This is a genomic window from Streptomyces sp. Ag109_O5-10 (assembly GCF_900105755.1).
Taxonomy (GTDB): domain Bacteria; phylum Actinomycetota; class Actinomycetes; order Streptomycetales; family Streptomycetaceae; genus Streptomyces.
Genome location: NZ_FNTQ01000001.1, coordinates 112399 through 167391, shown reverse-complemented (window position 1 = coordinate 167391; position 54993 = coordinate 112399). Strand labels below are relative to the sequence as shown.

Sequence of the window (54993 nt, the reverse complement as noted above, 5' to 3'; positions counted from 1 at the left end):
GACAACACCGCGGGCGGCGGCCAGGGCGTCACCGAGGCCCTCAACGGCAACGTCTACGAAGGACTCTTCCGTCTCACCGACGACGGCAAGGTCGACAAGCTCCTCGCGAAGGACTACAAGGCCAGCGCCGACGGCCTCACCTACACCTTCACCCTGCGCGACGGCGTGAAGTTCCACAGCGGCAAGGAACTCACCAGCGCCGACGTCAAGTACAGCCTGGAGAAGGTCCTCGCCGACGACTCGCAGTCCGCCCGCAAGAGCAACCTCGAAGTCGTCAAGGACATCGCCACCCCCGACGCGCACACCGTCAAGGTCACGCTGTCCCAGCGGTCGATCTCCTTCGTCTACAACCTCTCCTACGTCTGGATCATCAACTCCCAGGCGAAGAACCTGAAGACCAGCGAGGACGGTACCGGCCCCTACAGCCTCGGCAAGTGGACGCGCGGCTCGGCCCTGAGCCTGAACCGGTTCCCCGGCTACTGGGGTGACCAGGCCGCCAACAAGCAGGTCGTCTTCCACTACTTCAAGGACGCCACCGCCCTCAACAACGCCCTGCTGACCAACGCCGTCGACGTGGTCACCAGCGAACAGTCCCCGGACGCCCTGGACCAGTTCAAGAGCAACCAGAACTACAAGGTCAACGACGGCAACTCCACCACCAAGCTGCTGCTCGCCTTCAACGACAAGGCCAAGCCCTTCACGGACGTCAAGGTGCGGCAGGCCGTCTCCGCGGCCATCGACGACAAGAAGCTCCTCGAGTCGGTCTGGGGCGGCTACGGCAAGCTCATCGGCTCGATGGTGCCGCCCACCGACCCCTGGTACGAGGACCTCACCAAGGTCAACGCCTACGACGTCACCAAGGCCAAGCAGTTGCTCGCAGAAGCCGGTTACGCCAAGGGCTTCTCCTTCACCCTGGACACCCCCAACTACGACCCGCACCCCACGGCCGCGACCTTCATCAAGGCACAGCTCGCCAAGGTCGGCATCGACGTCAAGATCAACACGATCACGCCCGACGAGTGGTACACCAAGGTCTACAAGAACCACGACTTCACGGCGACGCTCCAGGAGCACGTCAACGACCGCGACCTGGTCTGGTACGGCAACCCCGACTTCTACTGGGGCTACGACAACAAGCAGGTCACGAAGTGGGTCGCGCAGGCCGAGGAAGCCACCACCACCGCGCAGCAGACCGACCTGCTGAAGAAGGTCAACCGTCAGACCGCCGAGGACGCGGCCAGCGACTGGCTCTACCTCTACCCGCAGATCGTGGTCGCGAGCTCCAAGGTCTCCGGCTACCCGCTCAACGGCCTGAACTCCCAGTTCTACGCCTTCGACATCAAGAAGAAGGACTGATGGGGCGCTACCTCCTCAGACGCCTCGCCTTCCTGGTGGTGTCGCTGGTGATGGCCAGCGTGGTGCTCTTCGTCCTGCTGCGCCTGCTGCCCGGCGACCCGGCCAACGCGCTCACCTCGGTGGGCGCCAGCCCGGAGCAGATCGCCGCGGCCCGCCACTCGATCGGCTCCGACCGGCCGCTGCCCGAGCAGTTCACCCACTGGCTCGGGCAGCTGGCCGGCGGCGACCTCGGCACCTCCTTCGTCAGCTCGCTGCCGGTCGGCCCCGAGGTTTCCGCCCGCCTGAACGTCACCGTCCCGCTGACGCTGGCCGCGTTCGTGCTGGCCGTCCTCGTCGCCGTACCCGTCGGCTTCGTCGCCGCCCACAAGCGGCACACCTGGTACGGCGCCCTGCTCAGCGGGGTCTCCCAACTGGGCATGGCAGTACCGGTCTTCTGGCTCGGCATGATCCTCATCGCGGTGTTCGCACTGAACGCGGGCTGGCTGCCCGCCGGCGGCTTCCCGCAGGACGGCTGGTCCGCGCCCGCCGACGCCGTCCGCTCCCTGGTCCTGCCCGTCGTGACCATCGCCCTGGTGATGAGCGCCTCCCTGATCCGCTACGTCCGCTCGGCCACCCTCGACGTCCTCGGCAGCGACCACCTGCGCACCGCCCGCGCCCTCGGCGCGTCCTTCCCCGCCGCCATGTGGCGACACGGCCTGCGCAACGCCTCCGTACCGGTGATCTCCGTACTCGGCATCGAACTCGCCTCCACCCTGCTCGGCGCCGTCGTCGTGGAGTCCGTGTACGCCCTGCCCGGCCTCGGCTCGCTGCTCGCCACCGGCATCGCCCAGCACGACTACCCGGTGATCCAGGGCGTGCTGTTCGTCTCCACCCTCGCCGTCCTGCTGATCGGGTTCGTCGCCGACCTCGTGCAGCGGATCATCGACCCGCGGCTGCGCGGCCGGCTGTCGGGAGCCGCCCGATGACCACGACCGACGTCCTGGACAAGACGCCGGCCGCCACACCCGTCCGCGGCCGCCGCCGCTCCGCGACGCTGCTCGCGGGCTGCACCCTCACCGGACTGATCGCGCTGCTCGCGCTCGTCTCGCTGGTCTGGCTCCCGTACGCCACCGACGACACCTCAGGCGGCCGGCTCGCCGGTCCCGGCGGCGGTCACCTGCTCGGCACCGACAAACTGGGCCGGGACCTGTTCACCCAGCTCATGACGGGCTCGCGAATCGCCGTCGAGGCCGGCCTCGGCTCGGTGCTGATCGCCGCGCTGATCGGTGTCACGCTCGGGGTGCTCGCCGCGTTCGCGCAAGGATGGCTCGACGACACCCTCGCCGCCTTCCTCGACATCCTGATCGCCTTCCCGACGCTGCTGCTGGCGATGCTCGTCGTCGCCGCCCGCTCAGCCACCCTCGGCTCCGCCGTCCTGGCCATCGGCCTGGCCCAGAGCGCCGTCGTCGCCCGGCTGGTGCGGATCCTGGTCAAGCGGGTCCTCGCCCAGGACTACGTCACCGCCGCCCGCACCTCGGGCACCTCCTGGCCCCGCACCGTCGTCGGGCACGTGCTGCCCAACATCTGGCCGACCCTCGTGGTCAACCTCGCCCTCCAGTTCGGCCTCGCCGTGCTGGCCGAGGCCGGCCTGTCCTACCTCGGTCTCGGCGCGCCGCCGCCCAACGCCTCCTGGGGACGCATGCTCCAGGAGGCCCAGGCCACCTTCACCACCGCCCCGGCCGGCGCGCTGGCCCCCGGCATCCTGCTGGTCCTGCTGGTCGTCGGCGTCAACCTGATCGCCGACGGGCTGCGGGACACCCTCGACCCGGCGACCCGACGGAGGCGGCCATGACCCTCCTCGACGTGGACGGCCTGACCGTGCGCACCGCCGACGGTCGCGCCCTGGTCGACGGCATCTCCTTCCGGATCGACGCGGGGGAACGGCTCGGCCTGATCGGCGAGTCCGGCTCCGGCAAGTCCCTGACCACCCTCGCCCTGCTCGGCCTGCTGCCCGACGGGATGCGCGCCGAGGGGAGCGTGACGCTGGCCGGCACGCAGGTCGTCGGCGCCACCGAGAAGCAGCTCACGGCGGTCCGCGGACGCCGGGCGGCCGTGGTCTTCCAGGAACCGCTGACCGCCCTCGACCCGCTGATGCGGGTGGGCCGGCAGATCGCCGAACCGCTCGCCCGCCGTACCGGCCTCAAGGGCAGGCAGCTGCGGGCCGCCGTGGGGGAGGCCCTGGACCGGGTCCGGCTGCCCGAACCCGGGCGGATCGCCCGTGCCTTCCCGCACGAGATCTCCGGGGGCCAGCGCCAGCGCGTCGCCCTCGCCATGGCCCTCGCCTGCGAGCCCGACCTGCTCATCGCCGACGAACCCACCACCGCCCTCGACGTGTCCGTGCAGGCCGAGGTGCTCGACCTGCTCGACACCCTGGTGCGCGAGCGCGGGATGGCCGTGCTGTTCGTCAGCCACGACCTCGCCGTCGTCGCGAAGATCGCCGACCGGGCCCTCGTCCTCAAGGACGGCCGGGCCGTCGAGGAGGGGCCGGTCCTCGACGTGATCGGCACGCCGACCGCCGAGTACACCCGGACGCTCGTCGCCGGTGCCCGCAAGCTGGAGGCCGCCCTGGACCTGAGGAGCGCCCGATGACCCCCGTACTCGAACTCGACGACGTGGCCGTCCGCTACCGGGGCGCCGCAGCCGACGTCGTCCAGGGCGTGTCCCTCGCCGTCGAACCGGGACAGTCGCTGGCGCTGGTCGGCGAGTCCGGCGCCGGCAAGACCACCCTGCTGCGTCTCCTGCTCGGCCTCGCCCGTCCCACCCGCGGCACGGTCCGCTTCGACGGCGAGCCCCTCGCCCCGCGCGACCGGCGGCAGCTGCGCCGGTTCCGGCGGGGCGTCCAGTGCGTCTTCCAGGACCCGTACTCCTCCCTGGACCCGCGCCGCCGTGTGGCCGCCATCGTCGCCGAACCGCTGCGTTCCCTGGGCCTGGACAGCCGCACGACAGCGGCGCCGAAGGTGGCCGCCGCCCTGGAGCGGGTAGGGCTGCCCGCCGACGCGGCCGACCGCTACCCGCACGAGTTCTCCGGCGGCCAGCGGCAGCGCGTCGCCATCGCCCGCGCCATCGTCTGCGATCCGCGCGTGCTGCTCGCCGACGAGCCGGTGAGCGCGCTCGACCTCACGACCCGCGTGAAGGTCGTCGACCTGCTCGCCGAGCTGAAGCAGGAGCGCGACCTGACCCTGGTCATGGTCAGCCACGACCTCTCGGTGGTCGCCTCCCTGTGCGAGCGCACCGCGGTGCTGGAACGCGGCCGGCTGGTCGAACAGGGCGCCACCGACCGGGTGCTCGGCGCACCGGAGCACCCGTACACCCGGCGACTGATCGACAGCGTGCCCCGGCTGCCCGCCTGAGTCAGGCGGGCGGGCCGAAGCGGGAACCCTTGTCCAGGCGGTGCTGCACTTGCGTGATCATGCAGATCCCGCGGCGACGTTCCGCTATGAACGGCAGTACGGTGTTCTCGCCGAAGGTCCTATGGGGGGCTGGCAGGACCAGCCGCAAGGGGCCCCAGATCTCCGCGGTGGAGTTCGAGCGGTTGTGGGCCGAAGCACGGCGGGCTCTCGGGCGGTTCACCAGTGGATCATCGTTTCGGCGCTGGTGGGACGGCACTCGAAAATCAGCCCCGTTCCGGGCAAACTCCCCGCCCTCGACGTGCCGGTCGGCCCCCCCCGCTGGGACTCGGGAACGGCCACCATGATGAGCAACGCGAGATCGTCTTGACGTCCGGCAGCATCATCGCCCTGTTCACGGACGGCCTCCCGGAAACCCGCGCACTCGACCTCGACGCCGAGCTTGGCCGGCCGGCGGACTGTGGCCGCCGGCCGCGCGAGAACACGGACATGCTCGCCGATGGCCTGATTGGCGATCGTCGAGCGTCCCAGGACGCTCGCCGACGACCTGGCACTCTTGCTGATGGGATACGACGGCATCCAGCCAGGGAACAGCAGGACTCGCCTGGTTGTTCGTCCAGCGTTACGACCTCCAGGCTGTGGCTTCCGCGCGTCACTACTCGCGCGAGGTGCTCAAACGCTGGAGATCGGAAGTCCTCTTGGACGACCTGCAGCTCATGCTGTCCGAGGCGGTCACCAACGCGCTGATCCACGCACAGATCGATGTCGACATCCGAGCCAAGTTCTTGAAGCCAAACGAGGGCGCGGCTGCCATTCACGCGAGCTGACACGCTCGTGTGGCTACGCAGACCGCGTCAGAGTTCGTTGCATCCGGGCCTTCTTCCACGGCACCTACTTCTGGGCTCCGGTTGCAGCGCAGCGTCCGGCCCTTGCCGGGCCAGTAATCAGCGGCGCGGACCGTTGTCCGGGTGGGGTGCCCCTGTGGCCTCCTGCTCAGTGGCACACAGCGACCCGAGCAGAGCGAGTGCAGTAGCGGAGGGCGTGCCGGGCTCCGCGTAGTGGACGACGAGGAGCAGCCCGTCGGAGCCGGCGACAACCAGCTTCTCCCGGCGCAGATGCAGCTCGCCCACCTGTGGATGGCGCAGGCGGGTGGTGGCTCCCTCCCAACGGCGGACGTCGTGGCGGGCCCACAGGCGACGAAAACGCTCGCTTTTCAGGCTCAGCTCGCCAACAAGCTGAGTCAGGCGCGGGTCTTCCGTCTCGGCGCCGACGGCGGCGCGCAGCTGCGCGACCACACCCGCTGTGCCCTGTTCCCAGTCCATGTGCAGCTGCTGCGCCAAGGGGTCGGTGAACAGGGCCCGCAGACGGTTCACGCCCGGTGCCATGTGCGGCGACAGGGCGACGGCCAGACGGTTGGCGGCCAGCACATCCATGCACCGGTTCTGCACAAAAGCGGGCACGGCGAACGTGTCCAGCAGCATCCCGATACCGTCAGGCACACGCTCGGTGCGAGGCAGGGACTGCCTGCGGCGGGACTTGGGCCGGGCGAGCTCGACCATGTGAGCGGCGCTGTCCGCGTCGAGCTGCAGCACCTCGGCGAGGGCGTCAAGCACCTGAACCGACGGGTTGCGATCCCGGCCGCGCTCCAGACGCAGATAGTAGTCGGCGCTGATACCGGCGAGCATCGCGACCTCTTCCCGGCGCAGCCCTGGCACCCGCCGGGTCCCGGTGACCGGAAGCCCGACCTCCTCCGGCCGGACGAGTTCGCGACGGGCCCGTAGGAACTCGCCAAGGGCATTGCGGCCGTCTGCTGTGTCCATGCTCCGACGGTAACGCGGCGCTTCTCCAGCTGCGGGGGCCCTGTCACTACCTGGAACACGGGGGCACTGCAAGGCCACACGACGTGGGCGCAGGATCGAGAACGAGGCCTCGGGACCACCGGGGCGCGCATTCCTCTTCCCCAGCAAGGAGTACGCCATGACACGGCGCACCTGGTTCATCACCGGCGTCAACAGCGGCTTCGGTCGGCACATGACCGAGCAGCTGCTCGAGAAGGGCCACAAGGTGGCCGGCACGATCCGTCGGCCTGGTTCTGTGGACGACCTCGTGGCCAAGTACGGCGATACGTTCTGGGTGGCATCCCTCGACGTCACCGACACCCCCGCCGTCAAGGAGGTCGTCGACCGCGCGTTCACCGAACTGGGGCGGATCGACGTGGTGGTCAACAACGCGGGCTACGGCCTGTTCGGCGCGGCCGAGGAGGTCACCGACGAGCAGATCCTCGGCATCCTCAACACCAATCTGACCGGTTCGATCCAGGTCACCCGGACTGCACTGCCGCACCTGCGGAAGCAAGGCGGAGGACGGATCATCCAGATCTCCACCTACGGCGGCCAGGCCACCAACCCCGGCGCCTGCATGTACCACGCCAGTAAGTGGGGCATCGAGGGATTCATGGAATCCACGGCGAAGGACGTCGCTCCGTTCGGTATCGGCGTCACCATCGTCGAGCCCGGAGGCGCGCGCACCGAGTTCCGCTACAGCAGCCTGCAGATGGCGACCCCGCTGTCGGAGTACAACGACACACCTGCCGCCATGACCCGCGCAGCCCAGGACCGGAGTCGGCCTTCTCTCGGTGACCCGGCAGCGATGGCCACTCGCATCATCGACAGCGTGGAGCAGACGCCTGCCCCGCTGCGGCTGGTCCTGGGAAGTGACTCCTACCGTTTTCTCCAAGCGGCCCTGTCCGAGCGGCTGGCCCAGGTCGAGGCCCAGCGTGATACGGCAGGTCTGACTGACATCACCGACGGTGCCTGACCTGACCTGACCTGTGGTTCGGCTGAACAGCCGGCCGCCGCTACGGGCATCCGTGATCTACCACGCATCACCAGACGCAGCCGGCCGGTGCCGGCGAGGCATTGCGCGACACATAAGGCCATCGGTGGCTGCGGTCTATGTCGCCATCCCCGCCGAATCCAGAAGGCCCTCATCCCTGCGAGATCACCATGCCGTCACGGCCGTGCCCAAACGGCACGCCAGGGTCAGGGCAGGACGCTCAGACAGTGTCGGCGATGCGTGCATCGGGACCGTCCCACGCCGGGTTCTGGGACGGATACGCAACGTCGCAAGAGCAATGCTCAGGACTTGTGGATCGGTGCGGGGAGAGACGCGGAGAGCGTGCCTTCCCGAATGATCCCGTGATGGTCACCGAGCAGGCCCCCGTTCGCACCGCGGGTCGGGAAGGCACGCCCGTGCCAAGCGGAGTCACCGACGACGGCTCCACCCAGTCCGGCTCCCTGATCGACGAGATCGTCCGCGAGGGCGCCCGCCGTATGCTGGCCGCCGCGCCGGAAGCGGAAGTCAACCAGTGCGAAGGTGACCTCGATGGACCAGCGCCACGCGTACCGGGTAATCAGCGCCGGGGCCGGGGCCGGGGTGGTCAGGTCGTTGGTGACCAGCGCGAGGTCGTAGCCGCTGTCGGTTGCCTCGTCGCGCAGGAGGATCACGCGGACGGCAGACACACCGGCCTTGCGCGGCAGGGGAGTTGAACCACGATGCCGATCACGACGAAGAGGGTCCCGCGCCCGACCGGCTTGGGACCCTTGGCGGCGCCGTCGTGCTGCCGGGCTGCCCCGAACACCTTCTTCCCGCGCCGCTCGAAAAGGGTGTCGTCCGCCGCGACGGTCAGCACCGTGCTCTCGGGCAGCAGGCGGCGCACGATCAAGTGAGACAGGCACGCGCCCAGCAGGTCCGGGCTCCACCGGGTGCGGGAGAAGAACACATGGGCGCGGTCATGAGACCAGACGCGCGTCAACTCCGCGCCGCCGAGCATCCCGGTCACCGTGCACCGCCCGGTCTGCGCGATCAGCCCAGTGACCAGCGGGGAGAAGGCGGTGAAGGTGGGAGCAGTGAAGTAGCCCCGCAGCAACTCCAACACGGCGAGCAGCGAAGCAGGTCCGGTCGGATCCGACAGCATCGGTGGGTCCCTCCCCGGAGGAGACAGAAGCACCGCCGATGCCTCTCCGCTTTCTCCCGCCTGCACGGCCGGATGACGTCACGTCACCCGGCCGAACTAGCTCCGTCCGGCCGGCCGGAGGTGACTCTCGGCGAAGCTGCGTAGTTCGTCACGGGTTCGTGCGGGGTCGGTCGCGGCTTCGGTGGCACGGCCTCTGGGGAGGTAGCGGACACCGTCGATCTCGCAGATCAGCGGCCCCACGCCGGTGTTGAGCACCAGGGCCTCGCCGACCGGAGCGGGACCGCCGACGGTGCGGCGCTCACTGCCACGGGATCGGGAGATCGGCTGCAGGAACAGCGGCGCTGTCACCTCGCCGCCCTCCGGCCGGAACAGGACCAGCGTCATCTCGCCGGGATCCCGGCACAGACGGACGTAGCGCATGGGCTGCCATGTGCCCTTTCCGCTGTCCGAACGCGCGGCACGCAGTACCGGACCGCACAGGGTGGAGCGGTCGGTCGCGACCCAGCCGATCCGGGCGAGGGACGCGATGCCGACCGTGCCGAACACGAGGAAGCGCCAGTGCCCCAGGTGCAAGTGGTCCTCGAGGATGGCGGCGCAGGAGAACCCAAGCGAGTACCAGGCGTTGGTGCCGAGGACGGTGGTCAGCACCCAGATGCGCGGCGATATGGACGTGCGGCCGAAGCCGCGGCGCGGCCGGGTCACCCGGGGGCCCGGGCGATGGCGATCGCCGTGCCGGGCCGCGGCGGCGAGGCTCGCGTAGCTCAGGTCGTCATCGAGGGCTGCCCACCTGTCCTCTCCCGCCTCGTCGCCCCCGGCCGCCCGCGGGGGGCTCGCCGGCTGGGCCCGGCGCGCCAGCCGGACACGTCTGGCGCAGGCCAGCGGGTTGAATATCAACGCACCTCCCAGGCCGAGCAGGCCGAGGCCGCCTCCGAGTACGGCGACCACACTCAGGGCGGTTCGTGTGTTCACGGCCTCACCCAGGAAAGGCCAGGGCAGGGCGGTGATCCGGATGTGGTCGCCGGAGCGGACGTCTGTCGTGTCACAGTCCACCGCTGCCCGCTGTGCGCCGCCGTCCCAGCCGACGGTGCAGCTGTCGTCGTCCCGGTCCACACGGATGACCTCGGCGGCGATGTGCTTCCCGAGCAGCGCGACGTCCGCGGTGGCCAGGCCCACGAACAGGGACGCCGCGAGGGCGAGTACCGCCCATGGCGGTGCGGCCGGCAGAAGCAGCCGTCGGGCGGGCGCGGAAACCGGGCGGGTCTGTTCGCCCAGCCAGGCGCCGAGGGTCCGCGCATCCTGCGTGGCCAAGCGCAGCCGCAGCACCTGGCCTTCGGGCGTCCGGTAGCGCAGGTTGACCTTCTCGAAGGGGGGCCGGCCGTTGGTGGAGACTGCCGCGTCCAGGGCCTCGCCGCCGCGTGGCAGGGCGGTGACGCTCCCGGAACGGTCCAGAAAGACGGGCCTGTCGAGGCGCGGGTCGACCAGTAGTCGGCCCTTGTGGCCGTCGAGTCGGCAGCGGAAGTGCACGGCCCGGCCCGCTGCAAGTCCGCGCCGCCTCCTTGCCGCCGCCCACCGGGCGAGCCCGGCTATGACCATGGGGATCACCACGAGCCCCACAAAGCTGGCGATCATCGGTTCCGTCGTCTCCTCCGCTGTGGGTGACCGGAGAAGCGTACGAGGGCTGCCAGGAGCCCTGGCCCGGGGGTACCCTCGGGTCTGCCTGGATGATTCGGCACCACAGGGGACGGCCGGGTTGCGTCTCTGGAAGTGGTGTACCGGTTCCCACCTGATCCGGGTGTTTGTCCCGGCGTCGGAGTGAGGGTCCGGATATGAGAACGGCCACCGGCTGATCTTCGAGATGTCTAGGCTCGAAGGAGATCAGCACGATGACCGCACCAGACAGTCTGCCCCTGCACGCTCTCGCCGAGGACAACCTCGCCGCGGCGAGTCCCGATCTGCTGCGCGCGATGGTCAAGACGTTCGCCGACGCGCTCATGTCCGCGGAGGCCGATGCCCTCTGCAATGCCGAATACGGGCAGGTCAGCGAGGAACGCGTCAATCACCGCAACGGTTATCGCCCGCGCGAGTGGGACACCCGCGCAGGGACCGTCGAACTCGCCGTCCCCAAGCTGCGGCAGGGCAGTTACTTCCCGCACTGGCTCCTGGAACGCCGCCGGCGGGCCGAGCAGGCCCTCGTCTCGGTGGTCGCCACCGCCTACCTGCTCGGTGTGTCCACCCGCCGCGTCGAGAAGCTCGCCGAGTCCCTCGGCGTCACCCAGCTGTCGAAGTCCCAGGTCAGCGCGATGGCCAAGCATCTGGACGATCAGGTCACCGCGTTCCGCAACCGGCCGCTCGATGCCGGGCCCTACACGTTCGTCTGGGTGGACGCGCTGACCCAGAAGGTCCGCGAGGGCGGCCGCATCATCAACGTCCACGCTCTGATCGCAGTCGGCGTCAACGCCGACGGACACCGCGAGATCCTCGGCATCGACGTCGCCACGGCCGAGGACGGTGCGGGCTGGCTCGCCTTCCTGCGCTCCCTGACCGCCCGCGGCCTGTCCGGTGTCCAGCTGGTCGTCTCCGACGCGCACACCGGCCTGGTGAACGCGATCGGCGCGGTCCTGCCCGGCGCATCCTGGCAGCGGTGCCGCACGCATTACGCCCGAAATTTGCTGAGCCAGGTCCCGAAGTCCGCTCAGCCGTGGGTGGCCACCCTGCTGCGGACCGTCTTCGAACAACCCGACACCGACGCTGTCCAGGCCCAGATGCGGCACGTTCTGGATGCCCTGGAAGCCAAGTTCCCCAAGGCAGCAGCCCACTTGGACGCCGCTCAGCACGACCTGCTGGCCTTCACCGCCTTCCCACGCGAGATCTGGCGGCAGATCTGGTCGAACAACCCACAGGAACGGCTGAACAAGGAGATCCGACGTCGCACCGACGTCGTCGGCATCTTCCCCGACCGCACCGCGCTGATCCGCCTGGTCGGCGCCGTGCTGGCCGAGCAGAACGACGAATGGACCGAGGCCCGCCGCTACATGGGACTCGACCTGCTGGCCAAGGCCCGGCTCCACCCGATCGAGTCAGAAACCGACGAGACCGTCCTCCCGACCGAACTCACCGCATAGCCTCAAAACGAGATCACCGAGTGGCCGGCGATACACCACTCCAGCGGACGTGACCGACGGCCGCGCCGTGCGTCGCGGGGCCCGCAGTTCCGTTGGAGAGCATCTAGTGCTGTGACCGCATGGGTTCGCCGGGTTGGTGGTCGTGGCGGTTGGATGTGCGGTGACGTCCGATCCGATCGCTGGAGGTGCGGCGGCCGAGCCTGTCCGTGTACGCAGACTGACTGACCTTGAGGGTCAGCCGCTGCAGCAGATTGTGCGTCGGGGCAGCACCAGCTCGGTGCGAGGAATCCCCCGACCCGGACCGCGAGGCGAAGCTGGACCGGATTGAGGAGGCCCTTGACCGCTTCTCGGACAGGGTGTTCGCCTTCGACGAGTTCGGCCCGCTCGGAATCCGGCCCACCACAGGCTCGTGCTGGGGCGACCGGAAGCATCCCGATCGGGTGCCCCCACCTACCACCGCACCCATGGGGTGCGCTATTTCCACGGCTGGTACTCGGTCGGCGACGACGAAGAACAAGGTCGAGTTGTGCTTCACCCCGGCCTACGCCTCGTGGGCCAACCCCATCGAGGCGCATTTCGGACCGCTGAGGCAGTTCACCATCGCCAACTCCCAACACCCCAAACACACCGTGCAGACCCGGGCCCTGCACGCCTACCTGCGCTGGCGCAACGCCAACCCCCGTCACCCGCGACGTCCTGGCCGCCGAGCGCAGGGAACGCGCCCGCATCGGCAGCGAGAAGGGCATCCGCTGGGGCGGGCGCCCCCTCGCCACCGCGGCCTGAGCGACCCGGCGAACCTATGGTCAGAGCACTAACATCCCCTGGCGTGAGTAATTCGGAGAATGTTCTTGACTGGCTGCAGAACTGGTACGCCGCGCAGTGCAACGAGGACTGGGAGCACGAGTGGGGCGTGAAGATCGCCACACTCGATAACCCCGGCTGGACCGTCACCATCGACCTGGAGGAGACGGACCTGGAGCAACATGAGTACCCCCGCCAGGACGTCAACCGCAGCCCTCACGACTGGGTCTGGGCGTGGACTTCCGAGAAGACCTTTCACGCCAGATGCGGCCCCGGCAACCTCACCGAAGCCCTCGCCTTGTTCCGCACCTGGGCGACCGCGAACACTCCCTGAGCAATCACACAGCGGCGGCCACAGAACCCGGTGAACCCATGCGGTCAGAGCACTAGCTTCGGCTGCGCTTCATCGACATCAGCAGCCTGTGGGTCTCGTCGTCGGCGGCGGCCACAAGCCCACGACCGGCCTCACCGATCGGGGCGCCGTCGATCCCGGTGACAACGCAGCCAGCAGCCCGGCACAAAGCGATGCCGGCCGCGAAGTGCACACTCCTGGACAGGTCGTCGCCATCGGTGACATACGCGGCGCGCTTGCCGGCAGCGACCCAGGCCAGCGCCAGCGTCGTAGACACGACCCGAGGACGGAAACGTTCGACGAATTCAGGGTGAGCCAGCAGATCAACGGCCCGGAATCCGGGCGCACTCGGGAACGGCGGATCCAGGTTGACGTCCACCAATCGGCTAGCGGGCGAGGGCGTCAGTAGTACGTCGTCGGCCCCGTCATGCCGCACCCAGGCGGTCTCCCCGTCGGTGAAGAAAACCTCGCCGCTGAACGGGTCGGCCACCGCCGCCGCCCCATCGCGCAGCGCCACATTGACGGCCACCAGCATGTTGCCCACGGCGTAGTTCAGCGTGCCGCACAGAGGATCCACCAACCACTGGCGCACAGCGTCGGCGGCGCCCTGCTGCCCGCCTTCCTCGCCGAGCACCGCGTCATCGGGCCGTGCAGCACGGATAACGCCGAGGATCGTCTTCTCGGCCTCCACATCGGCGGCGGTTGCAAAGTCCCCAGCCCCCTTGTCGATGCGGTCGAGCCGCCGGCCGTACATATTGCGGACAACATCCGCGCCGGCCAGCGCTCCGGCTATCGCGACTGCAGCATCGTCGGAACTTGCGTATGAGTTGATCACGCCGTGCAGACTATCGAGGCGAAGCTACCGCCCCGGCGAACCTTCCCGCTCAGAGCACTAGTTACTCTGAGCGACCCCAACGACGATCAACGAAAAGGTCGTAAGTCGAGTTCTTCGACCGCGACAAGTGGAGCTCATCGCCACGGCGGCGCTGCTCACCCCGCCGCACTTGCCAGCAGATCACGCACGAGCAAGAGCAACTGGCTGCCCGGCACGACGCCACGGTCCGCGCCAGAGTCTCGACTGCAGGCTCCCGGCGCCCCGACAGATTGACAGGACAGACAGCACGGCCGGCGGACCGGCAATGATCCCCTCTCGACGGGCTCGGCCCGCGCCGTGGCTCACGCTCCTTCGGCGGCCGTCAGCTTCTCTCCGCCGCGGGACGTGTAGAGGAGAGGCTTGGTGAAGTACGTGTCGTCCTCGGTGACGATCAGGTCCGCGGCCTTGTGTGGTCTTGATTGCCCTGTAACGGCGTTCGTGGCCAGCGGTCGTCGCCGACCTGGACGGGCCTGACGTTCTTTGTCGAACCATCGTGCTGTGAGGACCTGGGGCAACTGCCCCGCTGCTCCACGGGGGCGGGGGAGCCTACGTCGTGAGGTCCCCACGGGCAGTGCCGGAAAAATTGGCGCAATCCGCCACCGCCGGTCGGTGCCACCGCCGCGGCGAAGACGTTTCTCACGCACCTTATGAACTAGTCCCAGCCGCCTTCACATCTGGTCAAAGCCCCCTCCTCCCGAGTCCCCGCTCGCTGTGTCCGAGTGGGGACTGACCGCCAGGGAGGCCGCCTCCCACGAGGATCTGTCCCACCTCCTCGGGCACGAGGTGCCGGATCTGGCCGTGGACGTCGACGGCGACGGGCTTGGCAATGCCACCGACACCGATGGGGAGCTCATCGACGATCAGGTCGGCTGCGTGCGGGCAGGCCGCCTGGTCGGCTGGGACGCGGACGGGGCCGGTCGTCTCGACGACGACTACCGGGCCCGAGACGTCGGTATCGACGGTGGCGCGGCCTCGGTGGAGGAGGCGGCTGTCCACATCGTCCCCGAGGACGAACGGTGACGACAGCGGAGCCCACGTCGGCCTTGGCCGCCTGGACGCCGCCGATACGTCCGTGGCGTCACCGGAGAGATCCCGGTGCGGAGGAGAGCCTCAGCGGGCCGTGCCGGTACGTCTGGCGCAACTCCGGCATCCGGTTCGACGCGGAAGAGGAGGCACGTCTCACTTGGCTGCCCCCCGATTCCCACGGGGAGCTGGCCACTGCCGGGAGAAGAGGGGGCGCGGCGCTGGCCTGCACGGGGCCAGCGGGACGAGAACGTTCGCGCTCCCTATGAAACGACTTCCGGGACGCGCGGGAGAGCGCGAGATCGGTTGCCCGAACGCGAAGACGTGAGCCAGCATGGGCCATGCCGGGGTTCCGGGGCGGGCCCCCGGCGACACGGCGGATAGGAGACGCGCTGCCTGCGACGCCGATATCAGGAGAGAATCAACAAGCCTACGGCCACATCACTAGGACGTCAGACATGCCCATCATTTCGCGCGGCTTTCACGGGCGCCGACCTGAGCCCGGCAAGAAACTCCCTCCGGGCCAGTACGAGGCCACAGGCTTCCCGGTCCTGTCAGCCGGTCCGACACCGCACGTGCCCAAGGACAGGTGGGAACTGACCGTCACCACGGAAGTGGGCCGTCGTCATTCCTGGGACTGGTCCGCCCTCACGGCGCTGCCCGCCGACGCTCCGACTGTGGACCTCCACTGTGTGACCAAGTGGTCCAAGTTCGGCACCCGGTGGCAGGGCGTGTCACTCGACGTCCTCCTGGCTGACGTCGAGACTGCGGCGGAGTACGCGCTGATCTCCTCGTATGGCGGATATACGACGAACTTGCCGCTGGCGGACCTGCTCGACGGCAAGGCGTGGATCGTGTACGGGTACGACGGCCAGGACCTCACTCCGGAGCACGGGGGCCCGGCGAGGCTGCTGGTCCCGCATCTCTATCTGTGGAAGTCCGCCAAGTGGGTTCGCGGCATCGAACTACGCGAAGACGACATCCCGGGGTTCTGGGAGAGCGCCGGCTATCACAACTACGGAGACCCGTGGCAAGAGCAACGGTACTGGGGAGACTAGGCGACCGGCTGCGCTGGAGGGCCGCCGAGGTGGTGGCACGGCGTGTCGAGTCAGCGACGGCCGTCACCATCACGTTGGAGGTGCCGGAGTGGCCGGGCCATCTCGCCGGTCAGCACGTGGACGTCCGCCTGACCGCGGAGGACGGGTACAGCACACAGCGCAGCTACTCCATCGCCTCGGCCGAGAACGGCGGGCGGGTGGAGCTGACAGTGCAGCGGATTCCAGGAGGCGAGGTCTCACCGTATCTGGTCGACGAACTTGTCCCTGGTGACCGGATCGAGGTCAGGGGCCCGGTCGGCGGCTGGTTCGTCTGGCGGCCCGAGCAGCGAGAACCGGTGCTGCTGGTGGCCGGCGGGTCTGGGCTGGTTCCGTTGATGTGCATGATCCGGGCCCGACGCGCGGCCGACAGCCGAGTCCCCTTCCGGCTGCTCTATTCCCTGCGCTCACCGCAGGAGCAGCTCTACGGCGCGGAGATGCGCGAGGGTGCGCCCGGGCTGGATGTGACGCGTCTGTACACACGGGAGGCCCCGCAGGAGTCCGTGCGCCCTCCGGGCCGAATCACCCCGGAGGATCTGGCACAGCACGGATGGCCGCCGGACTTCGAGCCGGTGTGCTACGTATGCGGCCCGACCGCCTTCGTGGAGAAGGCGGCCGCCTATCTGGTGCTGCTCGGACACAAGCCCGAGCAGGTGCGGACCGAGCGCTTCGGCGGCTGAGGAGACCGATATGAGACCGCAGGATTCCGTGCACGACGAAGGCACGTCTTACCTGGACGGCAACGCTCTGGCGGGCCCTCTCTCGGAGATCTTCGCCGTGGACCTGACCGTCGCGACGGGCCGGTGCGCGCACTGCGGCCGCACGGGTCCGGTCGCCTCTCTGCGGGTGTACGGGCACGCCCCAGGGCTGGTCGCCCGATGCCCTGGCTGCGAGCAGGTCATGATCCGCCTGGTGTCCGGCACGGGCACCAGCTGGCTCGACATGAGCGGCGTCGCCGTCCTCGCCATTCCGGCCGCCGGCTGAACGCCCACCGGCCGTGACGACGGGTCGATGCTCGGGCGTGATGCCGTCCGAAGATGCCGGCACCCGCTCATGACGCCGTTGCCGGTTTGACAGACAGCCGCGTCGCCTCACTGGCGCTCGCGTCCCGTGCCGGGGATTGAGTGAACTCGAAGAGGCCTGGTCAACCCCGCCACCGTGTGACCCTTACGGGGTCTCGCATCGAGGCGGACCGGCGGGTGATGCGGCCTTGGTCACCAGAAGACGCGGTGGCTGCTCTCGCCGTGTACGGCAGGAAGTACGTGGCCCGCCGGCTGGCTCCTGAACCGGACAGGATCACCACCGAAGCCGCGATGACGGACGTACTGGAGCGATCACTCCGCCAGTGTCCACAGCTCGAGCCCCCTGCGGGGCGCTGGGCGATGGAGCTGACCACTACTGGTGATCTGATCGGCGGCGGGCGCCGACCGCCGCGGGAATGCCGGACCCCTGGTTGCCCGTGCCCGACACCGGCCGTCAGCGGACCGGTGTCGGGCACGTCGGGCCCGGCAGAGCTGGAGGCCTCGCCTCCGCGGGGAGGGCGCCGGCGTCGCCGCGTGTTAGGGCAGCGCTGCTTGGGCGAGACCCCACAGCCGGTCGGCGTTTTCGGGGTCGAGGGCGTGCGCGGCGACGCCGTCCCCGGTGCCGTCGGCGGTGACGGGCGATTCCTGGTTGTCCTCGAAGTAGCGGCCGGTCACGCCCTCCAGGAGGGGGGAAGCGGCGAGGAGGGTGTTCGTGGCCGCTCCCTGCCGGAGGTCCTTGTAGTGGGGCTGGTCGATGCGGTTGCCGTTCTCGTCCGCTCCCCCCATCGCTTGGAGGGTCTTGAGGTCGAGGTGGCGCTGCAGGCCGGAGTTGATCCAGCCGGGCATGAGTGCGTTCGCGGTGATGCCGTCGTCGGCCCACCTGCGGGCCATTCCCACCGCCATCAGTACGTCGGCGGCCTTGGAGCGGCCGTACGCCACCCACCGGTCGTAGGGGGTGGTGTCGAAGTGAGGATCGTCGAAGTCGATCGGGTGCCCTCGGTGGGCGCCGGAACTGACGGCGACGACCCGCGCCGCACCGGCCTTCCGCAGTGCGGGCAGCAGGCCGGTGGCGAGGGCGAAGTGACCGAGGTAGTTGGTCGCCATCTGCATCTCCCATCCCGCGGTGCTGCGCACGAGGTCGGGCAGGGCCATGATGCCGGCGTTGGCCACCAGGGCGTGCAGTGGTCCCTCCCAGGCGCGGGCCAGGTCGCGGACGGTGGTGAGGTCGGCCAGGTCCAGTCGGCAGGCCCGGATCTGCCCGGACCATCCTTCCCGGTCCGCGCGGTGCACGAGCGTATCGGCGGCCGCGGGGTCACGGACCGCGACGGTCACCTCGGCACCGGCCCGGGCCAGTGCGGCGGCGGTTTCGCCCCCGATTCCCGAGGCGCCTCCTGTGACCAGGATCCTCTTTCCCGTCAGATCCACTCCGGCGAGGACCTCGTCAGCGGTGGCCTTCGGCCCGAAGGGGGTGCTCAAGAGCTCAGACACCGGTCGCACCCGCCGTCTGGGATCGCTGGTCGAGGTGCTCGATGATGGCGTGCATCTCGGCCGGCAGGTCGCCGGGCTTGCGGTCGGTGAAGAACGGGCCGTCATGGATGACGGCTTCGTTGACCCAGGTGCCGCCCGCCGTCTCGATCTCCTCGGCGACGCCGTACCAGGAGGTCATGCGTCGGCCGCCGGCCAGTCCCGCGCTGACCAGGACCTGCGGGCCGTGGCAGACCAGTCCGACCGGCTTGTCGGCCGTGGCGAACGCCCGCACGAAGTCAAGTGCGGCGGGCAGCGTGCGCAGCTGCAGCGGGGCGTGGCCGCCGGGCACGAAGAGCATGAGGTAGTCGGCCGGGTCGACCTCCGCGAGGGCGACGGTCTCCAGCAGCTTCATCCCGCGGGCTGCGGTCAGCTCTCCGCCGGACGGTGTGATCACATCGACCTCGTAGCCGGCCTCGGTGAATCGATAGTAGGGGTAGAAGAACTCGACATCTTCGACCACATCCGCGGTCAGCACGGCAATGCGCCCCTTGGGGGGTGCCCCGGTGGGGACGGCCACACGGTTGTCGGCGGGGCGGTCGACGATGGCGTTAACCATGATGTACTCCTTCTTGTCTTGATCTTTCTCAATCCAAGCTAGCCGCCCACGGGTAGACTTCTGATTATCATGAGTCTCCCAGAATCAATAGATCGTCCAGACAGCATGGACTTCTACGAGGGCGTGGATCCTCTGGAGGATGTACTCGCCCTCACCGGGGCTCGCGCGACACGGGCCGCCACGCTGACGGGGCACGGCCAGTGGTCCCTGCGCTTCCCCCCGCCCGCAGGGGCGAAATTCAATGCCGTGATGGAGGGGTCGTGCACCCTCACCACGGACGCGATGGAACGCCCGCTCTCTCTGCGTGCGGGCGACACCTTCCTGCTGACCAGGCCGCAGGAGTTCACCCTTTCCACCGCCTCGCACCTGCCTCCGCAGGCTGCCTCACCCCTCTTCCGCGCCACCCGCGAGGCCGCCGAGGTCGGTCCTCCCGGGCAGCCGGTCTCCGCACGCCTGGTGGGCGGCAGCTTCACCTTCGGCCGGCGTGCGCGCACCCTGCTGCTGGACGCCCTCCCACCTGTCCTCCACCTCCCCGCCCACGCCGACGGCGCCGCGATGGCCCCCCACCTCCTGACCCGCATCGACCAGGAGACCCGCGCACGCCGCCTCGGTGCGAATGTGGTGACCGAACGCCTCGCTGTCGTCCTGCTCGTCGACATGATCCGCCATCACCTGGCCCGCCACCCCGGTGGTAGCGGCTGGCTACAGGGCCTGGCGGACCCCGTCGTGTCGACCGCGCTGCACGCCATCCACGCAGATCCCGCACGCAACTGGACCGTTCGTCTCCTGGCCGAGACCGCGAACGTCTCGCGCTCCGCGTTCGCCGCTCGGTTCAAGAAGACCGTCGGGAAGGGGCCCCTGCAGTACCTGACCCAGTGGCGACTCGAACTGGGGGCCCATCGCCTGGCGAACACGGAGCAGACCATCGCCGCCATCGCCGCGGCTGTCGGCTATGGCTCGGAAACTGCCTTCTCACTCGCCTTCAAACGCGAACTTGGAACACCTCCAGGCGGCTACCGCACGCAAGCCCGCCTACTCCAGCATGCGCAGGGCCCAACGCCCGCGTAGAACGTCTGTCGTCCCCACGGCCAGGAACGGTGGGTATCGGCCCCGCAGAGGTACTGCGTTCCCTTGCGACCGGCCTCTACCAGGTTCGTGCGGGTGTCGACGCCATAGCGCCGGGACGCTGCCTCGGCGTGGCGCGGGAAGCAACGTGCGCGAGGCAATCACACGATGGTGCAGCCGAGTTGAACTGGACGGGCGCGGACGCGTACAACGACGGCACCAGGGCCTCCCGGCACCGCTCGGTCAGATTCGCAGCCCCGAGCTACCGAGAGGCCCTGCCTTCATGCACGCACAACGGGAAGATCACCCCAGCGGTGAACCTGTTCGACCCCGCACATTCCATGATCGGTCGAGATACAGCTTCGAGGTAGCCGACCATGCGTCAGTGAAGTTGATCCGCCTCTGGTCAGACGGAAACAGGGGCCTCAGCGGCGTTCAGAGACGCGCCGAGCACCGTTGCGGATGGCCGCCACGGTCAATCCTGTTCCGGCCACCCGCTCTACGGGTCCGGACGCCGGAGCGGCGGCCTCGCGGGCGTAGTCGGTGAGGTCTTTTGGTTGGCGGCGGTCAGGGGCCTCCTGGACGTGGACCTTTACCTCCCCATCGACCGGCGGCCTCTCGGCAACCAGTGTGCCGCTGTGGGCCTCGGGCACGCCCCGGGAGCTTCGTGACTACTTCAACCGTTGGCGGATGCGTTGCCGTGCCCAGAGCGCCGAGACCGCGGGCACGATCGCGGGACGTTCATCGCGGCCGGAGGCTCAGGAACCAGCCACGTTTGTGGGCGCGGTCCAGCCGGTAGCTCGGATCCACTCGACCAGGTCCAGGGTGGCCGGCTCGATCGAGCGCACCACCGCGAGGTCCGAAGGGTATTCCGCCGCATCCGCGAACTGGCGGAACATGGCCTTGTCGAGGTCGTTGGGAAGCACGCTCAACGGGAGGGCCTCGTACCGTGCCGGGAGCCCGGCGCGCGCGCCGAACGCCGCAGCGATCTGGGGGCCCGTCAGCTCGTCGCCGACGAGGTCGACGGCTCCGCCGGGCGCCTGCGCGGTGTCGAGCAGGAGCGCGGCGGCGACCCGGCCGATGTCCCTGACCGAGATCATCTTCAGGGCGACGTCCTCCGGCAGCGGCAGCCTCAGCACGATCTCCCCATGCTCCAGGCTCGGTGCCATCACGCTCGCGAAATTCTCCATGAAGGCGGTCGCGCGAATCATCGCGGCCCTCAGGCCGGACTTCCTCAGGTGCTCTTCGATCCAGTGCTTCGAGTCGTGGTGCGGCACACCCGACTCCCGGTCCGCTCCGAAGACCGAGTTGAACACGACGTGCGGGACGTCCGCCTCGACCGCCGCGTCTACGAGCGCGGTACCGATACGGATCTCCGCCTCGACCTCTTCGAGGCTGTTCGCCTCCGGGGTCATGAAGTAGAACCCCTCGACCGTCGCCAGCGCGGCGGCCAGCGACGCCGGGTCGTCGGTCCGGATGGCCGCCAGTTCGACGCCGCGGGCGGCCAGCGCCTGAGCCCGGTCGGACTGCGGGTTGCGGACCAAAGCCCGCACCCGCGCCTTGTGGTCCAGCAGCGCGTCGACCACCGCCCCGCCCTGTCGCCCCGTCGCGCCTAAGACTGCGATCGTGCCGGTCGTCTGTGTGCTCATCGCTGCCACCCTTCACTAGTTCATGGCATGAACGAAATTAGTTCACGACATGAACTACGTCAAGGTGCGGATGTAGCGGGACCTCACGGTGTGTTGGCTCGGTTCGAGGTGGGCGAAGAGAGGTCAGAGGTGTCCACGATGGCGGTGGCCACGCGCTCGAAGTCGCGCTGGTCGTCGGCGTCGAGGTTTCTCGCGATCTCGGGCAGGCGCCTTGCGACCTCGGCGTAAACGGCCTCGGCGAGCACCTTCCCCGTGGGCGTCGCACTGAGCATGACGACCCGTCGGTCCTGCGCCGAGCTTGCCCGGCCGACCAACTCGCGTCGCGCGGTGCGATCGACCAGCTGGCTCAATGCGTTCTTGGTCATACCCAACGACGCGGCGAGGTCAGCCATCTGCCGCGGCTCGTCCCTGACTGCGCAGAGCAGCGTGGCCTGCGAGGGGGTCAGGTCGAACTCGGCGCAGATCTGCGCGTACTTGCGTTGAATCACAACCGAGAGCCAGAAGAGCTTGTCGCCATAGTCCACGCCGGCCTCCCCTCTCCGATGACGAACGATCAGCCTACTCGTCGCGGGCCGGCGGGCCACGCCACTCACCAGGAGATGCACACCCTGCGAGACCGGCCTGGCACTCCTACAACCGGTCCCTTGACGGCCGACGGGCCCAGCGCAAGAAGGCCGCGCATGCCATGGTCCACGACCTGCTCGCTCAGGGCTACGCGCGCAGGGCTACCGCCCGGCACCTGGGCTGGAGCCTCAACACCGTGCTGCGCTACGCACGCGCCGCGAACTGGCAGGACACCCTCCGAGAGAACCGACCCCGCCCCAGCCGACTGGACCCCTACAAGCCCCACCTGGAGCGGCGGTTCACCGCAGGCTGTACGAACGTCGCCCGCCTGCACCGCGAACTGATCGCCGAGAACGCTCCCGTCACCTACCAGATGGTCCGCGCCTACGTCGCAACCCTGCGCGCAGCACCGCCGCAGGCGCCGCCGCCTCCGTCGACCGTGCGGTGGGTCACCGGCTGGCTCACTCGCCACCCGCGACCCTGAGCGAAGACGAGCGAACCGCGCTGAAGGACGTACCGGCCCGCTGCCCCGAATTGAATGCCGCCGCCGACCACGTCCGCAACTTCGGCGAGATCCTCCGCTGCGCCTCGGCTCCACACTCCCCGCTCGGATCGACGCCGTCGACGCCAGTCAGCTCCCCGGTCTCACAGGGTTCGCCCTCCACCTGCCCCGAGACCTTGACGCCGTGACCGTCGGCCACACCCTTCACTGGAGCTCCGGCGGTACGGAAGGCGCCGCGAACCGCATCAACAAGATCACGAGGCAGCTCTACGGACGCGCCGGATTCGAACCCCTCCGCAAGATGATCCTGCTTCAGCGGCCCTCCGTTGTCGCCCGCCAAGGTCTCAGAGCAATGCCTGTTTTGCCCCCGCTTCGACGTGGATCAGAAGTGCGTGGCGACCCCGAAGACGCGGCGGAGTTGTGCCATGTCCTGGCGATCGCGTTCCGTTGGTTCGTAGCCCTGGTGGAAGTAGACCTGCTGCTCGGCGGACAAGCACGGGACGGGCGTTCCCTGGATGGTTCCCGTCACGAAGCAGGACGAGGGATAGGTGAAGGGACATTGCGGGTCAGGTGACGCCTGCGCTGCTGAACCGTCATCACTGAAGACCAATGGGTGAAGGTCGATCTCCCGGCCGTCCGAACTCTTCATGACGAATCGGATGGGCCTCCAGTTCAGGCTCTCCACGAAACCTGCCGCTGCGAGGGCCGTCAGCACGGCGGCTTCCTGGTCTTGCCGGTGCATCAAGTCCAGGTCGCGATGGTCTCGGGTCTGCTCGCCGATCAGAGCGTCGATTCCCCATCCGCCACCGACCCAGACATCAACCTCCGTCCGATGTAACAGTGCTAGGACGGTCAACACGTCATCAGCTGTCATCACCGGACGCAGGCTAGGAGCGTCAGCGCCAGGCAGCGAACGATTTCTCTCGGAAGAAGCACGGCATGTCCCGCACGAGGGAGTCCCGCTATGTCCGCGCATCAGGGGCCTTCCGCCCATGGCTGAGACTCGGCAAGTTACTCTCCGTGACTGTTTCCCAAGATCTGTGCCAGAGCCCAAAACTCGCGAACATCTCGCGGTGGAGTGATCGCCAACTGCCACCGGAACTCAAGCGCAAGCGCTGCCACCAAACGGGTTCAGGGGCTCGCAGGCAGCGTCGGTGTTGGGCGACGGTCCGTTCTGCGGCCTCGCTCAGGTTGTGCCAAAGGTGCCACCGGTCGGCGACCTGGTAGGCCTGAGAAGCTGTTGTCTTTCCGGGCTTGAGGACTGCGTTTTGGCTGGTCGGGCGTAGGGTCGGCGGTCCCGTGGGAGTAGTGGCCTGTCGTGTTGTCGCTGCCCGGGAGGTCGCGGATGCCGTCAGTTGTTGGACTGCTGGAAGAGCAGGAGCTCGCTGCTCGCCGACGTGTCGACGGGCTGCGGGAGGAGGCCGACCGCATCCAGGCCGAGCTGGCCGCGGCCGAGCAGGAATGGCGGGAGTGGGCGATCGCCCGCAGGCGGGTCGATACGGTGCTGGCTCCGGACGACGGCAACGCCGCTGCGTCGGAGGCCGCTTCGGATCCGCGGGGTGCGGACGCGTCATCGGCGCGCGGGGATGCGGTGAAGCCGAAGTCGCAGGTGCCCATGTGGCGTGAGGGGCTGGCCTGGTCGGTGCTGTCGGCGGACTGCCAGCGCATCCTCACGGCGGTCGCAGACCGCGTGCGGCTTCATCAAGGGCCTTTGACCTGCCAGGAGATGGCCGCGGGCTTCGGCATGGACGTGGTGCCGGCGCGGGTGGAGGCACTGCGGTCGAAGGCGAAACGCCTGGTCGCCCGGGGCTGGCTGGCCGAGCCCGCGCCGGGTCGGTTCACCCTCGTGCAGGGTGTGGCCGGGCCAGCCGACGGGTCATGAGCAGGATCATCGACCAGTAGACCATCGCCTCGGTGCTGGTGGTGCGGCGTTCGAAGTCGCGGACCAGGCGGCGGGTGCGCATCAGGTGGGCGATGAGCCGTTCGACGATCCACCGCCTGGGCAGCACCACGAAGCCGCGCATGTCGTCGCTGCGCTTCACGATCGACAGCACCACGGCGAGCGTGGTCAGGCAGTACTCGACAAGGCTGCCGGTGTAGCCGCCGTCCGCCCAGACCAGGGCGAGGCGGTGGTGTGCGTCGGCGACCTGTTCGAGCAGCACTCGGGCGGCGATGCGGTCGCCGGTGTCCGCGGCGGTGACCATCACGCCCAGCAGCAGGCCGAGTGTGTCGACCACGACGTGCCGCTTGCGGCCGTTGATGAGCTTGCCGCCGTCGAAACCGCGGCTGTCCGAGCCGACGACGGCGTCCGCTTTCACGGACTGCGAGTCGATCACGCCGGCCGTCGGCTCCGCGTCCCGCCCCTGCCTCTCGCGGATCCTCGAGCGCAGCCGGTCGTGGAACTCCCGGACCAGGGCGTGGTCGCGCCATCGGCGGAAGAATGCGTAGACCGGGTCCCAGGGCGGGAAGTCGGCAGGCATGGCCCGCCACTTGATCCCGTTGTCGACCAGGTAGCGGATCGCGTCCAGTATCGCCCGGTGGCAGTACGTCTCCGGCCGGCCGCCCCGGCCGCGCAGCCAGGCCGGCACCGGCAGCAGCGGCCGGACCACGGCCCACTCCGCGTCCGTCATGTCCGAGGGATACCGCCGAACACGTTCCCGGTGATCAGCCGCGTTCCCGAACCGGTGAGCGACACAATCACACGTCGGTGCAGTCGAGTTGAACTCCGTCGGCGCGAGCGCGTACAACTGCGGCAACAGGGTCTCCTGGATCTCGGTTGGCTTCGCAACCCCGAGCTACCAAGAGGCCCTGCCTTCATGCCCGCAGCCAGTGACGATCACCCGATCGAGACTCCTGTTCGACGCACAACCCTCAAGATCGGAACGACAACAGCTACTGAGGGGCGCGCCGGAGGAGGCGCCTTCGGCGAAGAACGGCGCACGGTCGCGGCAGACGACCTCCATGCCCGGCCGTTCGGCGAGCCAGGCAGCCAGGCTGAACGCCTCCCGGTCCGGCAGCAGCTCGACGGGGTGGCGAGTCTCGACGTCGACGAGGACGGTGCCGTAATGGCGGCCCTTGCGGGTGGCGTACTCGTCCACGCCGACCACCCGCGGCGCGGGGGCATCGGGTTCGGGGAGCGCGTCGACCAGCCGGAGCACCGTGCTGCGGCTGACGGACACCCCGAGAACGCGGGCGATGCGGGCCCCGGCCCGGCCCGCGAGGGCCAGGCCGACCGCGGCCAGGGTGGCGCGCAACCGCTCGGTCCGCTGACCGTGCCGACGTGTCAAGCCGGGTACTTGCTCGTGCGCGGCTCGAGTTCCCGCAGGTGAACCGACGGGCCCTCAGCTGGAGTACAACGCTTCGGCCACCGCTCGGCACATCAGCGGGAAACCGCAGGTAGGAACCATGAATTCGACCCGACCAAACTCCGCAGACCGGACACAGGGCACTGTTCGCGATGTATTGCGCGTCAAGGCGCAGTGTCTCGGTGTTCACGTCCATCGACAGCACCGCGACGTCCGCGATCGACGCGAACAACAATTCCTTCAGCCAGCGCGCGACCTCGTCCACGGCCCGAACTGTCGGCCCGACTGCTCTGCCCACGGACCATTTTCGGGCGACTTTGCGCACGACTGAGGTGGTCCGGATGTTACTCAGAGTGGCCACGTCACAGAACCTGAGCCAGAACCACCAAACGTGAACGAAGCCACAAACCCCGGATGTCGTCCACGCTGCGGATTGCGGCTGTGGTTCCTTACCAGTCAGCGGTGGCGGTCGGTTGCACCTCGCAGTGATCGAGCTGGTCCAGCGACGCTCCCGCACTCGCGAAGGCGACGCGGAGACTCGTCGTGCCCTTCGCGGGTACCGACACCTGATGGGTGCCGTCCATGAAGGTGAAGCCGTTTCGGTCCTTGAAGCTGATCTTCGTGGTGAAGACGACTTCGCGGGCGTTCGGATTCCTGACCTTGATGGTGGCGTACGGGTCGTCCGCCCTCGCGCACCGCACGAGCACCGCGGTGCCGTCCTTGAGTGGCCTAGCGGGCGCAGAGGACGACGCGGAGGGAGTGGAACGTCGGGTGGGGTGCGAACGGTAGGAGCTGCTGGGTGTGCTGTCGTGCGCATCACCCTCGTGCGAACTGCTATCTCCGGAGGCGGGCGTCGAACCGTCGTGATCCTGACGGGAACTGCTGCACCCGCCCCCATCGCTGTCGTGATGACTGCGGCTGCCGTGCCCTGGCCCCGACGAGAATCCGGTCAGGGCCAGGACGACCACGACCGATACCGCTGTGAATTTGAGCCGACTCCCCCGTGTGTACATGCAATCATCATATCCGCGGGCGCCGCCCCGGAGCGCGGCAGCCCGGCGGCAGGCGCTGCTGGCGGCCGCGCCAACGGAACCGGCGTACAGCGGGACGGAGTGGCTTCGCTGCCAACGGGTGCGGTGATCGCAGGGTAGGGATGGTTCCTAGGCCTTGCGTCAGTCACCGCGGCCTGTCGACCTGATCAGCGCTATCAGGACGAGGAGGCATGTGGTGAGGGTGATGACCTGCTCGGCGCTCCAGCCCTGCTGGATGGTGAGAGTGAGTGCGGGGGCGGTCATGTAAGGCCACGAACGGCGGTGCGACTGCGGGGAGTTGGGCTGTGACATGACGGGCTCTCCAGGGGGACGGGTGCTTTGCTGGAGACCCACGGTCATTCATGGTGGCGTTGTTCCCTCGAATCGAACGTGGTTGTCGCAGGTGAACACTCGTATACCGGGGATCCCGGGGGTTGTCTCCGGACAAGCGTGAGACGGAGGAATGGATGGGCCGGCCGCCAGGGACGCTGAAAGGCCGGACGGAAGAGGCCGACGAGAAACTGGCACACGCCCGCCGCGCGGAGGAACGCGCACGGCAGCTGCGGCCAGCGGCGGAGAAGCAGGTCGCCGCCGAGCGTGCCGCGCTGATGCGCCTCGACCGCGACACCGCCGCAGACACCCTTGCGCCGCCCATTCCGCCGGATCCGACGATCGACAGCCTGCACCTGCCACCCCTGCACCACATCCGCGATCTCCTCGACGCTGCGCAGGAACAGCTGGACGCCCAGGACGACGAACTGGACGACCTCGGCGAGCAGTTGGCGCCGAGCCGGGCAAGAACGGTTACGACGAATCCGTGGTCACCCAGTCGTCCGAGGATGGGGTCGACCCGGCAGGCCACCAGACGTCGGATGTCCCGCCCCGCGCGCTGAGCAATCCAAGAAAGCCTCTGACCCGTCATGACGGGCCGGCCACGCCCAAAGAGATCGGACCGGCGGCACCACTCAATCACGCCATGGACGGCCGGCGCGCCGCGTCCATCGAGCTGGTGGCACGCCTGAACGCAGTGAACAGCGTGGACGCGCTGTCGTTGTCGCAGTCCCAACTGCTGCGCCCTACCGGCGTGCAACCGATCGATGATCTCAGCGCCGCTCTTGATGAACTCGGCTATATGGAGCTAGACCGCAGGGGCGCTGAGCTGCTGTTCCAGGTTCTGACCGAGCGGGAGGAGAAGAACAGCTTCGCGATCGCCTCGAACGAATCCTTCGGCGGTTGGACGAAGACGTTCACCGACCCGCGGCTGTGACCGCTCTGGGCCTTCCCCCGATAGGTGTCGCGTTCGCCGGCTGCAAGACGGAGCTCAAGGTGAAGGCGCCCGCAGGCGAAGCCGAGGACGAATGACCTTGACGCAGTCCGAGGGCCGGCCACCATGACGGCGCTGGGGAAGGCGCTCACATAGGAGTCTCCCGGCTGCCGCACCCCCATGCTGCCCCACCTCGCTTCAGACCACCGCCCAGGGTGATCTGGCCACCCACCTACACTCTTACGAGATGGCAGCCTCCAGCGCTTTGCTCTCCGTGGAAGTTGACGCTGTTCATGGATCTCCCTCGCAAGATCATCACCGGCATCTTCATCGGCGTCTCAACAATCTGGTTCGCCAACCAGGCGATCACCGGTCACGGTGTCCTGCAGATCTTCTCCGTCATCGTGCTCATACTTGCCGCGGCAACCGCCGGCCTGAACCTTCATGACCGCCTGCGCCCTCGGCCCAAGAAGCGGAGGGCACGCGAACAGGACAACCTTCCCTGACGATGCCGGGCTGACACATCCGCACGCAGCGAGCTGTTCACAGGCGCTCGGAGCGTTGCTACTTCTCATCGATAATTCCGGGCACGTTGATCGCCAAGTGCTGTCCAAAACCATCGACAAACGTTGCCCACTCCCACCTACGAAACCACTGCCGCGTGCTGGGCGATGAACTCGGCCCGTTCATCCCAGATGCCGCCACGCGGATCACCGGACAGTTGACACCCGTCGAGGGGCTTCGGCCCGCGGCACAGCCGCTGTTCCCGCGCCTTCACGAGGACGCGCAGCCAGCCTGACCTCCGGTGCTGCATGAACCTGGTCGCCTCCTCTCGGTCTTTGTGCAGCTTCAGGAGGGGGCGCCCAGGGCCCTGGGAAGTTCCGAGATCAGCAGCGTTTTCCTACTTGTCGGCGGCTTCGCTGTTAAGGGCCGCGAGGTAGCCGGCCCAGCCGTCCTGAGCGAGCGCCGCCCACCGGGCCGCGGTGTTGCGGTGGACGCCGAGGAGGTCGCTGATGATGATCGGGGGCAGTTCACCGGCCATGCCGAACGGAGTCGTGCTGCCGGCGGCGATGGTGGGCAGGACGTGCCTCATGAGGTGTCCCGACAGCGCCTCTGGGCTGCCTACCCGGCCGGCGGGCCGGCCGGGTAGGGGAGTCTGGGATGTTCGCGACCGCGCCGGCCGCGTGGCACGTCGTCTGCCGGGGTCGAACCGGTGACTCTCCCGTGACGGTCTGCGGGGCCGGCGGCTTGGTGCATCGCCTGCCGGAGCGGCAGCACGGCCTGGTGCCGATTACAGATGAGAGCGTTGCCTCGGGCAGGATGAGCGCCATGACCGAGATCCGTACTCCCCGCCTCCTCCTCCGACGCTGGCATGACGACGACCTGGCGCCCATGGCGGACATCAACGCGGACCCGCGGGTCATGCGCTGGATCGACGACGGCTCGGTGCGTGACCTGGACCACACGGCAGAAGCCATCCAGCAGTGGGAGGAGGAGTGGGACGAGGAAGGATTTGGCCTTTTTGCCGTCGAGCTACTGGCTTCGGGTGAGCTCGCCGGCTTCGCGGGGCTGTTCGTGCCCGACTTCCTGCCGGAGGTACTGCCCGCCGTGGCGCTCGGCTGGCGGCTCGGCTCACAGTTCTGGGGTCAGGGCTATGCATCCGAGGCCGCCCACGCCGTGCTGGAATTCGCGCTCCAGGACCGCGGCCTCGACCGCGTCATCAGCATCAACCGAGCGGGTGACGACGGCTCCGAGAACGTCATCCGCAAGCTCGGCATGGTGCCGGAGCGAGAGACGGCGCACCCGGAGTACGGCTATCCCCTGCACGTTCACACCATCGATCTCACCGAATTCCAGGCGTGAATCGGCCGAGCCGTCGATCACCACCAGACCGCCGACCACTGCTCACACGTACCCGAGCGCGTTGATTGCCACACCGTGGGTGCCCGGAGGACGGATGTTGCTTCGACGCCGTTGATCTGTGCCTCACGGAACTGCGGCCAGAGCCCTGAATCTCCTCTGGCTGGGTGGGCACGAAGGCCGGGACGGGGGTCCGGGGTGATGGGGTCTCTCTCGTGGGCGGGAACAGGTGGTGTGGGAGCGGGTTCAGGGTTCGATGGCGAGGTGCTCGATGAGGCCGTCCCGGAGTGTGAACCGGTAGTGCAGATCGATGGTGCCGCCGGGGAAGTCGCCTTCGAGGTGGTGTGTGGCGACGTAGTGGGCCGTGTCGGTCTGCTGGGCGTCGGTGAGGTGGATGGTGTAGGTGAATTCGGTGGCGGATCGGTCCAGCCACCGTTCGATCGCGGCGCTTCCCTGGTAGGTGTTGCCGTCGTCGATCACCGTGGCGTCGTCGGTGAACGTCGTGACCGCGGTGGCGGTGTCGTGGACGCGGTGCGCTGTGAGGTAGCGGGTGATCACCTCGGGCAGGTCGTCCGGGGCGATGGTTCGGGGCTGGTTGTCGTGCATGACGCTCCTGATGGTGGTGGCGGGTTCAGACGGTGGGGGTGGTGCCGCCGTCGATGACGTGTTCGGCGCCGACGATGGCCGAGGCGCGGTCGGAGACGAGGAAGGCGACGAGTTCGGCGACCTCCTCGGGCCGGTTGGGACGGCCGAGCGGGATGCCTCCCAGGGAGTCCATGAGCCGTCCCAGTGCCGCTTCCTGGCTGATGCCGGCCTCGTGGGCGATCCGGGTGACGAGGTTGTCGGCGGCCGAGGTCTGGACGAAGCCGGGCGAGACGGTGTTGACGCGGACGCCGTGCGGGGCGACCTGGTTGGCCAGGCCCTTGCTGTAGGTGGTCAGGGCGGCCTTGGCGGCGGCGTAGGCCAGGGTGCCGTTCCACAGCGGCATGCGGCGCTGGATCGAGGTGACGTGCACGACAGCGCCCTTGCCCGCGGCGATCATGTTCGGGAGGAGTGCGCGGTCCAGGCGGACGGCGGCCAGCAGGTTCGTGTTCAGCTCCCTTGCCCAGTCCTCCTCGCCGAGCGCGGCGAACCCTCCTGCCGGTGCCTCGGAGCCGCCGAGGGTGTTGACCAGGATGTCTACGCCTCCCGTGCGGGCGTCCACCTCCGAGGCGACGTGGGCGGCGCCCTGGGCGGTGGACAGGTCGGCGGTGATGAACGTCTTCTCCTCGACGTCGTCGGGGCGGCTGCGGGCGGTGACCAGCACGGTCGCGCCGGCCTCGGCGAGCCGTCGGGCGATGGCGGCTCCGGTGCCCTTGGTGCCGCCGGTGACCAGAGCGCGTCGGCCTTCGAGGGATTCGCTGATGGATGTGGTCACGTTGTACTCCGTTCCCGGGCGCGGGTATGCAAGGCGCCGCTCCCGTCCCTACTGCTAAAATAGAAGCTAGTGACTTCGACTTTAGCAGTAACTGAGAGGATGGTCGCCGTGGCGAGCCGGATCAGGCTGGAGGACCGGGAGTGCCCGCTGTCCACGACGGTGGAACACGTCGGCGAGTGGTGGACGCTGCTGATCCTCCACGACGCCTTCGACGGCTACACCCGTTTCGACCAGTTCCAGGAGAGTCTGGGCATCTCCTCCAGCATGCTCACCACGCGGCTGAAGACGCTGGTCGCGGACGGTCTGCTGGAGCGCCGGCCCTACCAGACCAGCCCCGTCAGGCACGAGTACGTCCTGACCGAGCTCGGGCGCTCGCTGCGCCCTGTGATCGTCGCCCTTGCCGCGTGGGGCAACTCCCGTCTCACCCCGACGGAGCGCAGCATGATCCTCGTCGACGCGCACAGCGGCGAGGAGGTCGAGCCCGTCGTCGTCGACGCCAGAACCGGCCGCCGACTCGATGACAGCGCCGCCTACGTCTTCACCGCGGGCCCCGCAGCCAGCGACGCGATGCGCAGCCGCTACGCGGCACGGCCGGCCGTTCCCGCGCCGGAGGCGTAAGCAGGCCCGGGGGAGCCTCGTACAGCCTTGGGCAGGGCCGCGAGCACGGGTGCACCTGACCGGTCTCGCGGTGCCGGCGTGTCGCCGGGCGTGACACCTGCCGGCCCTCCCCGGTCGTTGAGATCTGGATCTGGTGAGGCGAGGAGCGACACCGGTCGTCTCCGACAATCCCCATCACGGTAGGGGACCCGGGGTGAGTGTCTTGTCCGGGTCGGTCGGGGTGGTGGGGTTCGGCGGCGGGGTGTGTGCGGCGAGTTACGAGATGCGGTTGGTTGGGGTCATGGCGCGGCCGTCGCGCGAGCGTCGCCTGTTCGTGCTTTCGGTTGTGTGATGGAGCGCCCGCGGAGTGTGGTTTCCGCTTTGTGGGTCTGGTGGGTGTGGGTGTGCCGGCGTCGTCGCAAGTCGTTGGTGTGTCGAGGACGGTGCGGAGCGGGTCGCCGGTGAGTGGAGGGGGCACTTCATCGAACCGGTTCGCAGGAAGCTAGCAGCGGGGAAAGCTCGCGGCAACACGCCTGGAGCCGGCGACGGCCACGGACAATCCGGATTACGGCGCTGTTTCGAGCAGTTTCGGCGCAGGCATTGACAGCCCTCCGGGTCGTTCCTATCTTCGCTTCACCGAACCGGTTCGACGACCGGTGCTCGACGAGTTTCACCGCGCAATACCCCCTCTCAATCAACCTCTGCGGCCGGACGTTCCGGAGCAGTGAATCGGTTCGAGTAAGGAGTCGCCGTGAACATCGGTGAGATCGCCCGGCGAGCCGGTGTCTCGCGCTCCACCGTCTCCTACGCGCTGAGCGGCAAGCGTCCCGTGTCGGACGGTACGCGCCGGCGGATCCAGGAAGTCATCGACGAACTGGGTTACCGTCCGAACGCCAGCGCACGGGCCCTGGCGAACGGCCGGACCAGCACGATCGGCCTGGTGTTTCCGCCGGCCGGGAACCACTACACGAGCATGCAGCTGGACTTCATCGGCAGTGTGGTGGAGGCGGCCGCGGTCTACGACTACGACGTGCTGCTGTCCCCGAGCGGCGCGGACAGTGACCGCTCTTTCCAGCGCCTGCTGGGGGAGCGGCGCGTCGACGGCGCGATCCTGATGGAGATCAGGCTGGAGGACGACCGGATCGATCACCTGGCCGCCCTGGACCTTCCCTCCATCGCCATCGGCCGCACCGCTCATCCGGAGGGCGGCTGGTGGGTCGGCCTTGACCACACCGCACTGGCGGCGGCCTGCGTCCATCACCTCGCGGACCTCGGTCACCGCCGGATCGCCCTGGTCAACCGGCCCGAGCAGCTGCTGCGGGCCGGGTACGAGTCCGCGCACCGGGGTCTGGACGGCTTCACCAAGGCCGCCGCCGAGCGCGGGCTGACCGTACGCACCTACTGCTGCGGGGACGATGCCGCCTCCGGCCAGGCCTGTCTTGAGCAGATCCTGCGCGACGATCCCGCCACCACCGCCCTGGTCACCCTGAACGAGGCCGCGCTGGGCGGTCTGTACCGGGGCCTGGCCCAGGCCGGCCGCCATGTGCCGCGCGACTTCTCCGTCACCGGGGTCGTGGCCTGCCGCTGGGCGGAGACGGTGACCCCGCAGCTCACCGCCGCCGACGTACCGGCCGAGGAGATGGGGCGGCGCGCCGTCGAGCTGCTGGTGGAACGGCTCGACCACCCCGACGCGCCGCCCCGCCACCACCTCCTCACACCCCCGATCTCCCTGCGGGCCAGCACCGGACCCGTCACGGCCGCCTGACCGCACTGCCCGGGTAACCCCGGAGAACCTCGCACCGTCGCCGATCGCCCACCGGCGCCGTTCGGCGTGCCCTTTTGCACCTCCCACCACCCCGTGCCCAGGCACCCGCCTGCCCAGAACAAAGGACCTCCCGCCATGAACAGCTCCTCCAGACACCGCCGTCTGACCGCCGCCGCCCTCACCGCGATGGCCGTCACCCTCACGGCCACCGCCTGCTCCTCCGGCTCCGGCAGCACCGACACCAAGGGCGCCGGCAGCGGCACGTACACCGTCTGGGACCCCTATCCGCAGTTCGACAAGACGTCGGCCTGGGCGAAGCTGCTGGACGGTTGCGGCACCAAAGCCGGGGTGAAGGTCAAGCGGACCGCGTTCGACACCAGCGACCTGGGCAACAAGACGCTGCTGGCGGCACAGCAGGGCAACTCGCCGGACGTCCTCATCGTCGACAACCCCGTGGTGTCGACGCTGGCCGAGGCAGGGGTGCTCACCACCACTGGCGACAACAAACTGGACACCTCGAAGGTCGACCCCAACCTCCTCGCCGCCGGACAGTCCGGCGGCAAGACCTATGGCACACCCATCGGCGCGAACACCCTCGCCCTGTACTACAACAAGAAGGTCCTGAAGGCGGCAGGCGTGGACATCGCCTCGGTCAAGGACTGGGCCTCACTGACGGCGGCGCTGGCGAAGGTCAAGGAGGCCGGCAAGAAGGGCATCACCTTCTCGGCGATCGGCACCGAGGAGGGCAGCTTCCAGTTCCTGCCCTGGTTCTGGGGTGCCGGCGCCAAGCTGACCCGACTCGACTCCCCTCAGGCCGTCTCCGCTCTCTCCCTCTGGAAGAACTGGCTGGACAAGGGCTACGCGCCCAACTCCGTGCTCAACAACACCCAGACCACCAGCTGGCAGGAGTTCGCCGGCGGCGACTACGCGTTCAGCGAGAACGGCACCTGGCAGCTCGCAGGCGCCGACAAGGCCGGCTTCGACTACGGCGTCCTGCCCGTCCCGGCCGCCGCAGGAGGCAACGCCGCGGCTCCTACAGGCGGCGAGTTCGTCACCATCCCCGTCCAGCAGGACACCGGCCGCTACGCCACCGCGCAAAAGCTCGTGTCCTGCCTGAGCGACAGTCACAACCTGCTCGACACCGACACGACCCTGTCCTACGTGGCCCCCACCAGCGAGGTCCAGGACAAACAGGTCGCGGCGAATCCCGAACTCAAGCCGTGGGTGGACGCGGTCAAGGCCGCCAAGGGCCGCACCAGCGACGACCTGGGCACCACGTACCCCAAGATCTCAGAGCAGATGTGGAAGGCGGTCCAGTCGGCCCTCAGCGGCTCCAAGTCGCCCAAGGACGCGCTGACGTCGGCCCAGTCCGCGGCCAAGTGACGTGAGTTCCATGAAGCAGACGAGCCGTCCGCCGCACCACCGGCCCGCGGGAGTCCGGAACGGGGCGGCCACCGCAGCCCCGCCCCCGGCCCGCACCAGGAAACGCCGCCGGCCCACCTCCACCCAGGGGGCCGCGTGGGCCTTCCTCGCCCCGGTCACCCTCTACCTCGTCCTCTTCTACGCCTATCCGCTCTACCGCAACCTCGACCTGAGCCTGCGCAACTACACCGTCCGTTCCTTCGTCCAGGGCGACGCCCCCTTCACCGGCCTCGCCAACTACCGCACCGTCTTCGACAACCCGACCTTCGCCCCGGCCCTGCTGCACACCGCCCTCTTCACCGCCGTCTGCCTGGCCTTCCAGTACGCCATCGGGCTGGCCCTCGCGGTCTTCTTCCAGCAGCACTTCCCGCTGTCCGCCACCCTGCGCGCCCTGTTCCTCGTACCGTGGCTGCTGCCGCTGATCGTCTCGGCCTCCACCTGGTCGTGGATGCTCAACACCGACTCCGGCATCGTCAACGCCGCCCTGCACACCATCGGCATCGACCCCGTGAACTGGCTGACCTCACCGTCCTGGTCACTGACCTCCGTGATCATCGCGAACATCTGGATCGGCGTCCCGTTCAACCTGGTCGTGCTCTACAGCGGCCTGCAGTCCGTCCCGCCCGGCCTGTACGAGGCCGCCGCCCTGGACGGGGCGGGAGCCTGGCGCCGGTTCTGGAGCATCACCTTCCCGCTGCTGCGCCCGGTCTCCGCCATAACCCTGCTCCTGGGACTGGTCTACACGCTCAAGGTCTTCGACATCATCTGGATCATGACCAAGGGCGGTCCGGCCGACTCCTCGACCACCTTCGCCACCTGGTCCTACCAGCTCGGCTTCGGCAACCTCCTGCCGGCCTTCGGCCCGGGCGCGGCCGTCGGCAACCTGCTCGTCGTCACCGCGCTGGTCTTCGGCCTGGTCTACGTCCGGGTGCAGAGAAAGCAGGCCCTGTCGTGAGCCGAAGCCGCAGCCGTACGTGGGGCAAGACCACGATCGGCGTCGTGCTGACCGCGGTCATGCTCTTCCCGGTCTACTGGATGCTCAACGTGTCCCTGACCCGCGACCAGGACATGCGCAAGAGCCCCCCGGACCTGCTGCCGCTGCACGGCACCCTGGCCGGCTACCGCACCGTCCTCGACGACCAGTTGCCCTACCTCGGCACCAGCCTCGTCATCGGTCTCGGCACCGTCCTGCTGACCGTCGTCCTGGCTGCCCCCGCCGGCTACGCGCTCGCCAAACTGCGCCCGCGCGGCGGCGGCATCCTCAGCTTCGTCCTGCTGGCCGCGCAGATGATCCCCGGCATCATCATGGCGATGGGCTTCTACGCCGTCTACCTCCAACTCGGGCTGCTGCAGTCGGTGCCCGGCCTGATCGTCGCCGACTCCACCCTGGCCGTCCCCTTCGCCGTTCTGATCTTCACGGCGTTCATGTCGGGCATCCCCGGCGAACTCCTGCAGGCCGCGCAGATGGACGGAGCCGGCACCCTGCGCACCTTCTGGTCCGTCGTCCTGCCCACCAGCCGCAACGCCGTCGTCACGGTGTCGCTGTTCGCCTTCCTGTGGTCCTGGTCGGACTTCGTCTTCGCCAGCACCCTGGTCAACGGCGGCGCCCACGAGCCGATCACCCTCGGCATCTACCACTACATCGGCAACAACAACCAGCAGTGGAACGCCATCATGGCCACCGCCGTCGTGGCCTCGCTGCCCGCCACGGTGATCCTCGTCCTCGCCCAGCGTTACGTCGCCGCCGGCGTGACCGCCGGCGCCGTGAAGGACTGACCACCGCACAAGAGGCGGTCACCACCCGCCGCCCACCGCCGGTCACCCCTGCTGAAGAAACGAGTCACGCCACATGACCGCCGCCCGATCCGGCCCGGCCTTCTCCGTCCATGACATCCCGTTCAGCACGCGCGGATCCTGGTTCGGCATCTCTCCCGTGCTCGCGGAGAGGACCAGGGCCGAAGACCTTCACCTCGTCTCGCACCAGAACGGCATGCACGCCGTCTTGAGCCTTGTGCCGCTCGACCCCGCGACGGGCGAGCGGGCCAAGACCCGCGTCGAGGCGGCCCCGGGCCTGCTGACCTGGACCGGCGCGGCCGGGCGCGTGGATCTCGCCTTCGAGTCGCCGGACACCGTACGACTGCGCGGCGCGGGTCTGCCGCTGCGGATCTCGGCGGCGGCCCGGACGCTCACCCCGTTCAGCGGTACGTACTTCTACCGCGAACCGGCCGCCGACGCGTACGTGTTCACCTCGTACGAGACCGGCCGCCGCTACCGGGTCACCGTGCTGTCGGGTTCCGCCGCCGCGGTGTCCGGCAGTCAGATGCTCGGCAGCGGCGAACGAGGCGTCAGTGTCACCGCGGGCACGGGCGCCAGCTGGGAGGCAGCCGTCGAGGAACTGGACAGCGCACGTCTGCCCTACACGTCCTCGCAGACGTTCGACGCCGTCGTGGCGGCCGCGGAGCACGCCTTCGCCGCGTTCGTCGACGCGGTGGCCCCCTGGCGCTCGCAGGCCACGCCGGCCGCCTCACTCGCCGCGTATGTCATATGGTCGGCGACGGTCCGTCCGGCGGGGCTGGTCACCCGGCCGGCGGTGCTGATGTCCAAGCACTGGATGGACAAGGTGTGGAGCTGGGACCACTGCTTCAACGCCCTCGCCCTGGCCCCCGGAGCACCCGCTCTCGCGTGGGACCAGTTCTGCCTGCCCTTCGACCACCAGGACGAGACCGGGGCCCTTCCCGACTCGGTGACCCACTCCGAGGTCCTCCACAACTTCGTCAAGCCGCCCATTCACGGCTGGACCCTGTCCCACCTGCGCAGCCGGCTCCCCGAGCCGATCGGCCGTAGCGAACTCGCGAAAATCTACGGCCGGTTGGCGCGGTGGACGGACTTCTGGCTGACCGCCCGCCGCGCACCGGGCGCCGCCCTGCCCCACTACCAGCACGGCAACGACAGCGGCTGGGACAACGCCACCACCTTCGACCCCGAGCGCGTGGTCGTCACCGCCGACCTGGCCGCCTTCCTCATCCTCCAGCTCCACGAACTCGCCCGGCTGGCCGCAGAACTGGACCTGCCCGACCAGGCTCGGCGCTGGGCCCGTACCGCCGCCGCGACCCAGGCCGCGATGCTCGACGAACTGTGGACGCCAGAGCGGTTCGTGACCCGCGGCGTCGACAGCGCCGCGACCTGGGGCAGCTCCAGCCTGCTGGACCTCATGCCCATCGCGCTGGGCGAGCACCTGCCCGAGCACATCCGGAAAACCCTGGCCGACCGGATCGAAACCCACCTGACTCCGTACGGACTGGCCACCGAACATCCCACCTCGCCCCACTACCGTGCCGACGGCTACTGGCGCGGCCCGATCTGGGCCCCCGCCACCGTCCTCATCGAGGACGGCCTGCGCCGCGCCGGCCACCACCGCCTCGCCGACGAGATCAGCGCCCGCTTCCGCGCCCTGTGCGAAACGCACGGCTTCGCCGAGAACTTCGACGCCCTCGCCGGAACAGGCCTGCGCGACCGCGCCTACACCTGGACCGCGAGCAGCTACCTCCTGCTCGCCGAGGCACACGCACGCCGAGACAGCCGCTGACCGGCCGTCTCCCAAAGCCCCGGGGATGTTCCCACCCCGGCCGTCCTCCCTGCTCCACCAGCCGCTTCAGCTTCCCCCACGTCCCCTCGACCTTCGCCGACACCGCCGGCAGCCCGATCCGCGGCACGATTTGCTTCGCCTGCATCGGAGCCGACGCGTCCGCCACCACCTGTTCCTCGACCCGCGCCCGGGCCGCGGTCTCCCGCGACTCCACCTCCTCGATCAACGACACCATCGACACCGCCTCCTCCACCGTCACGGTAGGAGGACAGCGATCCGACAACAGCCCAGAGCAATAAACCGGCAGCTCAGCACGTCCGCCGGGGAGAGCTGTGCCTATCCTCGTTCGAGGCGCTGACACGGCGCCCCGCCGACAGCTGGCACTCAACGGACAGAGGAAACGTGGCGCAATGACCAGCCGACTCATCGCACTCTCCTTCGACGCGCACCAGCCCGAGCGTTTAGCGCATTTCTGGTCCGGGGTCCTGAACTTGGAGAGAGCCGACGACTCCTGCGACGGCGTCGCCCTGCTGTCCGGGAATGACGCCGGATACCGCCTCGGCTTCCGTCCCACCCAAACGCAGAAGGCCGCCCAGAACCGGCTGCACTTCGACCTGACCAGTTCCTCACTGGAGGACCAGCAGGAGACCGTGGCCAGGGCTCTCGACCTCGGCGCGCAGCACGCCGACGTCGGCCAGGGACCGGACGCGTCCCATGTGGTGCTCGCAGACCCTGAGGGCAACGAGTTCTGTGTCATCGAGCCGGGCAACAATTTCCTCGCCGGCTGTGGCTTCATCGGAGCGCTCGCCTGCGATGGCTCGCAGGCCGTGGGCTACTTCTGGAGCGAGGCTCTGGGCTGGCCGCTGGTCTGGGACCAGGACGAGGAGACCGCCATCCAGTCACCGAACGGCGGTACGAAGATCACGTGGGGTGGACCGCCGTTGATGCCGGACCCCGGCAAGGACCTGCACTTCGACCTCGCACCGGACGGCGATCAGCAGGCGGAGGTCGAGCGCCTGCTCTCCCTCGGAGCGAAGCGTCTCGACCCCGCCCACGGCGAGGACGGCGCGGTGCTGCTGGCCGACCCCGACGGCAACGTGTTCCGCGTGCTCGCCCACCGGTGAAGCCGGAACCCACGAGCAGCGGTCGGCGGTTGCTGCGGCGGCCAACGCGATAGAGATCCGGACAGATTCCCCATCACCAAACCGGCAGCTCAACGTGTCCCGCCACGAGAGCCACACCCAACGTCGTTCAGCGCCTCCATGTACGCGCCGTGGCCACTGGCGCTGGATCAGGCGGTGGCCGACTCGGCGGCGGTGCCCTCGCCCACTCGTTGCAGGTGACGAGGAGTTGGAAGGGAGCGCCATGGGTGGCGACGGTGGTGACGTCGCGGCGAAAGCGGGCGAGGTGGCGGGGGGCCACCGGCTCGTCGGCGTCGTGAACCTCGTTCTTACCGGGACTCTTGCAGAAAGCCCCGGCGTTCACGCCGGGGATGAATGCATCTCAAGACCGCTCTGACGTGCACGTTAGAGCGGACGTTTTTGCTGCTCGTGTACTGGCGGACGATCGCCAACGGTGCTCCGCCGCACGATGCGGAGAAGTATGGGGGCGCCTACAGGTGCCCATGCATGATGGCGCGGTTCAGCGGGCCCAGCCGTGGACGGCGTCCCTGCGGTGACCGTGGCCGAGGGCGAACCGGTCCGGCTTCTCGTCGTTGGTCAGGTTCCCGTTCATCGGGGTGAGCGCCCGACAGCGAGCCGACCCGGTGCGTGGGCGCGGGGCCGGCTCCTGGTATCAGTGCGGCATGACCGTGCCTGCTGGCTGATCACTTCGCCTGGGAGAGTGAGACCGCGTCGAGCCCGGCGGGGAATCGCAGCTGGCCGGTCGTGTCGTGCACGGCTCGCCACACTGTCTCGGCGACGTCGCGCTCCTTGGTGAACAGGTCCTGGCCCGTGAAGTCGCCCATGGCCTTCTTCGCCCATGGTGCGTAGGGCGCCGGCACCAGCTCGTCCAGCGAGGCGCCCTTCGTCGCGTTGGCCGCGAAGTTCGTCGTCAGACAGGCGCCCGGCTGGACCGTCTTCGCCCGTACACCGAAGGGCGCGAGCTCGAGCGCGAGGGATGCGGTGAACCCCTCGATGGCCATCTTGCTCGCCTTGTAGACGGCCGAGAGCGGCATATGGCCCAGCACCACGCTGGATGTCACGTTGACCACCACGCCGGAGCCGCGCTCGCGGAACTGGGGCAGCACCGCCTGCGTCGTCGCCATCACGCCGAACGTGTTGGTCTCGAAGACCTCCCGCACTCGGGCCATGGGGGTGCCCTCGAACACGCTGATCGATGGGACGCCCGCGTTGTTGACCAGGACGTCGACGGGCCCGGCTGTCTCGAACGCGGCGGTGATGCTCTCGGGCCTGGTCACGTCGAGCTCGATGACGCGGAGCCGGTCCGCCTCAGGAAGGACGCCTGGACGCGGCGTCCGCATCGTGGCGATGACGTTCCACCCCTGCGAGTGGAAGTAGAGGGCGGTCTCCCGCCCGTACCCGGACGAGGTGCCAGTGATCAGAACCGTCTTCACGTTGTGCCCCTTTGCGATGTGGGATCCGTCCGGGTGGACAGGCATTTTCCTGCTCCACGGGAGAACCGGTGATCCCATTGAATCGTTCTGACCTGCGGAGATGATAGAACTATCCTCGCTACTCCTTGCACGATCCTCCACTGAAGCCCACCCGGCTCAGGGCAGGAGACCCGCCGGTGCACGCACGGCCTGACGCAGGCGGGCGGCGTCCTGGCTGGGGGGCGCGCCGAACTGGCGGCGGTACTCCCGGCTGAACTGCGACGGGTTGTCGTAGCCGACGCGGTGGCCGACTCCGGTGACGTCTCCGGGGTGGGTGGCGAGCAGCAGCCGGGCCTCCTGGAGCCGGATCTGCTTCTGGAACTGGATGGGGCTCATCGCGGTCACCGCTTGGAAGTTGCGGTAGAAGGCGGAGACGCCCATGCCGGACTGCCGCGCCACGTCCTCGACCCGGAAGGGCTGCGCGTAGTGCTCGCGGATCCAGCGCACGGCCCGCGAGATGTGGCTGAGGCTGCTGTCGGCCAGGCCGAGCTGGCGAACCGTCGCACCCTGTTCGCCGGTGATCAGACGCCACAGGATCTCGCGCTTGACCAGCGGGGCCAGTACGGCCCGGTCGCGGGGCTCGTCGAGGAGGCGCAACAGCCGGACCACCGCGTCCAGCAGCGCGGCCGGTGCGTCACTGACGGCGATCCCCGACGGCGCGCCCCCGCTGCTCCGGGGGGCGTCTCCGGGCCCGGCCTCGAGTAGCAGCTCGGCAACGGCGGACGGTTCCAGGACGAGACCGAACCCCAGCGCCGGCTGCTCGGGGTCGGCCTGGGTGAACTGCCCTGTGACGGGCAGATCGACGGATGCGACCAGGTACTGCCCGGGCCCGTACTCGAACACCTTCTCACCCAGGGCGAGGCGTTTGGCGCCCTGCGCGATGACCGCCAGGAGCGTGCCGGACATCGAAGGCGCCGGCGGATCAGGGCGGTCGACCTTCGAGATGAGGACGCCGTCGATGGTGGTGGTCCAGTCGGGCCGCGCATGGCGGGCCAGCAGGGTGCGGAGTTCTTCGAGGTACATGCGTCCATTGCAGCACCATTCCGCGCCGTTTTTCTCAAGGTTGCGAGGATCGTGCAAGTGCGAACGAGTATCGGTCTAACGTTTACCCAGGTCAACGCGCTTGAATGGAATCACCGCACTCCATCACCGAAGAGGAGAGAAGGAATCCATGATTGCCAACTACGGCTTCAGCGCCACCCTGACTGCCAGGCCCGGTATGGGCGACCAGCTCGTCGACCTGCTGCTGACCGGACTGAACGAGGGCAGCCCCGGCGCGAGCGAATACTGCCTCGTCTACCTCGTCTCCCGCTCCGCGTCCGACCCCGACGTCGTCCACGTCGCCGAAGGCTGGACCAGCGCGGAGGACCACCACCGCGTCTTCGCCGGCAAGACCGCTCAGGCCATCGTGGCGCAGATCGACCCGCTGCTCGCCAAGGACTCCGAGTACACCGACTACGTTCCGGTCCGCGGCAAATCCGCCCTGTGACTCGCCGAACACCCCACACCCCTGTCTCTACCGCCTCGGTGCCCACCGGGGCGGCCCCCGTCCTGGCCCGACCGTCCCGCCACCACCCACGAGAGGCTACGACCATGACCACAGCACGCCCCTCCCTCGACCCCGAACTGCAGGAACTCCTGGCCGACATGCCGCTGATGTCCCAGCTCAGCGCGGAAGTGTTGGCGCAGGTACGCCCCTTCTCCTCGATGCCCGTCGAACCCCTCCTCGAAGGTCGCGCCATCGCCCGGCGCGAGGTCACCGTTGCGAGTCCGGACGGCACCCCGATCCCCTTGTCCGTCTTCAGCCCCGCGAACAGCGATCGCACCGCTGCCGCACCCTGCGTCTACTGGATGCACGGCGGTGGGATGGTCATGGGCGACCGCTTCTCACAGATCGACATCCCGCTGGAGTGGCTCGACGAGTTCGGCGCCGTCGTGGTCTCCGTCGACTACCGGCTCGCGCCCGAGTCCACCGGCACCATCCCGGTCGACGACTGCTACCAGGGACTGCTCTGGATCGCCGACCACGCAGCCGAACTCGGCATCGACCCCGCCCGGATCATCGTCGCAGGCGCGAGCGCGGGCGGCGGCCTCGCCGCCGGCGTCACCCTGCTGGCCCGCGACCTCGGCACCCCGACGATCGCCGCCCAAGTCCTGATCGGCCCCATGCTCGACCACCGCAACACCTCCGCCTCCAGCCTCCAGTACTCGAACGGGCCCGGCGTCTGGACCCGCGAGATGAACGGATTCGGATGGCGCTGCCTCCTCGGCGACCTCACCGACGACGAGGTACCCGCATACGTCTCACCCGCCCTGGCCGACGACCTCGCGGGCCTGCCGACCACCTACATCGACACCGGCTCCGCCGAAGTCTTCCGCGACGAGGACACCGACTACGCCACCCGCATCTGGGCGGCCGGCGGCCAGGCCGAACTCCACGTCTGGGCAGGCGGCTTCCACGGATTCGACGCCCTGTACCCGCAGGCACACATCTCGGCCACAGCCCGCAGAACCCGCACCGACTGGCTCGCCCGGCTCCTGCCCACGAACCCCGCCGCTTAGGTGAAGTCGACGGGTCTCGGTCGTACGCTTCAACCTTGGCCAAGAAACCGTTGTCTTTCCGAGAGTCGCGGGCGCGTTCCCGCTGGTGAGGCATAGGGCCGGGGCTTCGGCGGTAGAGGCGGGTGTCGTGTCGTCTCTGCGGTGGAGGTGTTGGGATGTCGTCCGTGATGGGGCTGTCGGAGGAGCACGAGCGTGCGGCTCGGCAGCGGGTGGAAGCTCTTCAGGCCGAGCTTCGGGAGGCGGAGGCCGCGTGGGAGCGAGTCTCGCGGAGGCGATGAGGTGCCGCCGGTCGTGGCGGCAGGCGAGCGGCCGCCGCGGACCGCCGCGGCTGTGCCTGGTTCAGTGGTGCCGGTGTGGAGGGACGGACTCGATGCCGGTGTGCTGGCGCAGGACTACCGCCGACTCGTGGATGTCTTTGCCGGCGGGAGCGAGCGGGGCGGGGAGGCGATGGGCTGTCGGCAACTCGTCGCGCCCCGCGGCCTGGAGGCGGTTCTGGTAAAGGTCGAGGGGGTGCGGTCGAAGGCGAAGCGCCTGGTTGCGCGGGGCTGGCTGGCCGAGGCACGTCCGGGGATGTTCAGCGCGGTCGCCAGGCGAGTCAGCGCCCCGTAGGCTGCTGGGGCGGGTGTACCGGGCAGGACGTCCGAAACCTGGTGGAAGAGGCCCAGCGGTGGCAACGCTTTCAGAGATCGGCTCCCTGTTGGGCGAACCCCGATTTAACTGGTCGGATGCGGAGCCATGGGTCGAAGTAGAGCGGGAGTTCGGTGTCGAATTCCCTGCGGACTTCCGTGAGATCGTGAACGCCTACGGTTCGATCCAGATAAACGGTCAGTTGTACCTGGAGCACCCCGCCGGCCATCTTCTGCACAGCTTGAGAGAGACCATCAGGGGGGTTCAGGAGCTTGACAGTCCGGCCTGGACTCTCCATGAGATGACATTCAGCGACTGGTTGCTGGCTTATCTCAGGGGCGAGGACGTGACGGTGTGTTCTCGCGACTTCGCGCCTGACCGTCCGTTCTACGAACCCCTGTCCTGAATTGAACGCGGTGGAATCAGCCCGGTCGCCGGGCGAGTCGGCGGCTCATGACCATGGTCATCGACCATTGGATCACCGCCTCCGAGGTGTCGGTGCGCCTTTCGTAGTCGCGGACCAGCCGGCGTGAGTGCATCGGCCACGCGAACGTGCGCTCCACCAGCCACCTCTTCGGCAGCACGGCGAACCCGCTGGTGTCGTCGCTGCGTCTGACCACGGTCAGCGCGACGCTCAGGACGTCGCGGGCGAAGTCGACCAAGCGTCCGGTGTAGCCTCCGTCGGCCCACACCCGCGTGACACGCCAGTTCCGCTCGTGCAGCCGGGCCAGCAGTGTCTGTCCCGCCTCCCGGTCGGTGACCGAGGCGGCGGTCACCATCACATGCAGCAGCAGTCCGAGACAGTCCGTTCACCGGCTCCGCGCCTCCCGTCCGCGGGATCACGTGCCGGAAGTGCGGTCCTTCCGGATCGGGTCGCCGCCGGCGGCGAGTCTCATGAGCGGTGAGTCGAAGTCGATGTCGGCGGCTGTCTGCTCCGCGCGCGTAGCGTTCCCGGCGAAGCGGTGTTGGTAGCCGGCCCATGCCTGGTCGGCGATTCGCTTGGCGACACCGCTGGCCATCAGAGCGGCGAGCTCCGTTGCCGCGCGGCCGATGCGCTCGCCCAGCGCCGGCGCGCTCCAGTCCTCTGGCGCGGCGTAGACCGAGGTGGGAACCGTGAGCGCACGCAGGTACGAGAACGTCGGACGGAGCTGGTCCTCGATGACCAGTGCGTGCCGGGAGCTGCCACCCGTCCCGGACAGCAAGGTCGGCGTGGCCACGATCAGATCGGTGTCGAGGACGTCACAGAACGACTTGAACAGTCCGCTCACGCCGGCGGTGTACACCGGGGTGGCGGCTATCACGCCGTCTGCGGCAGCGAGTTCCTTGATCTTCGGCTGAAGACCGTCACTGGGATGCCCGGAAACGAGCGCCTGCGCGATGTCGAGGGCGATCGGGCCGAGTTCGATGACCTTGGTCGCGACGATCCGGCCCTGATCCTGAAGCGAGTCGACCGTCTTCTGCGCGATCCGGTCGGCGAGCAGCCGGGTCGACGAGGGGGCGCTGATCCCCGCGCTGACCACCACGAGGGACAGCTGGCTGTGCGTGTCGGTCATGGCTCAGTCGACCAGCGGGAGGTGGGCAGCCACGGCGGGGTCACTGTCCTCGTAAGGCGAGGTGCCGGTGACGTTGTCGCCGCGGTTGGGGTTCGGGCGTGGCTGGCGCGGCTGCGCGTCCCCGTACTTCGCCTTGACCCGGCTCGCGTGCGTGGGCGTTTCAGGGACGCCAGGCGCGCGGAGCGCGGCCATCTCCTTGCGGAGCACGGGGACGACCTCGGTGCCAAGGAGCTCGATCTGCTCGAGGGCGGCTTCGACGGGAAGGCCCATACCGTCGACGTTCCACAGCTGGCGCTGGTAGTCGCCGAAGCGCTCCCGAAAGTCCATGGTCTTGTCGATGACCTGCTGCGGACTGCCGACCGAGAGCGGGGTGGTCTTCATGTACTCCTCGAGCGACTGGCCGCGGAACATGGGGAAGCCGTTGAAGTAGGGGCGGAACGCTTTCACGGCGTCCTGCGACTTCTTGGCGATGTGAACCTGTCCGCCCAGCCCGACGATCGCCTGTTCGGGACTCCCGTGCCCGTAGTGGGCGTAGCGCTGCCGGTAGAAGGCGACGAGTCGTTCGAAGTGCCCATAGGGGGCCAGGATGTTGTTGGCGAAGAAGCCGTTGCCGTAGTGGGCCGCCTGCTCAGCGATCTCGGGGGTGCGGATCGAGCCGTGCCACACGAACGGCGGGACGTCGTCGAGCGGTCGTGGGGTCGAGGTGAACCCCTGCAGCGGGGAACGGAAGTTACCCTCCCAGTCGACCACGTCTTCCCGCCAGAGCCGGTGCAGCAGGTTGTAGTTCTCCAGCGCGAGCTCCAGGCCGTAGCGGATGTCCTGGCCGAACCACGGGTAGACCGGGACGGTGTTGCCGCGCCCGATCACCAGGTCGACCCGGCCCTTGGCGAGGTGCTGGAGCATCGCGTACTCCTCAGCGATGCGCACCGGGTCGTTGGTGGTGATGAGGGTGACCGACGTGCTGAGCGTGATCCGCTCGGTCATGGCCGCGATGTGCCCCAGCAGCAGGGTCGGCGAGGAGGGGATGAACGGCGGGTTGTGATGCTCTCCGATGGCGAAGACGTCCAGACCGACCTCGTCCGCCCGCTTGGCCGTGCGCACGACCGAGTCGATGCGCTCCCCCTCGCTGGGAGTGTGGCCGGTGACGGGGTCGCGGGTGACGTCGCCGACTCCGAAGATCCCGAATTCCATGATGATCCGCCTTTCTGGACGGTGTGGTCGGTGGTTCAAGAACCCGCGCCCGCGAACGCACTCCGCATGTGAGGGATCCCAGGCCGAGGGTCTCCCGTGCACCGGGACGACCTCAGTGTCAAAGAGCCGGATGTTCTCCCTGAGGAGCGAGTGCGGCACCGGGTCCGAGGCGCGCTTGAGGTCGGACACTCTCGGGTGGTGGTCGGGAAGCCACGCTCGACACGCGCCTGCTGGCATGATCGCCGTGTCCCGCCCGGGTGGCCGGCTGCACAGCGCGGCGAATGGTCGGAGCGGTGCGGCTTGAACGGCTCCTTGCTCGCCAGGCGGCTGAGCATCGCTTCCGCACCCCGGTTCGAGAGCGCACCGCGCGTCACGGATCGCTGCACATGCGAACCAGGCCGTCGGCCCGGCGCCAGGCTGTGAGCTGCCACAGGCCGGGCCGCCCGGGACCGGGCGGCCCGGCCTACGTGCGGAGTTGGCCCACCGGCCGCCTTTCATTCGTCAGGCGACGGCGCTCCCGACCGTGTGACTCTCAATCGCGCTACGATCACTCCATGTAATGGTGGCGATGTCGCCACGGAGATCTCCGTAGTCCGTGAGCAGGTGCCGCAGGTTCGCCCCCCCCGGATCCGGCTGGGGCGCCGGGGTCAGCTGGCGCGCAGTGGTGCGAGTGCGTTGGTCCAGGAGACGATCTGATCGAGTGTGGCCGTGAGGGTATCGGCCTGAGCGTCGGCGGGCTTGAAGACGGTGAAGTTCTCGAAGTCGGTGAAGAGGGAGAGTGCCACCTGGGAGCGCACGTCGGCCATCTGCAGCTCGCCGGCGATCAGGCGCAGGTGTTCCACCGCTCGGGTGCCGCCGGTGGAGCCGTAGCTGACGAAGCCGACGGACTTGTTGGCCCATTCGGCCGCCAGGAAGTCGATGGCGTTCTTCAGCGCGCCGGGCACCGAGTGGTTGTACTCAGGTGTGACGATCACGAAGCCGTCGAGAGAGGCGATCTTCGCGGCCCACTGGTGAGTGTGCGGCTGGCTGTACTGGCCCATCGCCGGCGGGTAGGGCTCATCCAGCAGCGGCAGCTTGTAGTCCACCAGGTCGACGAGCTCGTACTCGGCGTCGGTTCGGCGCCGGGCGTGCTCGAGTACCCACTGGGCCACGGCCTCGCCGTTACGCCCAGGCCGCGTGCTTCCGAGGATGATGCCAATTTTCGTCATTTGCTGCCCTTTGCATGGAGGAGATGCTTGTCGTGTCAAGTTGATGCATATGCAGGTGCTTGCCGTGTCAAGTAGATGCCGGATCTGATTGACGTGTCAAGTAGATAGAGTGTGAGGCATGTCCCCCGAGAGCAGACCCTGTGTCCCCTGGATGCCGACGAAGACGTGGCAATGCCACCGTCGCGTGATCAACGGGATCTTGTTCCGGCAACGGACCGGTCTGTCCTGGCTGGACCTGCCTTCGTGTTTCGGTAGCTGGAAGACGGTTCGCGACCGTCGTCGACGGTGGTCGGCGGACGGCACGTGGGAGAAAATTCTGCGGGTTGTCCAGACCAACGCCGATGCCGGGGGACGGATCGACCGGAGCACGGTCAGCGTCGATTCCACGACGTGCCGCGCTCATCGGCACGCGGCCGGCGCCTCCACCCCGCACCCCGAAGATCCCGGGACGGCGCAAGAGATCGGCGCGCCACCGCCCCGATGAACCACTGGAACGCTCGCGAGGTGGCCTCACAAGCAAGATCCACCTTGCCGGAGAAGGCGGGCGCCGCCCACTCGGGTTCGTGATCACGCCCGGCCAGCGGGGAGATATACCCCGGCTGATCCCCGTGCTGGAAGAGATCCGCGTACCCCGGCGGGATGGCGGACGGCCACGCACCCGGCCCCACCATGTCGGGGGAGACAAGGCGCACTCGTCCCGCCGCAACCGGCGTCACCTGCGCGGACGACAGGTCAAGCACACGCTGAACATGCACGCGCTACTGCGTGGCCTCGACGAGAAGATGGCGGAAGAGAGCGACTCCAGCTGAGGACCCCGGACTGACGCGGTTCGCCGGCCGGGGACTGGTTGCCGTCCGACGCTAGGGCCTGGATCCCGCTGGGTCCGCGGCGCCCTGGTACTGCCCTGGGGCAGCGATCGGCAACTGACTGTGCGGCCAAGTCCGGTGCTGTGTATCCATTTGAAGCGACGAGCAGGCTGATACGGCGACGGCGCGCACGCGGTGGCGGCGGCCACGGCTCTGGTCAGGGCGATGGCCATCGACGTCTGGTCCGCGTGTGCCTGGTCGGCCTGTGGCCTCAGCCGCTACCGGAGCCGAGCGGGTAGGTGTCCCGGATCAGCCGGGCGATGTCCTCGCGGACCGACAGGAGGTCTCTCAAGGACTGATCCAACTGCTCCAGCATGACCTGGAGTTCGGCCTCCGAGACATGAGGATCGCGCAGGGACTCGACGAACTCGCCCCGGTGTTCGAGCACCCACCTCGATCGCTCGGCAACCGCCGTCTCGTACGCGTGAAGGATCTCCGGGCAGTAGATCATCATCATGCTGCGCAGGGTGCGGCGGGCTTCGGCCCGGCGCTGCGATCCGCGCCATCTCCGCAGCCACGGGACCATCGGCCGGAGAACCCGGTCGGCGTCCCCCGTGATCCGTTCAATGAAGCCGCGATGCAGGCGCATCCGGTGGTCTGGAGCCATTTGAGGAGGGCCGCCCCGATAGAACCATGGGGAGCCCGTCAGGCGAGCGTCGAGGGCATACTCGACAGCTTGGTTGCTCTCCTGGGCCACGCTGCACCATTCGTCCAGCACGGTGAAGAGCTCCATCAGGCCCTCCCGGGTGTTCGGCCACCCCGGGGCGGGCACGGTGGCCCTCCTGATCGCATCGGCGATGCTTGCTCCGGCCTTCGCCACGCTCGCTGCTTCGGCACCCGTGACCACATGTCCCCCTGACCGCCCGCTCCTGCCACCAGGATGCGTCGGCACCTTGGGAGGTGTCCACGGCCGGGGTCTGTGCAGCGCGCCGTGCGACAGCGGCCCACTGCGGCACGAACTGGTGTCGCTGTCAGAGGCGCGCCGTATTGTCGGTCCGTATGACCGCCTTACCGACCCCCTCTCTGGGCGAGCGCTGACTGCTGGAGGTCACGATCCGGTCGGCGCACGCCGACGACACCCGCTGGGGCCAGCAGCGCGCCGCCTTGCGCTCCGTCGCCTCATACGACGGTGACACCCAGATCTGGACAACTTGGATCGGCGCACTGGACCTGCCGAGCATGGCCGCCCTGCAGACGCTCTTCGACGCAGCCCGCAGGTACGGGACGGACGTCCGCCTCGAACACGCACCCGCCCCGGCCTGGTGGACGGGCCCGGTCTTCACGGCCGACGTCGAGGCCACTGCGATCTTGGTGACCAAAGCCGATGATGGCCGTCGGCTTGGCGAGTTGCCCGTCGTCTGAATGCAGCCGGGTTCCAGCGCGATACGCCGCATTCCGGGCCACGCCCGGTGATAGCAATCGGGGACCTGACTGCCGCCCGCCGTCGGCTGCGCTCAGCACAGCCGACGGCGGTAGAACGGGAAGAAGCTCCCAGAGGTCTTAGACATATGACGCACATTGCCCCACCGTCCGGACCGCACAGGCCTGGGGGCGGGGCAATGGCCGACACTTACCTGGCCGGAGGGCGCACCGGCCGGGGGTTCTTCGTGTGTCGTCAGGCGGGAGTGATGTTCTCCGCCTGCGGGCCCTTCTGGCCCTGCGTGATGTCGAAGTTCACCTTCTGGCCTTCCTGGAGCTCACGGAAGCCCTGGGCGGCGATGTTCGAGTAGTGGGCGAAGACGTCGGGGCCGCCGCCGTCCTGCTCGATGAAGCCGAAGCCCTTTTCCGAGTTGAACCACTTCACAGTGCCTGTAGCCATGTGTTGTCTCCTTCGAGGGGACTCGTATCGGGCCCCGCACCGTGCGGGGTCCGGAGGTGATCGCCTGGTCCGGAGAGGCCTTGAACAGCAAAAACGCCCGTGACTGCGATCACGGGCGAACGGGACTTCGGAACCACGACTGCTGATGAAGACGCTACACCGGTTGGTGGGACTCGGCCACTGGGACACGGACTTGCCCTCACAGGCTGCGTTAGTTACCACTCAAATCCCGAGGCCGGCGACGGTGGGAGCACACGCGCCGTCGACCTCGGACCTTGACTCGCCCCTACTGACGTCGGCTCGTCAGGGTGAACTCTGTCGGAGTGCCTGATAGGGCCGGGTCGTGGCTGTATCCGTGGTGTACGAGCTGTGCGGGTGGGGTGGGCTGACTCCTGCGGTGCGTCAGTGCCGGGAGTCCGTACGGATGCAGGCGGCTGAGCTGTTCGAGCAGGAGGTCAAGCCGTCGGAGGTGGCACGGCGTCTGCGGGTGAGCCCGAAGTCGGCTATCAGTGGCGTCAGCTGTGGCGGGAAGGCAGCGTGCAGGCGCTGGCCTCACGTGGCCCGAGCGGATCGCGATGCCGTCTGTCCCCGCGCTGTCTGGGGAAGCCGGCCGCCTATCTCGACGGGGGACTGGCCGCGCATGGCTGGGTGGAGGACCAGATGTGGACCGCGGTGCGGGTGGCCACGTTGACCGGCAGGAAGTTCCACGTTTCCTACACTGAGCTTCTTCAGTGTTGCCGTTCCCGGGTGAGGATGGCTTTGGCGATTGACGTCATGCGGTTTGGGCTGCATCGGGATCTGTGGAAGATGCGCCAGGACTTCAGGCTTGCGACGCCGCGTTCGACCGGTGCCCGTGCCGCGGCCAGGGGGTGGATGGCCCGCTCGATCTCGCCTGGCCGGGTGAACTGCGACTGGTCGCCGAGCACACCTGCGAGTGCCTGCTTCTGGCGCACTGGTGCCCATCAGAGCCACGGCGTGGATGGCGCCCACAGGGCCTCGACCGAGCGGGTGCCTTCCGGCGCGCCGGAGAGCGACCTGTCGCGTCCGTCCGCAGATGCCTTCTAGCCTCGTCGGCATGCTGGGGCTTCCTGCACATGTCCGTGCCTGCCTGTTCGATCTCGACGGGGTGCTCACCCAGACCGCGAAGGTGCACTCGGCTGCCTGGAAGGAGATGTTCGACGGGTACCTCCGCGAACGCGCGACGCGCGAGGGGACCGGGTTCGTGCCTTTCGACGCGCTTGGCGACTACGACGAGTATGTGGACGGCCGTTCTCGGGAGGACGGCGTTCGTACGTTCCTCGCCGCACGCGGGGTGCACCTGCCCGAGGGATCGCCGGACGACCCGCCGGACGCGGAGACGGTGAACGGCCTGGGCAACCGGAAGAACGAGCTGGTCCTGCGGCGCATCCGCGAGGAGGGCGTGGCACCCTACGACGGCTCGGTCCGCTTCGTGCACGCGGCGCGGGCGGCGGGCCTGCGCTGCGCGGTGGTGTCGTCGAGCGCGAACACACGGGATGTCCTGCGAGCGGCCGGTATCGAGGACCTGTTCGACGAGCGGATCGACGGCGTGGTTGCCCACGAGCGCCGGCTGCGGGGCAAGCCCGCCCCGGACACCTACCTGGAGGCCGCCCGAGGGGTGGAAACGGATCCTGGGCAGGCCGCGGTGTTCGAAGACGCCCTCGTCGGCGTCGAGGCCGGGCGGGCGGGACGGTTCGGCGTGGTCGTGGGTGTCGACCGGGTCGGCCAGGCGGAGCAACTGCGAGCCCATGGTGCCGATGTGGTGGTCCGTGACCTGGCGGAGCTCCTGGAGGAACGGTGATCACCCATCCCAGCTTCACGGTCGAGCCGTGGTGCCTGCGCGAGACCGAGCTGAACCTGGACGTGCTCGCGCAGAGCGAATCGGTCTTCGCCCTCTCCAACGGGCACGTCGGGTGGCGCGGCAACCTCGAGGAGGGAGAGCCCCACGGACTGCCCGGCGCATACCTCAACGGCGTGCACGAACGGCATCCGCTGCCCTACGCCGAAGCGGGCTACGGATATCCCGAGTCCGGCCAAACGATGATCAACATCACCGACGGCAAGGTCTTCCGTCTGCTGGTCGACGATCACCCGTTCGATCTGCGCTACGGCCGACTGGTCGCGCACGAGCGGGTGCTGGACTTCCAGTCGGGCATCCTCAGCCGCACCGCGCGATGGACTTCACCCGGCGGTCGTACGGTGCGGATCTCTTCGCGGCGGCTCGTGTCCTTCACGCAGCGCTCGGTGGCCGCGGTGGTCTACGAAGTGGAGCCGGTCGACGGACCGACCACGGTGGCCGTGCAGTCCGAGCTCGTCGCCAACGCGCAACTGCCGCGGTTCCAGGGCGATCCGCGCGTGGCCGCGGCAATCGAGTCACCGCTGCTGACCGAGGAGTACTTCGCGCAGGACACCCGGCTGCGGCTGGTGCACTGCACCGAACACAGCGCGCTGCGGGTGGCCGCAGCGGCGGACCACGTCATTGAAGGGCCGCAGAGCACCCGCCGGACGGCGCAGTGCGAGGCTGACGTCAGCCGCCTGACGGTGACCGCGGACCTGGTGCCCGGGCAACCGCTCCGGCTGGTCAAGTTCGTGGCCTACGGCTGGTCGGGGGAGCGTTCGCTGCCGGCCGTGCACGATCAGGTGGACGCGGCGGTGGCGGCCGCGGTCAGCACCGGCTGGGACGGTCTGGCGGCGGCACAGCGGGCGTACCTGGATCGCTTCTGGGCGGGCGCGGACGTCGAGGTCGAGGGCAGCGCGCGCATCCAGCAGGCGGTGCGGTTCGCCCTCTTCCATGTGCTCCAGGCGGCGGCCCGGGGCGAGAACCGGGCGATTCCCGCCAAGGGCCTGACCGGAACCGGGTACGACGGTCACTGTTTCTGGGACACCGAGTCCTACGTGCTGCCGGTGCTGACGTTCACCGCGCCGGAGGCCGTCGCATCGGCACTGCGGGCGCGTCACCGGATGTTGCCGACGGCGCGGGAGCGCGCGCGTCAGCTAGGGCTCGCGGGCGCAGCGTTTCCCTGGCGCACCATCGACGGTGCCGAGTGTTCGGCCTACTGGCCGGCCGGGACGGCCGCCTTCCACATCAACGCGGCCATCGCGGTGGCCGCCGACCGGTACGTGATGGTGACCGGGGACGAGGACTTCGAACGCGGTGAGGGCCTCGAACTCCTCGTGGAAACGGCCCGGCTGTGGCGCTCGCTCGGACACCACGACGCGGAAGGCGTCTTCCACGTCGACGGGGTCACGGGCCCCGACGAGTACAGCGCGATCACCCGCGACAACCTGTACACCAACCTGATGGCGCGACGGAACCTGATCTCGGCCGCGGACGCCGCCGTGCGTCATCCGGAACGCGCCGCGACACTCGGTGTCGACGACGAGGAGACTGCCGCGTGGCGGGATGCCGCGGCCCGCAT

General features: G+C 68.7%; 58 protein-coding genes and 6 pseudogenes (2 of these 64 cut by a window edge). 37 read left to right on the top strand and 27 right to left on the bottom strand.

The genetic code is table 11. The annotated features are described in order from the left end of the window. From BLW82_RS00895 to BLW82_RS44990, 7 genes and pseudogenes are all read left to right on the top strand, one after another. Nucleotides 1-1356 carry the 3' portion of an ABC transporter substrate-binding protein gene (locus BLW82_RS00895; protein WP_093496997.1) on the top strand. 159 nt of this gene lie to the left of the window's left edge, so the window shows 1356 of its 1515 coding nt (coding positions 160-1515); the start codon falls outside the window, past its left edge; it ends in the stop codon at nt 1354-1356. Further along, nucleotides 1356-2321 carry an ABC transporter permease gene (locus tag BLW82_RS00890; RefSeq protein ID WP_093496996.1) on the top strand — a complete coding sequence of 322 codons (966 nt, stop codon included), beginning with the start codon at nt 1356-1358 and terminating at the stop codon, nt 2319-2321. The genes BLW82_RS00895 and BLW82_RS00890 overlap by 1 nt, the downstream gene beginning before the upstream one ends. Continuing rightward, nucleotides 2318-3187 (top strand): ABC transporter permease, encoded by an 870-nt coding sequence (locus BLW82_RS00885; RefSeq protein ID WP_093496995.1) that lies wholly within the window; start codon nt 2318-2320, stop codon nt 3185-3187. The genes BLW82_RS00890 and BLW82_RS00885 overlap by 4 nt, the downstream gene beginning before the upstream one ends. Beyond that, entirely contained in the window at nt 3184-3984 is an 801-nt protein-coding gene (locus BLW82_RS00880) for an ATP-binding cassette domain-containing protein (protein ID WP_093496994.1), read from the top strand. The genes BLW82_RS00885 and BLW82_RS00880 overlap by 4 nt, the downstream gene beginning before the upstream one ends. Further along, nucleotides 3981-4745, top strand: a complete 765-nt coding sequence (locus tag BLW82_RS00875; protein ID WP_093496993.1) for an ABC transporter ATP-binding protein — start codon at nt 3981-3983, stop codon at nt 4743-4745. The genes BLW82_RS00880 and BLW82_RS00875 overlap by 4 nt, the downstream gene beginning before the upstream one ends. A gap of 222 nt (nt 4746-4967) precedes the next feature. After that, a pseudogene (locus BLW82_RS44995) lies at nt 4968-5126 on the top strand (hypothetical protein); the annotation flags it as partial. A gap of 224 nt (nt 5127-5350) precedes the next feature. Then, nucleotides 5351-5569, top strand: coding sequence for an ATP-binding protein (locus tag BLW82_RS44990; RefSeq protein ID WP_256216269.1), 219 nt, complete (start codon nt 5351-5353; stop codon nt 5567-5569). 117 nt (nt 5570-5686) lie between these two features. Here the strand turns inward: BLW82_RS44990 and BLW82_RS00865 are convergent, their stop codons facing one another. Further along, nucleotides 5687-6562, bottom strand: a complete 876-nt coding sequence (locus tag BLW82_RS00865) for a helix-turn-helix domain-containing protein (protein ID WP_093496991.1) — start codon at nt 6560-6562, stop codon at nt 5687-5689. A gap of 157 nt (nt 6563-6719) precedes the next feature. Between BLW82_RS00865 and BLW82_RS00860 the strand changes: the two genes are divergently transcribed. Next, a complete protein-coding gene (locus BLW82_RS00860; protein WP_093496990.1) occupies nt 6720-7559 on the top strand; it encodes an SDR family oxidoreductase in 840 nt (279 codons plus the stop codon). Between the two features lie 320 nt (nt 7560-7879). Here BLW82_RS00860 and BLW82_RS44155 read toward each other — a convergent pair whose 3' ends face one another. The 3 genes from BLW82_RS44155 to BLW82_RS00845 form a co-directional block, all read right to left on the bottom strand. Continuing rightward, nucleotides 7880-8248, bottom strand: a complete 369-nt coding sequence (locus tag BLW82_RS44155) for a hypothetical protein (RefSeq protein WP_177232790.1) — start codon at nt 8246-8248, stop codon at nt 7880-7882. Then, nucleotides 8245-8718, bottom strand: a complete 474-nt coding sequence (locus BLW82_RS00850; protein WP_093496988.1) for a transposase — start codon at nt 8716-8718, stop codon at nt 8245-8247. Before BLW82_RS00850 ends, BLW82_RS44155 begins: the two co-directional genes overlap by 4 nt. A gap of 96 nt (nt 8719-8814) precedes the next feature. Then, nucleotides 8815-10347, bottom strand: coding sequence for a hypothetical protein (locus tag BLW82_RS00845; protein ID WP_143063624.1), 1533 nt, complete (start codon nt 10345-10347; stop codon nt 8815-8817). Nucleotides 10348-10601: 254 nt separating this feature from the next. Here BLW82_RS00845 and BLW82_RS00840 point away from each other — a divergent pair, with 254 nt between their 5' ends. The 3 genes and pseudogenes from BLW82_RS00840 (at nt 10602) to BLW82_RS00825 (ending at nt 12975) form a co-directional block, all read left to right on the top strand. Continuing rightward, nucleotides 10602-11840 carry an IS256 family transposase gene (locus BLW82_RS00840; protein WP_093496986.1) on the top strand — a complete coding sequence of 413 codons (1239 nt, stop codon included), beginning with the start codon at nt 10602-10604 and terminating at the stop codon, nt 11838-11840. A gap of 281 nt (nt 11841-12121) precedes the next feature. Next, a pseudogene (locus tag BLW82_RS44985) lies at nt 12122-12623 on the top strand (IS630 family transposase); the annotation flags it as partial. 43 nt (nt 12624-12666) lie between these two features. Then, a complete protein-coding gene (locus BLW82_RS00825) occupies nt 12667-12975 on the top strand; it encodes an immunity 53 family protein (RefSeq protein WP_093496985.1) in 309 nt (102 codons plus the stop codon). 52 nt (nt 12976-13027) lie between these two features. Here BLW82_RS00825 and BLW82_RS00820 read toward each other — a convergent pair whose 3' ends face one another. Next, nucleotides 13028-13828: an inositol monophosphatase family protein gene (locus tag BLW82_RS00820; RefSeq protein WP_093496984.1), complete on the bottom strand. Its 801-nt coding sequence runs from the start codon at nt 13826-13828 to the stop codon at nt 13028-13030. Nucleotides 13829-14578: 750 nt separating this feature from the next. Here BLW82_RS00820 and BLW82_RS00815 point away from each other — a divergent pair. The 4 genes from BLW82_RS00815 (at nt 14579) to BLW82_RS00800 (ending at nt 16968) form a co-directional block, all read left to right on the top strand. Then, complete coding sequence (locus BLW82_RS00815; protein ID WP_256215574.1) at nt 14579-14887, top strand: DUF5709 domain-containing protein; 309 nt, start codon at nt 14579-14581, stop codon at nt 14885-14887. A 461-nt stretch (nt 14888-15348) separates the two neighbouring features. Then, nucleotides 15349-15948: a sulfite oxidase-like oxidoreductase gene (locus BLW82_RS00810; RefSeq protein WP_093496983.1), complete on the top strand. Its 600-nt coding sequence runs from the start codon at nt 15349-15351 to the stop codon at nt 15946-15948. Beyond that, entirely contained in the window at nt 15918-16664 is a 747-nt protein-coding gene (locus BLW82_RS00805; protein ID WP_093496982.1) for a ferredoxin reductase, read from the top strand. The genes BLW82_RS00810 and BLW82_RS00805 overlap by 31 nt, the downstream gene beginning before the upstream one ends. Nucleotides 16665-16674: 10 nt before the next feature. Further along, complete coding sequence (locus BLW82_RS00800) at nt 16675-16968, top strand: DUF6510 family protein (protein ID WP_093496981.1); 294 nt, start codon at nt 16675-16677, stop codon at nt 16966-16968. Nucleotides 16969-17543: 575 nt separating this feature from the next. Here the strand turns inward: BLW82_RS00800 and BLW82_RS00795 are convergent. Further along, a complete protein-coding gene (locus tag BLW82_RS00795) occupies nt 17544-18494 on the bottom strand; it encodes an SDR family NAD(P)-dependent oxidoreductase (RefSeq protein ID WP_256215572.1) in 951 nt (316 codons plus the stop codon). Beyond that, nucleotides 18487-19089 (bottom strand): type 1 glutamine amidotransferase domain-containing protein, encoded by a 603-nt coding sequence (locus BLW82_RS00790; protein WP_093496979.1) that lies wholly within the window; start codon nt 19087-19089, stop codon nt 18487-18489. Before BLW82_RS00790 ends, BLW82_RS00795 begins: the two co-directional genes overlap by 8 nt. A gap of 105 nt (nt 19090-19194) precedes the next feature. Between BLW82_RS00790 and BLW82_RS00785 the strand changes: the two genes are divergently transcribed. Then, nucleotides 19195-20157 carry an AraC family transcriptional regulator gene (locus BLW82_RS00785; protein WP_256215571.1) on the top strand — a complete coding sequence of 321 codons (963 nt, stop codon included), beginning with the start codon at nt 19195-19197 and terminating at the stop codon, nt 20155-20157. 755 nt (nt 20158-20912) lie between these two features. Here the strand turns inward: BLW82_RS00785 and BLW82_RS00780 are convergent. Both BLW82_RS00780 and BLW82_RS00775 read right to left on the bottom strand, forming a co-directional pair. Next, entirely contained in the window at nt 20913-21803 is an 891-nt protein-coding gene (locus BLW82_RS00780; RefSeq protein ID WP_093496978.1) for an NmrA/HSCARG family protein, read from the bottom strand. A gap of 83 nt (nt 21804-21886) precedes the next feature. Then, nucleotides 21887-22327, bottom strand: a complete 441-nt coding sequence (locus BLW82_RS00775; RefSeq protein ID WP_093496977.1) for a MarR family winged helix-turn-helix transcriptional regulator — start codon at nt 22325-22327, stop codon at nt 21887-21889. 161 nt (nt 22328-22488) lie between these two features. Here BLW82_RS00775 and BLW82_RS44980 point away from each other — a divergent pair, with 161 nt between their 5' ends. Continuing rightward, nucleotides 22489-22851 carry a hypothetical protein gene (locus BLW82_RS44980; protein ID WP_256215570.1) on the top strand — a complete coding sequence of 121 codons (363 nt, stop codon included), beginning with the start codon at nt 22489-22491 and terminating at the stop codon, nt 22849-22851. 400 nt (nt 22852-23251) lie between these two features. On the opposite strand, the gene BLW82_RS00765 is transcribed toward BLW82_RS44980, so the two are convergent. After that, nucleotides 23252-23743: a nucleotidyltransferase domain-containing protein gene (locus BLW82_RS00765; protein WP_177233252.1), complete on the bottom strand. Its 492-nt coding sequence runs from the start codon at nt 23741-23743 to the stop codon at nt 23252-23254. A gap of 471 nt (nt 23744-24214) precedes the next feature. Here BLW82_RS00765 and BLW82_RS00760 point away from each other — a divergent pair, with 471 nt between their 5' ends. Next, a complete protein-coding gene (locus BLW82_RS00760; RefSeq protein ID WP_093496975.1) occupies nt 24215-24751 on the top strand; it encodes a hypothetical protein in 537 nt (178 codons plus the stop codon). Here BLW82_RS00760 and BLW82_RS00755 read toward each other — a convergent pair. The 5 genes and pseudogenes from BLW82_RS00755 to BLW82_RS44150 form a co-directional block, all read right to left on the bottom strand. Continuing rightward, nucleotides 24708-25499: an IS5 family transposase gene (locus BLW82_RS00755; protein WP_093496974.1), complete on the bottom strand. Its 792-nt coding sequence runs from the start codon at nt 25497-25499 to the stop codon at nt 24708-24710. The genes BLW82_RS00760 and BLW82_RS00755 overlap by 44 nt on opposite strands. A 165-nt stretch (nt 25500-25664) precedes the next feature. Then, nucleotides 25665-26156, bottom strand: coding sequence for a transposase (locus tag BLW82_RS44975; RefSeq protein ID WP_256215569.1), 492 nt, complete (start codon nt 26154-26156; stop codon nt 25665-25667). A gap of 91 nt (nt 26157-26247) precedes the next feature. Next, nucleotides 26248-26370 (bottom strand): annotated as a pseudogene (locus BLW82_RS44970) (hypothetical protein); the annotation flags it as partial. 253 nt (nt 26371-26623) lie between these two features. Beyond that, entirely contained in the window at nt 26624-26881 is a 258-nt protein-coding gene (locus BLW82_RS44965) for a hypothetical protein (RefSeq protein ID WP_256215567.1), read from the bottom strand. A 465-nt stretch (nt 26882-27346) separates the two neighbouring features. Beyond that, nucleotides 27347-27517 carry a hypothetical protein gene (locus BLW82_RS44150; RefSeq protein ID WP_177232788.1) on the bottom strand — a complete coding sequence of 57 codons (171 nt, stop codon included), beginning with the start codon at nt 27515-27517 and terminating at the stop codon, nt 27347-27349. Nucleotides 27518-27639: 122 nt separating this feature from the next. Here BLW82_RS44150 and BLW82_RS00740 point away from each other — a divergent pair, with 122 nt between their 5' ends. From BLW82_RS00740 to BLW82_RS00730, 3 genes and pseudogenes are all read left to right on the top strand, one after another. Then, nucleotides 27640-28098 carry a hypothetical protein gene (locus BLW82_RS00740; protein WP_143063623.1) on the top strand — a complete coding sequence of 153 codons (459 nt, stop codon included), beginning with the start codon at nt 27640-27642 and terminating at the stop codon, nt 28096-28098. 221 nt (nt 28099-28319) lie between these two features. Further along, nucleotides 28320-28469 (top strand): annotated as a pseudogene (locus BLW82_RS00735) (ATP-binding protein); the annotation flags it as partial. Nucleotides 28470-28762: 293 nt separating this feature from the next. Then, complete coding sequence (locus tag BLW82_RS00730) at nt 28763-28975, top strand: hypothetical protein (protein WP_093496971.1); 213 nt, start codon at nt 28763-28765, stop codon at nt 28973-28975. Nucleotides 28976-29370: 395 nt separating this feature from the next. Here the strand turns inward: BLW82_RS00730 and BLW82_RS00720 are convergent, their stop codons facing one another. Continuing rightward, on the bottom strand, nt 29371-29562 hold the full coding sequence (locus BLW82_RS00720; RefSeq protein WP_093496969.1) for a hypothetical protein: 192 nt from the start codon (nt 29560-29562) through the stop codon (nt 29371-29373). A gap of 236 nt (nt 29563-29798) precedes the next feature. On the opposite strand from BLW82_RS00720, the gene BLW82_RS00715 reads away from it, so the two are divergent. Next, the gene (locus BLW82_RS00715; RefSeq protein WP_093507767.1) at nt 29799-30332 is read left to right on the top strand and encodes a GNAT family N-acetyltransferase; all 534 of its coding nucleotides are present in this window, start codon (nt 29799-29801) and stop codon (nt 30330-30332) included. Between the two features lie 243 nt (nt 30333-30575). Here the strand turns inward: BLW82_RS00715 and BLW82_RS00710 are convergent, their stop codons facing one another. Beyond that, nucleotides 30576-30935, bottom strand: coding sequence for a nuclear transport factor 2 family protein (locus BLW82_RS00710; protein ID WP_093496968.1), 360 nt, complete (start codon nt 30933-30935; stop codon nt 30576-30578). Nucleotides 30936-30960: 25 nt separating this feature from the next. Then, nucleotides 30961-31746 carry an SDR family oxidoreductase gene (locus BLW82_RS00705; protein ID WP_093496967.1) on the bottom strand — a complete coding sequence of 262 codons (786 nt, stop codon included), beginning with the start codon at nt 31744-31746 and terminating at the stop codon, nt 30961-30963. A 99-nt stretch (nt 31747-31845) separates the two neighbouring features. Between BLW82_RS00705 and BLW82_RS00700 the strand changes: the two genes are divergently transcribed. The 7 genes from BLW82_RS00700 to BLW82_RS00670 all read left to right on the top strand — a co-directional run bounded on the left by BLW82_RS00700 (nt 31846) and on the right by BLW82_RS00670 (nt 40240). Next, entirely contained in the window at nt 31846-32364 is a 519-nt protein-coding gene (locus BLW82_RS00700) for a winged helix-turn-helix transcriptional regulator (RefSeq protein ID WP_177232787.1), read from the top strand. Nucleotides 32365-33094: 730 nt separating this feature from the next. Further along, nucleotides 33095-34108: a LacI family DNA-binding transcriptional regulator gene (locus BLW82_RS00695; RefSeq protein WP_093496966.1), complete on the top strand. Its 1014-nt coding sequence runs from the start codon at nt 33095-33097 to the stop codon at nt 34106-34108. 135 nt (nt 34109-34243) lie between these two features. Further along, on the top strand, nt 34244-35491 hold the full coding sequence (locus BLW82_RS00690) for a sugar ABC transporter substrate-binding protein (protein WP_093496965.1): 1248 nt from the start codon (nt 34244-34246) through the stop codon (nt 35489-35491). 10 nt (nt 35492-35501) lie between these two features. Further along, nucleotides 35502-36485, top strand: coding sequence for a carbohydrate ABC transporter permease (locus BLW82_RS00685; RefSeq protein ID WP_093507765.1), 984 nt, complete (start codon nt 35502-35504; stop codon nt 36483-36485). Then, nucleotides 36482-37306, top strand: a complete 825-nt coding sequence (locus tag BLW82_RS00680) for a carbohydrate ABC transporter permease (protein WP_093496964.1) — start codon at nt 36482-36484, stop codon at nt 37304-37306. Before BLW82_RS00685 ends, BLW82_RS00680 begins: the two co-directional genes overlap by 4 nt. A gap of 73 nt (nt 37307-37379) precedes the next feature. After that, nucleotides 37380-39116: an amylo-alpha-1,6-glucosidase gene (locus BLW82_RS00675; protein ID WP_093496963.1), complete on the top strand. Its 1737-nt coding sequence runs from the start codon at nt 37380-37382 to the stop codon at nt 39114-39116. Nucleotides 39117-39526: 410 nt separating this feature from the next. After that, nucleotides 39527-40240 (top strand): VOC family protein, encoded by a 714-nt coding sequence (locus BLW82_RS00670; RefSeq protein WP_093496962.1) that lies wholly within the window; start codon nt 39527-39529, stop codon nt 40238-40240. Nucleotides 40241-40941: 701 nt separating this feature from the next. Here the strand turns inward: BLW82_RS00670 and BLW82_RS00665 are convergent. Together BLW82_RS00665 and BLW82_RS00660 are read right to left on the bottom strand one after the other, a co-directional pair. Then, on the bottom strand, nt 40942-41691 hold the full coding sequence (locus BLW82_RS00665) for an SDR family oxidoreductase (RefSeq protein WP_093507764.1): 750 nt from the start codon (nt 41689-41691) through the stop codon (nt 40942-40944). A gap of 156 nt (nt 41692-41847) precedes the next feature. Continuing rightward, complete coding sequence (locus BLW82_RS00660; RefSeq protein ID WP_093496961.1) at nt 41848-42753, bottom strand: AraC family transcriptional regulator; 906 nt, start codon at nt 42751-42753, stop codon at nt 41848-41850. 148 nt (nt 42754-42901) lie between these two features. Between BLW82_RS00660 and BLW82_RS00655 the strand changes: the two genes are divergently transcribed. The 4 genes from BLW82_RS00655 (at nt 42902) to BLW82_RS00640 (ending at nt 45325) form a co-directional block, all read left to right on the top strand. After that, a complete protein-coding gene (locus tag BLW82_RS00655; RefSeq protein ID WP_093496960.1) occupies nt 42902-43219 on the top strand; it encodes a putative quinol monooxygenase in 318 nt (105 codons plus the stop codon). 104 nt (nt 43220-43323) lie between these two features. Further along, nucleotides 43324-44292 carry an alpha/beta hydrolase gene (locus tag BLW82_RS00650; protein WP_093496959.1) on the top strand — a complete coding sequence of 323 codons (969 nt, stop codon included), beginning with the start codon at nt 43324-43326 and terminating at the stop codon, nt 44290-44292. Nucleotides 44293-44697: 405 nt separating this feature from the next. Further along, the gene (locus BLW82_RS44960) at nt 44698-44901 is read left to right on the top strand and encodes a hypothetical protein (protein WP_256215566.1); all 204 of its coding nucleotides are present in this window, start codon (nt 44698-44700) and stop codon (nt 44899-44901) included. A 58-nt stretch (nt 44902-44959) separates the two neighbouring features. After that, nucleotides 44960-45325 carry an SMI1/KNR4 family protein gene (locus BLW82_RS00640; protein WP_093496958.1) on the top strand — a complete coding sequence of 122 codons (366 nt, stop codon included), beginning with the start codon at nt 44960-44962 and terminating at the stop codon, nt 45323-45325. 16 nt (nt 45326-45341) lie between these two features. Here BLW82_RS00640 and BLW82_RS00635 read toward each other — a convergent pair whose 3' ends face one another. The 4 genes from BLW82_RS00635 to BLW82_RS00620 form a co-directional block, all read right to left on the bottom strand. Then, entirely contained in the window at nt 45342-45707 is a 366-nt protein-coding gene (locus BLW82_RS00635; protein ID WP_256216167.1) for a transposase, read from the bottom strand. A 51-nt stretch (nt 45708-45758) separates the two neighbouring features. Then, nucleotides 45759-46472: a CE1759 family FMN reductase gene (locus BLW82_RS00630; protein WP_093496956.1), complete on the bottom strand. Its 714-nt coding sequence runs from the start codon at nt 46470-46472 to the stop codon at nt 45759-45761. A 3-nt stretch (nt 46473-46475) separates the two neighbouring features. Then, a complete protein-coding gene (locus BLW82_RS00625; protein ID WP_093496955.1) occupies nt 46476-47663 on the bottom strand; it encodes a CE1758 family FMN-dependent luciferase-like monooxygenase in 1188 nt (395 codons plus the stop codon). 647 nt (nt 47664-48310) lie between these two features. Continuing rightward, complete coding sequence (locus BLW82_RS00620; protein WP_093496954.1) at nt 48311-48871, bottom strand: NADPH-dependent FMN reductase; 561 nt, start codon at nt 48869-48871, stop codon at nt 48311-48313. Nucleotides 48872-49037: 166 nt separating this feature from the next. Between BLW82_RS00620 and BLW82_RS00615 the strand changes: the two are divergent. Beyond that, nucleotides 49038-49617 (top strand): annotated as a pseudogene (locus BLW82_RS00615) (IS5 family transposase); the annotation flags it as partial. 331 nt (nt 49618-49948) lie between these two features. Here BLW82_RS00615 and BLW82_RS00610 read toward each other — a convergent pair. Continuing rightward, complete coding sequence (locus BLW82_RS00610; protein WP_143063622.1) at nt 49949-50557, bottom strand: hypothetical protein; 609 nt, start codon at nt 50555-50557, stop codon at nt 49949-49951. Between the two features lie 284 nt (nt 50558-50841). On the opposite strand from BLW82_RS00610, the gene BLW82_RS00605 reads away from it, so the two are divergent. Further along, a complete protein-coding gene (locus BLW82_RS00605) occupies nt 50842-51099 on the top strand; it encodes a hypothetical protein (RefSeq protein WP_093496952.1) in 258 nt (85 codons plus the stop codon). A 253-nt stretch (nt 51100-51352) separates the two neighbouring features. Here the strand turns inward: BLW82_RS00605 and BLW82_RS00600 are convergent, their stop codons facing one another. Together BLW82_RS00600 and BLW82_RS00590 are read right to left on the bottom strand one after the other, a co-directional pair. Further along, nucleotides 51353-51556: a cold-shock protein gene (locus tag BLW82_RS00600; RefSeq protein WP_093496951.1), complete on the bottom strand. Its 204-nt coding sequence runs from the start codon at nt 51554-51556 to the stop codon at nt 51353-51355. A gap of 728 nt (nt 51557-52284) precedes the next feature. Then, nucleotides 52285-52422, bottom strand: a pseudogene (locus tag BLW82_RS00590) (IS5/IS1182 family transposase); the annotation flags it as partial. A gap of 209 nt (nt 52423-52631) precedes the next feature. Here BLW82_RS00590 and BLW82_RS00585 point away from each other — a divergent pair. Both BLW82_RS00585 and BLW82_RS00580 read left to right on the top strand, forming a co-directional pair. Further along, nucleotides 52632-53375 carry a beta-phosphoglucomutase family hydrolase gene (locus BLW82_RS00585; protein WP_093496950.1) on the top strand — a complete coding sequence of 248 codons (744 nt, stop codon included), beginning with the start codon at nt 52632-52634 and terminating at the stop codon, nt 53373-53375. Continuing rightward, nucleotides 53372-54993, top strand: the 5' portion of a protein-coding gene (locus BLW82_RS00580) for a glycoside hydrolase family 65 protein (RefSeq protein ID WP_093496949.1). It continues 775 nt past the right edge of the window; only the first 1622 of its 2397 coding nucleotides appear in the window; its start codon is at nt 53372-53374; its stop codon lies beyond the right edge, outside the window. Before BLW82_RS00585 ends, BLW82_RS00580 begins: the two co-directional genes overlap by 4 nt.

Coding starts and splice junctions, on each gene's coding strand:
- BLW82_RS00890 (WP_093496996.1), top strand. CDS start 1,356: ATGGGGCGCTACCTCCTCAGACGCCTCGCCTTCCTGGTGGTGTCGCTG.
- BLW82_RS00885 (WP_093496995.1), top strand. CDS start 2,318: ATGACCACGACCGACGTCCTGGACAAGACGCCGGCCGCCACACCCGTC.
- BLW82_RS00880 (WP_093496994.1), top strand. CDS start 3,184: ATGACCCTCCTCGACGTGGACGGCCTGACCGTGCGCACCGCCGACGGT.
- BLW82_RS00875 (WP_093496993.1), top strand. CDS start 3,981: ATGACCCCCGTACTCGAACTCGACGACGTGGCCGTCCGCTACCGGGGC.
- BLW82_RS00865 (WP_093496991.1), bottom strand. CDS start 6,562: ATGGACACAGCAGACGGCCGCAATGCCCTTGGCGAGTTCCTACGGGCC.
- BLW82_RS00860 (WP_093496990.1), top strand. CDS start 6,720: ATGACACGGCGCACCTGGTTCATCACCGGCGTCAACAGCGGCTTCGGT.
- BLW82_RS00850 (WP_093496988.1), bottom strand. CDS start 8,718: ATGCTGTCGGATCCGACCGGACCTGCTTCGCTGCTCGCCGTGTTGGAG.
- BLW82_RS00845 (WP_143063624.1), bottom strand. CDS start 10,347: ATGATCGCCAGCTTTGTGGGGCTCGTGGTGATCCCCATGGTCATAGCC.
- BLW82_RS00840 (WP_093496986.1), top strand. CDS start 10,602: ATGACCGCACCAGACAGTCTGCCCCTGCACGCTCTCGCCGAGGACAAC.
- BLW82_RS00810 (WP_093496983.1), top strand. CDS start 15,349: ATGCCCATCATTTCGCGCGGCTTTCACGGGCGCCGACCTGAGCCCGGC.
- BLW82_RS00800 (WP_093496981.1), top strand. CDS start 16,675: ATGAGACCGCAGGATTCCGTGCACGACGAAGGCACGTCTTACCTGGAC.
- BLW82_RS00790 (WP_093496979.1), bottom strand. CDS start 19,089: ATGGTTAACGCCATCGTCGACCGCCCCGCCGACAACCGTGTGGCCGTC.
- BLW82_RS00785 (WP_256215571.1), top strand. CDS start 19,195: ATGGACTTCTACGAGGGCGTGGATCCTCTGGAGGATGTACTCGCCCTC.
- BLW82_RS00780 (WP_093496978.1), bottom strand. CDS start 21,803: ATGAGCACACAGACGACCGGCACGATCGCAGTCTTAGGCGCGACGGGG.
- BLW82_RS44980 (WP_256215570.1), top strand. CDS start 22,489: ATGGTCCACGACCTGCTCGCTCAGGGCTACGCGCGCAGGGCTACCGCC.
- BLW82_RS00765 (WP_177233252.1), bottom strand. CDS start 23,743: ATGACAGCTGATGACGTGTTGACCGTCCTAGCACTGTTACATCGGACG.
- BLW82_RS00760 (WP_093496975.1), top strand. CDS start 24,215: ATGCCGTCAGTTGTTGGACTGCTGGAAGAGCAGGAGCTCGCTGCTCGC.
- BLW82_RS00755 (WP_093496974.1), bottom strand. CDS start 25,499: ATGACGGACGCGGAGTGGGCCGTGGTCCGGCCGCTGCTGCCGGTGCCG.
- BLW82_RS44150 (WP_177232788.1), bottom strand. CDS start 27,517: ATGTCACAGCCCAACTCCCCGCAGTCGCACCGCCGTTCGTGGCCTTAC.
- BLW82_RS00730 (WP_093496971.1), top strand. CDS start 28,763: ATGGATCTCCCTCGCAAGATCATCACCGGCATCTTCATCGGCGTCTCA.
- BLW82_RS00720 (WP_093496969.1), bottom strand. CDS start 29,562: ATGAGGCACGTCCTGCCCACCATCGCCGCCGGCAGCACGACTCCGTTC.
- BLW82_RS00715 (WP_093507767.1), top strand. CDS start 29,799: ATGACCGAGATCCGTACTCCCCGCCTCCTCCTCCGACGCTGGCATGAC.
- BLW82_RS00710 (WP_093496968.1), bottom strand. CDS start 30,935: ATGCACGACAACCAGCCCCGAACCATCGCCCCGGACGACCTGCCCGAG.
- BLW82_RS00700 (WP_177232787.1), top strand. CDS start 31,846: ATGGTCGCCGTGGCGAGCCGGATCAGGCTGGAGGACCGGGAGTGCCCG.
- BLW82_RS00690 (WP_093496965.1), top strand. CDS start 34,244: ATGAACAGCTCCTCCAGACACCGCCGTCTGACCGCCGCCGCCCTCACC.
- BLW82_RS00685 (WP_093507765.1), top strand. CDS start 35,502: ATGAAGCAGACGAGCCGTCCGCCGCACCACCGGCCCGCGGGAGTCCGG.
- BLW82_RS00675 (WP_093496963.1), top strand. CDS start 37,380: ATGACCGCCGCCCGATCCGGCCCGGCCTTCTCCGTCCATGACATCCCG.
- BLW82_RS00670 (WP_093496962.1), top strand. CDS start 39,527: ATGACCAGCCGACTCATCGCACTCTCCTTCGACGCGCACCAGCCCGAG.
- BLW82_RS00660 (WP_093496961.1), bottom strand. CDS start 42,753: ATGTACCTCGAAGAACTCCGCACCCTGCTGGCCCGCCATGCGCGGCCC.
- BLW82_RS00655 (WP_093496960.1), top strand. CDS start 42,902: ATGATTGCCAACTACGGCTTCAGCGCCACCCTGACTGCCAGGCCCGGT.
- BLW82_RS00650 (WP_093496959.1), top strand. CDS start 43,324: ATGACCACAGCACGCCCCTCCCTCGACCCCGAACTGCAGGAACTCCTG.
- BLW82_RS00630 (WP_093496956.1), bottom strand. CDS start 46,472: ATGACCGACACGCACAGCCAGCTGTCCCTCGTGGTGGTCAGCGCGGGG.
- BLW82_RS00625 (WP_093496955.1), bottom strand. CDS start 47,663: ATGGAATTCGGGATCTTCGGAGTCGGCGACGTCACCCGCGACCCCGTC.
- BLW82_RS00620 (WP_093496954.1), bottom strand. CDS start 48,871: ATGACGAAAATTGGCATCATCCTCGGAAGCACGCGGCCTGGGCGTAAC.
- BLW82_RS00600 (WP_093496951.1), bottom strand. CDS start 51,556: ATGGCTACAGGCACTGTGAAGTGGTTCAACTCGGAAAAGGGCTTCGGC.
- BLW82_RS00585 (WP_093496950.1), top strand. CDS start 52,632: ATGCTGGGGCTTCCTGCACATGTCCGTGCCTGCCTGTTCGATCTCGAC.